Origin of the sequence: Clostridioides sp. ZZV14-6345, assembly GCF_020657775.1 — a bacterium.
GTDB classification, from domain to species: domain Bacteria; phylum Bacillota; class Clostridia; order Peptostreptococcales; family Peptostreptococcaceae; genus Clostridioides; species Clostridioides difficile_D.
In genome coordinates, this window is the sequence record NZ_JAGWCX010000007.1 from 1 (window position 1) to 57,671 (window position 57,671).

Consider the following 57,671-nt stretch of genomic DNA (forward strand, 5'->3'; position numbering starts at 1 on the left):
TGAACCTCCTGAGTTTCCTCCATTATCTCCTGAATTTGAGCCTCCTGAATTTCCTCCATTATTTCCTGAGTTTGAACCTCCTGAGTTTCCTCCATTATTTCCTGAGTTTGAGCCTCCTGAGTTTCCTCCATTATTTCCTGAATTTGAACCTCCTGAGTTTCCTCCACTGTTTCCTGAGTTTGAACCAGGTCCTGTTGTAGTATCATCATCTGGTGTTGTTGGTGTTTTATTTGGTGTTGTCGGAGTCTGTGTATTTGACTTCTCTGAACCTTTACTTACATATAAATTTATTTCATCCCCCTCTTGAACTCTTGATGAACTAGCTCCTGGGCTCTGATTTAAAATAGTACCTTCTTTATATATTGAACTATATTCATACTTAACTGTCCCTACTTTTAAGTTATTTTCTTCAATAAGTTGTTTTGCATTACTTAAAGTAAGTCCCACTACATTAGGAACAGAAGCCTGATTTGAACCTTTACTTACAACAACATTTATAGTATCACCCTTTTTGACATTTGTACTTCCACCTTCAGGTGTCTGTGATATTATACAATTTTTATCAACTTCACTACTATACTCTTCACTTTTTACACTTAAGGATAATCCTTCTTTTTCAACAGCACTTTGAGCTTCTTCTAATGGCATATTTACAAGATTAGGAACAGTCAAAGATTTATTGCCAAATCCTCCTGCAAATAAAAACTTATATGCTAAGAATACTTGAGTGCATAGTATCAGTATCAAAACAGCTGCAATTACTTTTAATCTTCTTCTTGCCTTTGGACTTTCCTGTTTTTTCTTCTTTTTCTTAATCCTCTTACTTGGAGTATTCTTAGGTTTCTGGTTCTTTTTAGCTCTCATTATCTCTTCCTCATCTTCTTCATCTTCTTCATCTTCATAAAAATCATCATAATAATCTTCATCATCGTCTAAATCAGCAACTTCAACAGGTTTAGCTACCTTTTCAAGTGTTGGCTTTACAGGTACTGGATTTATAACTTTATTAATTTCTCTTTCATCAATTTTCTTAGTTGCAAAATCATCATATTCTTTTATAAAATCTAAATCAATATTTTTTTCTATATACTCTATATCTTCTATCAACTCTTCAGCAGTTTGGTATCTGTCTGCACTAGATTTTTCTGTAAGTTTTTTTATTGTAGTTCTTACACTTTGAGGAATCCTAACTTTTTCTTCTGATGTAAAATCTATATCATCATTAATATGTTGAAGTGCTATAGAAATTGGACTGTCTCCTCTAAATGGAACTTTTCCTATCAACATTTCATATAAAACTATACCTAAAGAATATAAATCAGCATTATTAGTTACAAATTTACCTTTAGCCTGTTCTGGTGAAAAATAGTGCACTGAGCCTATTATACTACCAATATTGGTCATTGTTGAGTTTGAAACAGCTTTAGCTATACCAAAATCAGCTACTTTTACTACTCTTCCTTCATTGGATATTAGAATATTATGAGGTTTTATATCTCTATGTATAATCCCCTTTTTATGTGCAGCGCTAAGTGCCATAGCTATTTGTTTTGTTATATCTAATGCAGTATATTCATCTAATATACCTTCATCTTGTATAATCTCTTTTAGATTCTTTCCATCTACAAATTCCATTACAATATAGTGAACTTTTCCATCTTCACCAACATCATAAACATTTACTATATTTGGATGGGAAAGACTTGCTACTGCCTCTGCCTCTCTTTTAAATTTTGTTAAAAACTCATCGTCATCTACAAATTCAGGTCTAAGTACCTTAAGTGCAACAGTCCTGTTTAATAACCTGTCTTTTGCCTCATATACAAAGGCCATTCCTCCATCACCAATCTTCCTGATGATTTCATATCGATTTCCTAAAATTGTATCTCCCACAATATCACCGTCCTAATTATACTTTTATCACTATAACCGAAACATTATCTTTACCAGAAACATCATTGGCCATACTTATCAACTCTTCACTTATATTGGTAATTCTCTCATATTCATAATCTAATATTAAATCTCTTATATCTTCATCATTAATAAACCCAGTTAATCCATCTGTCGCAAGAAGTATTATATCACTTTTTTTGATATCTTTCTTAAAAATATCTACAACAACCATATCATCTGTTCCAATTGCTCTAGTTATTCTATTCCTTTGTGGATGTATTCTTGCCTCTTCTTCTGTAATAACATGAGCCATCATAAGTTCTTCAACCACGGAATGGTCTATAGTTATTTTATCAAATTTTTCATCTGTTAACAAATAACATCTGCTATCTCCAACATTTGCCACATATAAGACATTATTATACACTATAGCTGTAACTAATGTAGTTCCCATTCCTTCAAATTCTATATCTTCCATAGATTTTTTGTGCACAATTGAGTTTACATTATTATAAGCCTGTTTTAATATATCATCTATATAGTCTATTTTTACGTTATCATGTTGTAATAAGTTTTCTTTTAGAAAATCAATTATGTTTTCTACTGCTAATTTACTGGCGACCTCACCTTTTTTATGTCCACCCATTCCATCAGCTATGGCAAATATTCCTACTGGACCATGTTCTGTATCTATAACTTCTCCCTCACAATAGTCTTCATTATTTTTTCTTATTTTCCCTATATGTGAGGCACAACTATAAACCATACGACTTCCTCCTTACAAATTACTTGTATTTTCTTCTCAATTGACCACAAGCTCCACTAATATCAGAACCCATAGACATCCTAACTGTGGCAGGTATGTTGTTTTTCTCCAAACTATCCCTAAACTTATAAATAAATGCTTTATCTGGCTTTTCATATTCTCTTTCTTCAACTTTATTTATTGGTATTAAATTTACATGACATAGCATACCTTTTAAGAGCTTAGCTAATGCTTTTGCTTCTTTTTCTGAATCATTCACTCCTTTTATAAGAGAATATTCAAATGTGACCCTTCTATTTGTTTTTTTTATATAATATCTACAAGCATCTAATATTTCTTTAATAGAATAAGCATTTGCTACAGGCATAATTTTTCTTCTTTCTTCATCATATGGTGAATGAAGTGATAAAGCTAAATTTATAGCTATTTCTAAATCTGCCAATTCATACATTTTAGGTACTATTCCACAAGTTGAAAGAGTTATATGTCTATACCCTATATTAAGACCATTTTTTTCGTTAATTATTTTTAAAAATTGTTTTGTATTCTCAAAATTATCAAGTGGTTCACCACTTCCCATCAACACAAGATTTGATACCCTTTTACCAGTATCTTCTTGAATTTTAATAACTTGGTCTAAAATCTCCCATGGCTCTAAGTTTCTAATCAATCCATCCATTGTAGATGCACAGAAATTACATCCCATCCTACAGCCAACTTGATTAGATACACATACAGTAACTCTACTATTATAATCCATCATCACAGTTTCTATTATATTTCCATCATCTAATAAAAACAAATATTTTTTTGTACTATCCACCTTAGATTCCAACTTTAATTCTATATCTATATGTCCTATACATGAAACTTCTTCTAATTTGTTTCTCAAACTTTTTGGTATATTATTCATATCATCAAAAGTTTTTGCACCCTTATATATCCAAGAGAATATTTGACTTCCTCTAAAGGGCTTTTCATCTATAGTTTTCATAAATTCTTTAAGTTCATCTTCAGTAAAATTTTTTAATACTACTTTTTTCTTTTTCATTCTCTCACTACCTTATTCTTTTTAATTTTGCTATGAAAAAACCATCTATACCGTGGACATGAGGATATATCTTTAAATACCCTTTATCCTGATTGTCCAAGTCTACATTTACTGCATCAATTGGAGTCAATTGAAAATTATTATTTTCTTCAATAAAAGAAGTAATTATACTTATATTTTCCACATCTTGAATTGTACATGTACTATATACTAAAGTTCCACCAATTTTAACATACTTAGATGCATTTTCTAGAATTTTCTTTTGTATAGAAGTAATGTCTCTTAACTCTTCTTCTTTCTTATATTTAATCTCTGGTTTACGTCTTATTATACCAAACCCAGAGCAAGGAACGTCTGCTAAAACATAATCAAATTTACTTATACTCTTTTCATCAATCTCAGAAGCATCAAATTTTTCTACACATACATTTTTAAGACCTAATCTGTTTACAGTAGACTTTATGAGCTTTAGTTTGTGCTCAAAAATATCTCTAGCTACTACGTGACCAGTATTGTTCATTAAAGTAGCTAAGTGAGTAGATTTCCCTCCAGGAGCACTACATACATCCAAAACAAAAGAACCTTCTCTTGGATTAATTACTTTCCCTACTATCATAGAGCTTATATCTTGAATTGTAAATAAACCAGCCTTAAATAATTCATTATTTTCTATATTTTTCATTTTTTCGACTTTAATAGCTTCTTCTACCATAGAAACTTTTAAACATGTAATGCCCATTTCATTTAACTTTTCAATAAGTTCTTCTCTGCTTATTTTAAGTGTGTTTGTCCTTATATAGATACTAGGCTTTTCATTGTTCGCTTCCAACAAATCTTCAGTAAATTCTTGTCCAAATTTATCCATCCAATTTTTTATAATCCAAGAATTGTAAGAATACTTTATTGATAAGTATTTTACACTATCTTCATCAGTTATGTCCATTATAGTATCTTTGTTTCTTATTTCATTTCTAAGAATAGCATTTATGAAACCAGAAGACTTTTTATCATATTTCTTAGATAATTTTACAGTTTCATTAACTGCTGCATAATCAGATATACTATCCAAAAACAAAATCTGATATGTTCCCATTCTTAAAAAGATTTTAACATAAGTTGACATTTTTTTTACTTTTATTTTTGAAAGTTTATTGATTATATAATCTAAATAATACTTATTTTCTACTACTCCATAGATTAATTCTGTTGCAAGCCCTCTATCCATGTCACTTATTTCTAAATTTTTAAAATGTTTATTTATTGCAATATTTGAATAGTTATCATTTTTCTCTATATCACATAATACTTTAAATCCAATTTTTCTTGCATCCATATAAATTTCTCCCTTTTATTAAACATAAAAAAGGGTTGTTTCTAAACAACCCACTTTACTTTTAGTCATTTCTTCTTTGAGCTATCAGTAACAATCTAAGTAATTGAAGTATTGAAACCAACGCTGCTGCAACATATGTTAAAGCTGCTGCTGAAAGTACTTTTCTACTTTGTCTTGACTCACTCTCATCTATAATACCTAAATTTCCAAGTTGAACGATTGCTCTACTTGAAGCATTAAATTCTACAGGTAATGTTATTATTTGGAATAATACTGAAGCTGAAAATAATAGTATCCCAATTTCTAAAAATGGACCAGCCATAATAAATCCTATAAATATTAAAAACCAAGATATACTTGAAGCAAAATTTACTACTGGTACTAAGCTACTTCTTATTTGAAGAGGTGCGTAACCTTTAGCATGTTGTATCGCATGACCACATTCATGTGCAGCTACTGCAACAGAAGTTATAGATGTTCCATAATATACATCTTCTGACAGTCTTACAGCCTTTCTTCTTGGGTCATAATGGTCACTTAGATGCCCTCTAACCATTTCTATCTTTACATCATACAAACCATTTGAATCAAGCACTCTTCTTGCTGTTTGCTCTCCAGTATATCCTCTACGTGCATTTACTCTTAAATACTTATTTGTTGTTGAACTTACTTTAAATTGTGCATATACAGTAAATAATATAGCTGGAATTAATATAACCATTGTTGGGTCAAATCCCCAAAAACCGCCATACATAGGGTACATAAATAACACTCTCCTAAAATATATTTTTTATACATCCTCTTAATATTCACATAACTTAAAAACAGTTTAATTGTAAGCTAATATATTTTTTCCTGTTAAAAAGTCTATAGCTTTTTCAATATCTACCATATCTACATTAGTATTTACACAAGGTCCATTAGGCCTTTTGTTAAATACACCTAAAACAGGAATCTTTTTAATATCTTGTATTCCAGACGTTAAATCTCTTTCACATGCAACAGCTATAACAGCTTCAGGTTTATTTTCTATTATGATTTTTCTAGCTAGAGTTCCTCCTGTAGCTACAAATATTTTTACATTAGTTCTTTCCTTTAGCTTAATTAATTCTCCTATGTTGCATCTTCCACATTCTTTACAATTATCTATATCATTAGTAACTTTTAATTTACAACTATTCTCTTGAATACAATGAGGTATTAAAATTATTATATCCTCTGGATTAAAATTATATTTATTACTGTATATATATTCATTATTTAACTTTATATATATCCTTCTAATCTCACTTTTTGACATACCAAATGATGATGCAATGAAAGATATAATGGGAAATAATCCACTGACAATCTTAAAATTTATTTTCATTATATTTGAGTTAATATTCTTTCCTTTAATTACTCTATAAGTAACTGCTGTTGAACATAGTATTATAAGTATTAGTGATATTATTATAATATTTATTGCTAAAGAAAATATTTGAGTTAAATTTATTATAAAAAAATTTACAACTCCTATCAAAATCCATAATATTAAAATTAAAATCCCAACACTTGTTAAATACTTCTTTATATCTGTCATACTTTTCACCTAACCCAATACTAAACCAGTTTCTATAGTATTCCCTTTTATATATTCACCAACCAACATTCTCTTTTTATTTGGCATCTGAATTTCTTCGATTAAAAGCACCTTATCTCTAGTACTTACTTTTATTCCTTCTTTACTTACATCAATTATCGTACCTGCACCTTTAGTACTTTTTTCATTTAACACTTTAGTTTTCCAAATTTTCATTGTAACACCATTGTAGGTAGTATAAGCACTTGGCCATGGATTTACACCTCTAACTAAATTATGTATCTTCCTAGCACTTTTTGAAAAATCTATATTACCTAATGATTTATTCATTATTGGAGCATAAGAAAATTCCTCATGATTTTGTACTTCTCTTGGTGCAGTTCCTTCTTCAATTAACTTTAATGTTTCTTTTAAAGTTTCTGCTCCTATATTCATCATTTTATCATGAAGTTCTCCTGCTGTTATATTTTCATCAAGATTTACTTCTGTCTTTAGTATCATATCTCCAGTATCCAGACCTTCATCCATGTACATAGTTGTAACACCAGTCTTTTCTTCACCATTTATTATTACCCAATTTATAGGTGCCGCACCTCTATATTTTGGAAGTAAAGAAACATGAACATTTATACATCCACGTCTAGGAATTTCTAATATTTCTTTTGGAAGTATCTGCCCAAAAGCTACAACCACTATTACATCTGGATTTAAAGATTTCATTGTATCTATAAATTCTTTATCTCTAGCCTTGATTGGTTGATATACAGGTATATTATTTCCAATTGCAAGTTCTTTTACTGGGCTCATACCCAGTTTTTTACCTCTTCCTTTTGGTTTATCTGGTTGAGTTACAACACCTAATATTTCATACTTCTCATCTATTATTTTTTGTAAACAAGGAACTGCTATATCTGGAGTTCCCATAAATACTATTTTCATCAAATCAACTCCTACTACTTTTCTATTTTATCAACAAATAGAATTCCATCTAAGTGGTCTATTTCATGACAAAATGCTCTAGCTAAAAGTTCTTCTCCTTCTAACTCTACTGTTTCACCATTTCTATTTAAAGCTCTAACTTTTACATAATTTGGTCTTCTAACCTCTCCAGCTTCTCCAACAACACTTAAACACCCTTCTTCATCTATTTGCTCTCCAGATGTTTCTATTATTTCAGGATTTATAAGTTCTATAAGCTCTTCTCCAACATCTATTACTACTACTCTTTTTAAAATTCCAACTTGAGGTGCAGCTAATCCGACACCTTCTGCATCATACATAGTTTCTGCCATATCATCTAATAATTGTATTATCTTTTCATCAATTTTTTCAACCTTTTTTGATTTCTTTCTTAATACTGGTTCTCCTATTTGAACTATTTGTCTTAAAGCCATTGTACTTCCTCCTAAATTTATAATACACTATTTGGATTAATATCTATAGATACATTGATATTCTTATCAAATATCAAATCTCGTTTTGTTATACATATATATTTTATTATACCCTTTAACAGATTAATTTCAATATTTTCATCTTTAAAGAGTATCTGCCATCTATAATTTTGATTTATTTTTGATATTGAACATGGGTTTGGTCCTAATATAAATCCTAAATCATTTATACCCCTTTTTTCTAATAAAAAAATCAATGATGCATGCATATTTTTTATATTTTTTACCACTAATCTCTCATCTTCACCACTAACAACTACACTCAACATGTTATTAAAAGGAGAATATCCAAACGCTTTTCTTATTTTTATCTCATCCTCATAAAAACCTTTATAATCATATTCAATAGCATGCTTAATAGCATAGTGTTCAGTATCATAGGTTTGAAGCACTACTTTTCCTTCTTTATCTGCTCTCCCTGCTCTTCCAGAAACTTGAGTTATCAATTGAAATGTAGTTTCAAAACTTTTAAAATCTGGAAAATTTAGTATCATATCTGCAGATAAAATACCTACTAAAGTTACATTCTCAAAATCCAGCCCTTTACTTAACATCTGTGTTCCAATCAGTACATTAGCTTCTTTATCTTTGAATTTATTTAGTATCTCATCTAAAGCACCTTTTTTTGAAGTTGTATCCTTATCCATTCTCAAAGTTTTTATATCTGGAAAAATATATTTTAATTCCTCCTCAATTTTTTGAGTTCCAGCTCCAAATGTTTTAACATAATTACTTTTACATTCAGGACACTCTTTTGGAATTTCTTTCTCATATCCACAATAGTGGCATCTTCCAGTATTACTTTTCTTATGATAAGTTAAAGATATATCACAATTTTCACATTGGAACACATATCCACACTTTCTACAAGATACAAAATTTGCATAACCTCTTCTATTTAAAAAAAGTATTACTTGACTATTTTCTTCAATCGCACAACTTATTTCTTTTTGGAGTTTCAGACTAAATATACTTTTATTGCCTTTATCTAGTTCATCTTTCATGTCTACCACTTCAATATTTGGAAGAGGTTTATCATTTGCTCTCCTCTTTATATTTATAAGTTTGTATTCACCTGATTTTGCCCTATAATACTCTTCAATTGAAGGTGTTGCTGAACCTAAAATAAGAGTTAAATTATTTTTTAATGCCATAAATCTAGCCACTTCTATAGCATTAAATTTTGGATTCTTCTCAGACTTATATGATGACTCATGAAATTCATCAATTATTATCAATCCTAAAGAATTAAAAGGTGCAAATAGAGCCGACCTAGCTCCAATTAAAACTCTTACTTTCCCTGCTTTGACAGCCTTATAAACATCATGTTTTTCTCCTTCAGATAGTTTACTGTGAAACACTCCAACTAAATCTCCAAACCTACTCTTTAACCTATCTATTGTTTGAGGAGTTAATGCTATCTCAGGTACTAAGAATATACTATCTAAACCTTGACTTAAAGCAAACTCTATTATTTCCATATAAACTTCAGTTTTTCCACTTCCAGTTACTCCATGAATTAAGTATGGTTTTTTATTATCCATAAACATATTCGACTTTATCTCATCAACCGCTTGTTGTTGCTCATTGTTTAATTTTATACTTTTTGATATGGATTTGTAAATACTTTTTGGTTCTCTATAATAATCCTTAAATTCTAGAGTTATCAACTTTTTCTTATTTAAAGAATTTATACTTTGTTTTGAAGCATTTAATAAATCCAATAAATCATTTATCTCTACATTTTCATTATTTTTAAGAAAACTTAATATCTGTTTTTGTTTACTTCCTACATTTATTTTATTTTGTTCTATATAATCGTCAATTTTATCACTTTCCAAGCTCAAAGATATATAACATACTTTCTTCTCATTTTTATGATTTTTGTATTCCCAACATAATTTTATAATTCCATTTTTATTCATTGTGTATAAAGAACTATTTAGGTTTGGTATATATTTTAACTTATCAACCTTAATTTTACCTTTATTATCAATTACTTTCTCTACTATTTCTCTATTTTTATCACTTAAAGTTGATATTTTTTTCTTTAATTCAGTATCATTTAATCCACTTAAATTTTCACCTAATAAGACTACTTTATAATTATTTAATTTATATCCTCTTGGATATATCAAATTTATACATTCTATATAAGTACACAAATATCTATTTTTCATCCAATAAACCAATTCTAAGTCTTCTTTTCTAAATATTGGATTTTCATCTAATATATCAATAATTTCTTTTATTTTTATTTTTTCATCTAAGCTATCTGTAAGTTGAAATACAAAGGCTTCTGTTGGTTTATTACCTTTTCCAAATGGTACTAATATTCTGTGTCCAATTTTTATGACCTCAGATAAAAATACAGGAATTTGATATGTAAATAAATTATCTGTGTATATAGTATTACTTCTAACTATTACCTTTGCATATTTTTTCATTGTAAAACCTCTACTTAAATTTAATCTACTGTTCATATTCTAATATATAAACAATTTCAAGTTATTAATATTAACTCTATTTTAATAATTAACTATTAGTTATATTTTATACTTTATGACAAAATAAATGCTGAAAACTACAATTTAACTGACATTTGCGAGTTTTTACTCGCTAAAATTAAATTGCAGCTTTCAGCCACTTTAGCTGTGATAAAATACACAAATATCATATTTAAAAAAGGTCTTATTTCTCAAGCAATGCTTTAATTTTATCTAAAATAACATTGGCTACTTCTTCTTTTTTCATTTTAGGATACTCAGTAATATTTCCTTCTACATCTATTATTTTTACAATATTAGTATCAGCTCTAAAACCAGCACCCTCTTTGGTTAAATCATTTGCCACAATAAAATCTAGATTTTTCTTTTCTATTTTTCCTTTGGCATGTTCTATAAGGTCATTAGTTTCAGCTGCAAATCCTACTAATATCTTATCTTCTTTTATTTTTCCTATTTCATAAGCAATATCATAATTCCTACTTAGTTCTATTGATAAATCATCATTCTTCTTTTTAATTTTCTTGTCAGAATAAGTTTTTGGTTTATAATCTGCAACTGCTGCACTTTGAATTACTATTTTATTTTCACTTAAATTTGATACTACTGCTTCATATAAATCTTGTGCTGACTCTATTTGAACAAACTTTTTAAGGTTTTGTGGAATAGAAAGATTTGTAGGACCTGATATTAATGTTACATCAGCACCTCTAGATATAGCTTCTCTTGCTATAGAATATCCCATTTTTCCAGAAGACCTATTAGTTAGATATCTTACTGGGTCTATACTTTCTACAGTTGGGCCAGCTGTAACTATTATACTTTGACCTTTTAAATCTTGCTCTTTAGTAAGATTAGCTAAAACTTCCTCCACTATTACATCTGGATTAGCTAGTTTACCTGCTCCAATATCTCCACATGCAAGTCTTCCACTTTCTGGTTCAATAAATTTATATCCAAAGCTCTTTAAAGTTTGTATATTTTTTTGTACAATTGGATTTTCATACATATTAGTATTCATAGCTGGTGCCATCAGAACCTGTGCTTTGGTTGCCATAACAGTAGTTGTTAACATATCGTCAGCTATACCATTTGCAATCTTTCCTATAACATTTGCACTTGCTGGCACTATTAAGAATAAATCTGCTTTTTTTGCTAATGATATATGCTCAACTTCCCAAGTTTTTGGTTCTTCAAACATATCTTCTACTACATAATTTTGACTCAGTGATTGAAATGTAAGTGGTTTAACAAATTCTGTTGCTGATTTTGTCATTATAACATGGATATTTGCATTTAGTTTTTTTAACTTACTTACAACATCACAAGCCTTATATGCAGCTATTCCACCGCTTATACCAATTACAACAGTTTTATCTTTTAGCATGACCTTACTCCTCTTCTGAAATTTGTTGGTGTTGCTCAGCATGGTGTCTAGCTTCTTCGATTTCTATTTCTTCCTCTGTCAATAATCTATATGTTATTTTTCCACTTGCAACTTCTTTAGTTGCTACACATACAGGTTTTTCCTTAGCTTTATTTGAAACATATGGTTCTTCTCCATCAATTAATTTTCTTGCTCTCTTTGAAACAGTTCCTACTAAATAGTATCTGTTGTCTATTTTTTCTAGTACCTCATTGATAGATGGTTTTAACATAATTATAATTCCTCCTTGAATTTCTCTATTATAATATTTTTATATCTGCTAACTTTATTCTTTTCAGATGATATTATACCTTCTATTTCTTTAGCAGATGTTTTTACATCTTCATTAAATATAAAATAATCATAATCCTTAATCATTTTAATTTCTTCATATGCACAACTAAATCTCTTCTCTATTTCAGCTTCTGTTTCTGTACCTCTTCCAACAATTCTATTTTTTAATTCTTTAAGTGATGGTGGTAGTACAAATATAAATACTCCCTCTGGACAAACTTCTTTTATTTGTTTTGCTCCTTGCATTTCAATTTCTAATAGTACATCCTGTCCTCTTTCTAAACATTCCATTATTGCTGCTTTTGGAGTCCCATAAAAATTATCATAAATTTGAGCATACTCCAAAAACTCACCTTTTTTTATCATTTCTTCAAACTTTTCCTTGCTTATGAAGAAATAATTTACTCCATCAACTTCTCCAGTTCTTGGTTTTCTTGTAGTAGCTGATACAGAAAGTTTTATTGTATCATTTTCTTTAAGTAGTTCTTTGCAAATAGTACCTTTTCCTGCACCTGATGGTCCTGATACAACTAGCAATAATCCTTTTTTCGCAAACATTTAAGCATTCCCCTTCTAATATTGTATTCTTACTCTATATTTTGTATTTGTTCTCTTATTTTTTCTAATTCGCTTTTTACTTCCACTACTAAATTAGTTATATTTATGTCAGATGACTTCGAACCTATAGTGTTAGTTTCTCTATTCATCTCTTGTATCAAGAAATCTATTTTTCTACCTATAGAGTCGTCTTTAAATATAGTATTTTTAAGTTGACCTATATGACTTTTAAATCTAACTATTTCTTCTGTTATACTGCTTTTATCTGCATATATTGCAACTTCTTGTGCTAATCTATTCTCATCTATTATACTAGGGTCATCCAACAATTCACTTATTCTCAAATTCAATTTTTCTCTATAATCTTCTACAACACTACTTGAATATTTTTCAATTTCTTCTATGTGATTTTTTAATAAATCACATCTCATGGTAATATCTTCAGCTAATTTTTTACCTTCTTCACTTCTCATTTCTTTTAATTTGATTAATGCATCTTCAACTGCTTGATTCAACATTGACCATAATAAATCTTCATCTTCTTCTTTTTCTTCTATTTTCACAATATCAGGAAACTTTGCAACATTCATAACACTAATATCATCTATAATGTCAAATTTATTTTTTATTTCTTTTAGTATATCTATATATTGAGATGCTAATCCCTCATCAAAGTTTAAGTTTACATCTTCTTTACCTAATAAGTCAAATTTTATGTATAAATCTACTCTTCCTCTTTTTACATAATTTTTTACTAAATTTCTAACCTTATCCTCTAAAAATGAAATTTTTCTTGGAAAACGTATGTTTATATCTGAATACTTATGATTTATTGTTTTACACTCTACTAAAAAGTAATAATTATCATCTTTGTATTCTCCTCTTCCAAAACCAGTCATACTTATAGCCATTAATTAAACCTCCAAAACACCTTCACATATTTTTACTGCTGGACCTGTCATATAATAGAAATCTCCTATATCTATTTTAACTGTTCCACCTTGAGAAGTTACATTTACACTACTTTCTACCATGTTAAGCAAATTACATATTATTGCTGATGCAGTCATACCAGTACCACAACCTAAAGTATATCCGCAACCTCTTTCCCATGTGTAAACATGTATATTATACTTATCTTCTACCTTTACAAAATTTACATTCGTTTTTTTAGGAAATATTTTATTATTTTCAATCTCTTTTCCATACTTACAAACATCATCTACATCTAACTCATCTACTATAACTACTGTATGAGGAACTCCCATCAACATAGAAGTAACCTTAAATTCCCTATCTAAAACTTTTATACTTTCTTGCACAAAACGTTCTTTATCTGTAGATACAGGGACATCTTTAGCTATAAAACTTCCTTCTCCCATATTGACTCTTATGGAGTTTATTTCTCCATTAATAAGATTTATTTTTATATCTTTTACACCATCTAATGTATCTACTGTAAAATTTTCTTTTTTAACTATACCATTATCATAAACAAATTTACAAAAACATCTAAGACCATTTCCACACATTGCTGCTCTTGAGCCATCAGAATTGTAATATACCATTTCTACATCTGCAACTTTTGAATCTTTCACAACTAACAAGCCATCCGCCCCTACAGAAAATCTTCTATGACATACTTTTTTTGCTAAAATAGTATAATTTGATGGATTTATATGGTCGAATCTTCCATCTATTGCAATAAAATCATTCCCTATTCCATGTAGTTTCCAAAATTTCATAAGTATCGCTCCTTCGTAAATTAACGCTTAAACTATTATAACATAAAAAAATTCCCATAAACTTATAATTTATGGGAAAAGTTTTGTAATGACAACTATAATTTGAGGATGTGAGGGAGAGTTGCCATTACAATTAGGGTAATTATATTATGTTTTAAGCTAGTTCTTTCTATGTTTATATCATAATATTTCCATATGAATTTTATGTATAGTTCGTTTAAACTGTATATGAATTTTTAAAATAAAATACTCAACATGCTAGATTTAATTCTTCTTTAATACATACATATTAACATACAGCTATTAACTCTTTAAGTGTTTTTAAAACATAATCTAAATCTTCTCTAGTAATATCTACATGAGTTACAAATCTGTACTCCCCATTTTCCATTTTATTAATTTTTATATTTCTTTCAAAAAACTCTTTTATCAAAACATCTTCTTTTATGACATCTTCATTCATTTTAAAGAAGACCATACTTAAGTCTGGGTTAGTGTTATTTACTTCAATACCTTCAATTTTATCTAACTCACAAGCTAAATATTTTGCATTTTCATGGTCTTCATTTAATCTTAGTGTCATTTTTTCAATAGCGATTATACCAGCAGCTGCAACTATACCAACTTGTCTCATTCCCCCACCCATAACTTTTTGCTTTCTTCTAGCTTTTGCTATAAATTCTTTACTTCCAGCAAGTATAGACCCCATTGGTGCAGCTAAACCTTTTGATACACAGAACATAACACTATCACAACACTTTGCTATTTCTTTAGCTTCTACACCTAAAGTTAATGCTGCATTGAATAATCTTGCTCCATCCAGATGTACTGGTAAGTTATGCTTCTCAGCTATTTTTTTAATTTCTCTTAAATTATCAAGACTCACAACAGTTCCACCTGAATATGCATTTTCTACACATATAAGACCTGTCTGTGGTTCATGTATGTCATCTCTTCTAATTGCCTTTTCAACAAGTTCAGGATTAAGTGCTCCATTTTCATCTTCATCTATAGTTCTAAGTTGAACTCCAGCTATTACAGCAGGTGCTCCAACCTCATGAGTTACAATGTGATAACCTTTACCAATAATGATTTCTTGACCTCTTAGACAGTGAGTAAATAAAGCTAACTGATTTCCAAAAGTCCCACTTGGAAGAAAAATTGCATCTTCTTTTCCAACTTTAGCTGCTGCTAATTCTTCAAGTTTATTTACAGTAGGGTCATCTCTAAAGATTGAATCTCCAACAGGAGCCTTTGCCATAGCTTCTCTCATTTCATCAGTAGGCATAGTAACAGTATCACTTCTTAAATCAATAAATTTCATTTTTTCAACCTTCTTTCATATTTATAGACTATACACTTTTAAAATTTATTTATTTTTGTAGAGTTTATATTTTTATTAAGTTACTCTTTACATAATAATTATACTATATTTGTTTTATATTTAAGCAAATTTAAATTATTAAGTTTTAAAATATACTGACTAGCCTTCTGTGAGTATATCATGTAAGTATAATATATTAATCCATGTTGTTTAAATTCCCCCTAGTCATAGAGCATATATTATGTGTATAATTAATTTACTGACTTATTTTAGTCAAAGAAAGGGGTGCTATATATGGCATTAGATGGATTAGTTATACATTCAATAGTAGATGAATTATCATCAAAGCTTACAGGTGGAAAAATAGATAAGATTCATCAACCTGAAGATGATGAGGTAATTTTTAATATAAGAAATAATAAAGAAAATTTTAGATTGGTTTTAAGTGCAAGTGCTTCAAATCCTAGGGTTTATCTAACAAGTAATTATAAAAAAGAAAACCCCCTAAAAGCACCTATGTTTTGTATGTTACTTAGAAAGTATATACAAGGAGGAAATATTATAGAAATCTCTCAAATTGGTTTTGAAAGAATAATAAAAATCAGCATTGAGTCTTTAGATGAATTAAAAGAAAAGACAATTAAGAATATTATGATTGAAATTATGGGAAGACACAGCAATATAATAGTAACTCATGGTGAAGACAATAAAATTATAGATTCTATAAAAAGAGTGCCTTTTAGTATAAGTAGAGTTCGTCAAGTTTTACCTGGACATATCTACTCATTACCACCAAAGCAAGATAAACTTAATCCTCTTGATGATATATCTAAGGATTTATTTATTACAAGGCTTAACGAATTTGAAGGTTCTGTTTTTAAGTCTATATATTCTAAATTTCTAGGCATAAGTCCTACCATTGCTAAAGAAATTTGCTACAGGGCAGATATAAATCAAAACACTAGTATAAAAGATATATCTAGTCATCAATTTAATTCTTTATACAAAGAATTTTGCAATTTATTTAGTGATATAAACTCTAATAAATTTTCACCTTGTATTGTTATAGATAAAAAATTAGATAAAGTAGTTGATTTCAGTTGTGTCACTCTTACACTATTCAATAATTTATCATACATTAATAAGGAAAGTATGTCTAATATACTGGAAGATTTCTACAGAACTAAAGATATTAAAGATAGAATTAATCAACGCTCCTCTGATTTAAAGAAAAGTATATCTGTTAAACTTGATAGACTTTATAACAAACTTAGAAAGCAAGAAGAAGAATTGTTAGAATCTGAAAATGCAGATATTTATAAAGTAAAAGGCGAACTAATTACATCTTATATATATATGGTAGAGAAAGGTATGGAAAGCATTAAAGTTGCCAATTTCTATGATGAAAATTGTAAAGATATAACAATAGAATTAAATAAAAACTTGACACCATCTGAAAATGCTCAGAAATATTTTAAAAAGTACAACAAAATGAAACATGCTAAAATTGAAATATCTCATCAAATTTCATTAAATAAAGAAGAAATAGATTACTTGGAAAATATAATTTTAAGTATTGAAAATTGTGAAAATTTGGCTGAATTACAAGACATAAAAGAGGAACTTGCTAAGGTTGGATATATCAAGACTCAAAAGAAAAACAGCAAAAAGGATACTATCCCTTCTACAAAACCTCATGAATTTATATCTTCTGATGGGTTTAAAATATTAGTTGGTAAAAATAATAAGCAGAACGACTATCTTACACTAAGACTTGCTGATAACGACGATTTGTGGATGCATACAAAGAATATTCCTGGTTCTCATGTAATAATAAAGTGTGCTGGTAAGGAAGTACCTGATAATACTATATTTGAAGGAGCCATGCTGGCAGCATTTTTTAGTAAGTCAAAGCTTTCTTCTCAGGTGCCTGTAGACTATACTAAGAGAAAAAACGTAAAAAAACCTAGTGGTTCTAAGCCAGGTATGGTTATTTATGAGACTAACAGTACTATTTATGTTACTCCTGAAGAAGAAACAGTAGCTAAACTTAAAGTTAAATCTGAATAATCTCTGCACTAAATACAAAAATTAATACTAGATAAACATATATTACCATACTAAATGAAAAAAGTGGTATTCTTATAAAATACAATAAGAATACCATTTTCTATTTAACTCACTTTTAATTTTCTAATAAACTATTTTTATGTTTTGATAACTGCATTTATATTCATAACGAGTATCTTTAATCTTCTAGACAAATATAATTAGAAAATTAATATTAAAAGCTATTTTTTAATCTGCTAATTTGTTTTAGTAACTCATTGTATTCTGATTCATAATGTTCTTTTTTTAGATTATCCTTTTCTATAGACAACATAGATATAACATTTGTAAGTCTATTTTCTAATACTAAAAGATTTTCTTTTTTAGCTTGACTTTCTCTACTATGAGTTTTTTTATTTCTGTTAATTATATAGTCATCATAATTACAATCAAACTCCCTTATTTTATAATCTTTTATGTCTATAATATAGTTACAAATATGTGATACAAATACTCTATCATGAGATACTATAAGCATAGTTTTATCAGTGTTTATCATTGCCTTTTCTAGTGCCTCCATAGATTTTATATCCAAATAATTTGTTGGCTCATCAAATACTAAAAAATTATTATCTTCCAATATTATTTTACATAGTGCTATTTTTACCTTTTCTCCTCCACTGAGTACTTTTACATTTTTGTAGACATCATCACCTTTAAATCCAAATAGGTTTAAGTTTATCCTTATAAAATATTCATCAAATGAACTATTTACTTTAGTATTATATAGAACACTCTTTTCCTCATCTAATAAACTTTGATGTTGGTCAAAATACCCTACTTTCACCTTGTTATTTATTTTTATATGGTCATTTTTATTGGTCAATATTTCTTTTATCAAAGTACTTTTTCCACACCCATTATCACCTAATAATGCTATCTTTTTGCCTCTTTTTATTTTAAAAGAAACATTATCTAACAGGAGTTTATTCCCTAGCTTTAGAGTCATATCCTTTATCTCTATTAGATTTTTACTAATTATCTCCATACCCTCTTGAATCTTAATCTTCATTTCTGTAGAAGCTTTAGGTTTATTCTTTACCTCAAGTTTATCAATTCTACTTTTTATAGCCTTTACATTTGAGTCTAATTTTTTCTTATTAGTCTGCCCACCCATTTTGTGTAACCTAGCTTCTGAATTACCCATTCGTTTTGGAGTTTTTCTTACACCATCACTTAAAGCTTTTTTATACAAAAGAGCTTTTTCAAGCCTTTTTTTCTCTTTAATATATTCCTGATATTCAAAATCAGCTCTTTTTATTTCTTCATCTTTTTGCATTAAATAATCAGTGTAATTACCTTTGTAAGCTTTTAATTTTCCATCCTCTAGCTCTAATATAGTTGTACATAACTCGTCTAGAAAATGTCTATCATGAGATATTAATAATAAGGCTCCCTTATGCCTTTTAAACATGTCTTCTAAAATCCCAATACTTTTTTTATCTAAATTTGAAGTTGGCTCATCAGCTATTATTATATTTTTCTTATCACTCAGTGCATCTGCTATCTTTAGCTTAACTTTTTCTCCTCCTGATAAATACTCTTCAAATCTATCTGGAGCATTTAAAAGACTCTTTTCTTTACTATTACTACATGTTTCAATATTATTTTCACTTTGACTTATATAAGAATAGCTATCTGTAAGATAAACATATCCTTCATCAATTTCTATTTCACCTAATATTGCCTTTAATAATGTAGTTTTTCCTTGACCATTTGAACCAACTAGACCTATTTTGTCATTTTCTGACACTTCAAACTTATCTATATCTAAAATTAATTTATCAGCATAATATTTCTTTAAACTCTCTACTTTTACTAACAGCATAAAAAAATCCCTCCTTAATACACTTAAATATAAGGAGAGATTTATATAAATAGGCATAACAAATAAACGTATAGACTATAATCTACTCTCCTTAATTTAAGCATCGCAAATAAAGCCACCAAAATAGGCTTTTCAAAAATTACAATACTTTAAATTATAAAAAATAGATTATATTCTCATTGTCCCAGTTACCTTGCCCTTTCTTTCATTTATTTTTAATCATTATATCAACATTAATTACAAATGTCTATAGAAAATTAATTATTTAAAATTATACAAGATAGCATTTATTATTCTTCAACTTTAAAATCTTGATTATTTAAAATTCTATTTAATACAATTCCAACAATTGCAGCTAAACTAAGACCTGTTATCTTTACTGTACTTGTTATAGGAATTCCAATAGAAATACCTTTATTAGACATATACGTTGTTCCTAGACCTATTAGCAATATAACTGCTATTATTAATATATTTATCTTACTTTCTACACAAGAACTATCTCTTATAGTCTTTAATCCTACATAAGTTATCATTGAAAATAACATTATACTAATTCCACCCATAACTGAACCTGGTATACTTTGAAGGAATCCCCCAAACTTACCTACACATGCAAGTAATATAGCAAACACTGCTGTACGTCTAAGTATTGAAGGGTCATAGTTTTTAGTTATAGCAAGTACTGCTGTATTTTCTCCATAAGTTGTATTAGCTGGTCCACCTAAGCAACCTGCAACTATAGTTGCAAATCCATCTCCAAGTAAGGTTCTATTTAACCCTGGATTTTCTATAAAGTTTTTACCTACTACAGCACCATTAGTAGTCATATCTCCTATATGTTCCATAAATACAGCTAACACAACTGGAGATATAATCACAATTGCTCCTAAACTAAATTTAGGAACTGTAAAGTTAGGTATTGCAAATAAACTTGCTTCTGTAATTGTAGTTATATCTACTAATCCTAATATCAAACAGATTATATACCCAGAAAAAACAGCTATTAATATTCCTAATTGTTTTATAAATCCTCTACCAAATTTATTAGTTAAAATTGCTATTGCTAAAGTTATAAATGCTATTACAAAATTTGCTGAAGCCATACTAAAAGCTGTTGGTAATAAATTCAAACCTATAACTACTATCATAGCTCCTGTAACTTGTGCTGGAAAATACAGTTTAATTTTATTTACTCCAACTACTTTTACTATAATCGACATTATAATATAAATTAATCCTGCTACTATTATACCACCTTGAGCATATGCTAAATCTCCTCCATACGCCTCTTTAGCTGCTAGTATAACTGGTATAAATGCGAAACTTGAACCTAAAAAGGCAGGTACTTTTCCTTCTGTACAAAAATGAAATATCAATGTACCAACACCAGCACAGAAAATTGCAACTGACGGATTAAAGCCTGTCAAAATGGGAACTAATACTGTCGCTCCGAACATGGCTAATAGATGTTGTAAAGACATTATCGTTTTTTTCATAAAAACCTCCAAAATTATTATATATAAATAAATCCTCTATTTAATTAATATCTTTTAATTAATTATCATCCCCTAGATTCTACTTTTTAAACTCATTATAAATTTCATTGTTTTTTTACATTTTACGACATTAAAAATTCAAATAAAGGAGAATAAAGACTATACTAAAATACACATCCATAAAATTATAATATTTATTTTGTGCAATCTATGTAAGCTTTATCCTCCCCCTGACTATTCAATGCTAAGCTTTTATATAATATTTAAAAATAATTATTCTTTGATTGTAACTGAATCTTCTCCATCAATTTCTAATAAACTAACAGATATAATTTCATGTCTAGAAGTAGGTACATTTTTTCCTACATAATCTGCTCTTATAGGTAGCTCTCTATGCCCTCTATCCACTAATACTGCTAATTGTATTGATTTAGGTCTTCCTATATCAATAATAGCATCAAGTGCTGCTCTTACAGTTCTTCCTGTATATAACACATCATCAACTAAAACTACTGTTTTATCATCTACATTAAAGTCTAAATATGTTCCCTTGACTACTGGTTCAACATTAATTTTTTCTAAGTCATCTCTATAAAGTGTTATATCAATATCTCCAGTGTCTACTTTTGTTCCTTCTATTTGTTCTATTCTTTTAGAAATTCTATTTGCAATTGGTACACCTCTAGTCTTTATTCCAACTAATACTAGGTCTTCTACGCCTTTATTTCTTTCAATTATCTCATGACTTATCCTAGTAATTGCTCTTGCTATCGCCTTTTCATCCATTAATTGAGCTTTTTCTACCATATCATAACTATTGCCAAAAAAATATACTATATTTTATTTTGACAAATCTACTCCTCTCTTTTAAATTTTTATAACTTCACTTTTATTAAAATTTTCAATTTAAACAACAAAAAACTCCTCATCACAAGACAAGAAGCTTTTATATAAAAAATATATAGTCTAATTCAGCAATTGTCTTACGATATCTCTGTATCGTTTAAAGATAATTTTTATACTCCATTAACTCAAATTATATATTTATATTTCAAATTTTTCAAGCTTTTTTAATCAAAATACTTTAATATAAAACATTTTAGTTAAATTCCACTAAATTTATCACTTATATAAAACTAAACAAAGGTTTATAATATTATGCAAATTTTTATTTAATTTTTCTAATAACTTCCTTAAAATACTCTGGTAACTCTGAATCAAATTCAATATATTCCTTAGTAGTAGGATGTATAAATCCCAATTTCTTAGCATGCAAGGTTTGTCCCTTTAATTTAAACTTATTTTCTTTAGGTCCATATACAATATCACCTAAAAGCGGGTGATTTATGGACAAAGCATGAACTCTTATTTGATGAGTTCTACCAGTTTCAAGCCTAGCTTTCATATGAGTGAATTTATCAAATCTTTCTACCACTTCAAAATGAGTGATTGCATTTTTCCCGTCTTTGACTACAGCCATTTTTAACCTATCCTTAGGATTTCTTCCTATAGGTTTGTCCACAGTTATTTTATCTTCTTTAACCACACCATAGCATATAAATTCATATTCCCTAGTTATAGTATGTTCTTTTAATTGTTCTGCTAGAAAATTATGTGCATAATTATTCTTAGCTATCATAAGAAGACCAGAAGTATCTTTGTCTATTCTATGAACTATACCAGGTCTAATAACTCCATTTATTGATGATAATTTATCTTTACAATGATATAAAATTCCATTTACCAATGTATTTTCATAATTTCCAGGAGCAGGATGAACAACCATATCCTGAGGTTTATTTATTATTAAGACATCATTATCTTCATATACGATATTTATAGGTATATCTTGAGCTACAACCTCCAAAACTTTAGGCTCTGGTATCTCTATAATAATTTTGTCCTCTTCTTTAACTAAATATTTTGCTTTTTCTACTTTATTATTAACTTTTACTTTACCATCTTTTATAATTTTTTGTATATAGCTTCTTGACATATCACCTAATTGTTCTGCTAGATAAACATCAAGTCTAACATCTTCTTCCTCTTCAAGCACCAAAAAATCTCTTATCTCATCCATCAAATCACCTACTTTTACTTTCAAAAAATAAAACATATATACATAAAAATACAGTTCCTAAAACTACAAATACATCAGCTACATTAAATACATACTCCCATATAATTCTAAAATCAAAATAATCTACTACAAATCCTAATCTAACCCTGTCAATTAGATTTCCTAATGCACCAGAAATGATTAATATAATTCCCAACTTCCCAGATGTATGTACTTTTCTTGTATTGAGATAGTATAGTCCAAATACGGTTGCAAGTAATGCAACTATTATAAATATCCATTGATTATTTTGTAATAGTCCAAATGCTGCCCCTCTATTTTCAACATAAGTTAGATGAAATACATTCTTTATTATTGGTATTGTTGATACATTCACCAAATTATTTAACACCCATATCTTAGACAGTTGATCTAATCCTATAAGCAGAATTATTATTAACACATATAACAATGATTTTTCCCCCTATAAATTATTTAAAAATCAATTTTGCTCAAAATTCACTATTACCATTATACAAAAAAAATACTATAAAGAGCAACTTTATTAAAACTGTTAGTTACTGTATTTTTTAATAAAACTGGCACAAAATCTAAAATAATATTACCCTTTCTATATTATAAATTATTACACATTTAAAATCATATTATTATGTATAAAAAATTTAAAAGTACTATACCACTCAATACTTTTTGTATATTTTATAGCTTAAAGATTAATGATGCTTGTATTTTAAATTTACAAACATCATTAATCTTTAAACAAATATTTTTTATTTTTGTACTTGCTTATTTTTATCTAAATGTTGTATAAGTTCAGATACTGTTACGAATTTATATCCTCTCTCTTTTAATTTAGGAACTACTACTTCTAAAGCTTGTATGGTTTGTGACTTGTTGTTTCTTTTATTATTATAATCATGTAAAAGTATTATATTTCCATTTTGTACTTTTGTGAGAATAGTATTTATAATTGTATCCACTCCAGGATTGGACCAATCTCTAGGGTCTAAGTTTGACCAAAGAATTATATTCATACCTTTAGAAACTATAATATCACATACACTTTTACTCATGGCTCTATATGGAGGTCTAAATATTTTGGGTTCTACCCCTATTATATTTTTTACAATATTTTGTGTATCTGTTATTTCTTTTTCTACCTTACCATAACTATTTTTTGCAACATTTATATGTGTAAATGTATGATTCCCTATCTCATGACCTTCATCATACTGTCTTTTTAATAAGTCTTTGTTACAATCTACTTTTTCTCCAACTACAAAAAAAGTTGCTTTTACATCATTTTTCTTTAATATATCAAGTACTTGTGGTGTAAAATCCTCATCTGGACCATCATCGAAAGTCAATGCTAGAATCTTTTCATCCTCATTTCCTTTCTTGATTATTACATCTTCATAATCGTCTTTTATATTGTCATTTAAACTATAGGTTTCTTTTGAACTACTTTGATTATGTGTATTATGGTTATATGTATATACACCTACTATGGATAATAAACATATACATATACCCCATATTGCTTTCTTCATGTCATTACCTCTTTTCTAATTCATTCTAACAATATATGATGTCAGGCTTCTAATCTCTCAATGTTCCATTCTTATTTAAATCAGTTAAATTTGTTAGGTCTTCTGAGTAAAAGTTAGAATCTTCTACATCAGGATTTTGCATTGCATCACCTAATAAATCATTTTCTTTTTTTGCACAATTGTTACATAAATTTGTATCAGGTAATATATCTAATCTTTCTAAATCTATTTGATTGTGACATAAATCACAAAAACCATATGTTCCATTTTCTATTTTAGATAATGCTGAATCTATTTGATATAGTCTTCCTTCTTCATGATTTATTAAACTATTTTGCATATTTTGCATATATAAATCTGTTCCCATATCTCCGATATGATTATCATAACTAGATAATTCTCCTGATGAATATTTTTCACTAGTATGTTTAGTAGTGTCTCCAAACAAGGTATTATCTTTCATATCTACTACTAAATTAGTTAACTTTTCTCTTTCTTTTAATAATTTATCTTTGTATTTTTTAGTATCCATTTTCAACACCTCTAATTTTAATATTTATATCATAAAAATAGTATGTGGAAAACTAAATTAAAAATACAATAAAAAACAAGATTTGATTTTTTCAAAAAAAAATTGTAGGTAAACTTAAAATTCACCTACAAATTCTTTAAATATATTTTTAATATAATGTTTTTAGTTTTTGATAATAATTACATTAACTTGCTAATTTATGAGCATTTTGCTCTTTTATATCCTTAGCTTTTTTAAAAAATAAAAGTCCAAGGATTATTGCAACTACAATACCTATTCCATTAGATATATTAACTGGAAGTCTAAATCCTTCTTTTGCCTGCATTATATAACTAAATGTTACTACAGTCATAAAAAGTGCTGGCAATGTAGTTATGTAATGATTTTTATTTGCTTTAACCAAATACGCAGAACCAGTCCACAACATTATCATAGCAAGTGTTTGATTTGCCCAAGAGAAATATCTCCAAATTATATTAAAATCTATAAATGTAAGGGCAACCCCCACAGCAAATAATGGCAAAGCTATTAAAAATCTATTTTTAACTGCATCTTGATTATAATTCATTGCATCAGCTATTGTTAATCTAGCACTTCTAAATGCTGTATCCCCTGAAGTTATAGGACATGCTACAACACCAAGTATGGCCAAAGCTCCTCCAATAGGTCCCATTAATCCAACAGATACTGTATTTACAACAGTTGCTGCTCCACCATCATTAAATATTACATTAAGCTGAGGTATACCATGGAAATATGACATAGCTGCAGCTGCCCAAACTAAAGCTATTATTCCTTCTGCAACCATTGAACCATAAAATACTGGTCTTGCTTCACTCTCTTTTTCAACACATCTTGCCATAAGTGGTGATTGTGTTGCATGGAAACCTGATATTGCTCCACATGCTATTGTTATAAATAAATATGGAAACAAAGGTGTTCCATTTGGATTCATATTTTGTAAATTTATATTTGGTATATTATATCCCTTTATTATTAATCCTCCAGCTACACCAACTGCCATAATTAATAAAGCAGCTCCAAATAAAGGATATATTTTACCAATTAACTTATCTATTGGTAAAACAGTAGCCATTATATAATAAAGAATTATTACTCCAACCCATATTTGTGTGTTTACTCCTGTCAATGTTTTTAGTAATCCTGCTGGACCTGTTACAAATACAACTCCAACTAATACCAAAAGAATAACACTAAATATTCTCATTGCTATTTTTGCACCATTTCCTAGATAAAGACCTACCAACTCTGATGCAGATGTACCTTTGTTCTTCATTGATAAATATCCTGAAGTAAAATCATGTACTCCACCTGCAAATATTGTTCCAAATACAATCCATAAAAATGCTGACGGTCCAAATAATGCACCTTGTATAGCTCCAAATATAGGACCTAATCCTGCGATATTTAAAAATTGAATTAAAAAGATTCTTTTCCATTTCATTGGAACATAGTCCACTCCATCTCTACAAGCTATAGCTGGAGTTTGATTTTCATCATTGATTCCAAAAACCTTTTCTACAAAAGTGCCATAGATAAAATAACCTACTATAAGTACTACTATTGAACCTAAAAAACTTACCATAAATTCATCCCCTTAGTTTTTTGTATAATTGCTTTATAAATTTTTATAAGTTTGAGAAAACTATTTCCAGTTCAAATGGTAATACTTTTTTGTACTAATATAAATGTTAATTACATCAAGTGCATGTTTAAGTACATGAAATGATTTTATATATGCATTAATAACCTGAATTCTTTTATTTTACTTCTACTTACAGTTACTTCATAATTACTGTTTTTTAACTTCAATATGTATGTATTATTAAACCATGGTATAATTTCTTTTACTTTGCTTAAATTCACGATATAAGACCTATGTGTTCTAAAAAATGTTTTATCATTTATAAGATTTTCCACTTCTGATATACCTTCTTTTAATATAAACTTTTCTTTTTCAGTATATATAAATGTCTGTCTTTCATTAGCTTCACAATAATATATATCATCAATATCTATTACAACCAACTTATCACCTTTCCAAAGGCTAATTTTATGTGTTATTTCTTCTATATTCTGATTTATTACATCTTTTTTATCCTTATGTAAATTACTATTGTCATTATATAGCTCAATATCACTCGTTTCACTATTTTCTAATTTATTCAACATAGAAATAATTCTCTCTTCAGAATAAGGCTTCAGTATATAATCAAATACACCCAAAGAAAAAGCATCTACTGCATAATTTTCATACGCTGTTATAAAAACAATTTTTGGTTTTGATTTAAACTGATTTAATGTTTTTGCAAGTAACATTCCATCAAGATGAGGTATACTTATATCTAAAAAAATTACATCTATTTTATTTTCCTGAATAAAATCTAACACCTCTATACCATTAGTAAATTCACTTACTACCTCAATGTTACTTTTATTTTCAATAAAATATCTCAATTCCTTTCTTGCTGGAAACTCATCTTCCACTATTATAGCTCTCATCATTCTACTCCTTTACATAAAATACTATCAAAGTTCCATTGTCCATTCTTCTCATATTTAATCCACTTCCGTACATCAACTTGAGTCTTAAATGTACATTATAAAGTCCAATCTTATTTTCTGGCATATTATCTTGATATACATTATTTATAATCTCATCACTTATACCTACACCATTATCCTCAATTGATATTCTTACAGTATTTTCTAATGAATATGGCAACTTTTTTATAGATATTTTCACTATACCAGCTCTACCACTTTCTAAAATCCCATGTATTATTGCATTTTCCACTAATGGCTGTATAATCAAGCTTGGAATCTTTATATTCACATCGTCTATATCATAAGACACAGTTAGTAAGTCTCCAAATCTAGCCTTTTCTATCTCTACAAAAGATTTAACTTGCTCAATCTCTTTATTTATATCTATCAAATTATCACTATATTCGAGATTATACCTTAAATAAGTTGACAAATTTATTATTAGTTCTCTGGCTTTATCTGGACTAAACCTTATAAATGAAGCTATTGTGTTTAAGGAATTAAACATAAAATGCGGATTAATCTGTCTTTGAAGTGCTTTTATTTCTGCTTTATTTCTTGCTTCTATATCCTTTTTATCTTTTTCAATCCCTTCAACTATGGATATAACAAATCCTATTCCAATCTGTCCAACTATTAAAGGTAAATATATTCCACCAATTATTTGAAGTGCTAAAGAATGTGGATGTGATATTAAATATATAAGTAGTATAGTAAAACTTTCAGAAACCATGCCTACCAATATACCACATATTACCCTGTGTTGCTTTGGTATCCTTTTATATAAAAATCCTGATAATACACCTGCTAGTATACTTGATAAAAGACATGGAACAGATGTTATACCTCCAATATCCATAAAGTATCTATGAATCCCCGAAAGAACGCCTGCTGTGATACCTACCATTGGTCCAAATAAAACGCCTCCTGATACTATAGATATTATCCTAGTATTTACTATTGACCCCATATAATTTATACCATTATAAGTACCAAATATGGCTAAAAAAGTAAAAACTAATGCTATACATACCAAATCATTAAAACTATATTTTTCTTTTTGAAATATTTGCTTAAATGTTTTTAGCTTTGTTATCAGAAGAAACATCACCACAATAAGGCTTGTCTTTTCTATTAATGCTATTAAAATTGATGTTTTCATATTTTCCCTCTTAAAAATAAATCTTTACACACTTTAAACTTATTATTTTTTATTATAAATTAAATTCATAAAAATAAATACCATAATTATTGTATCATATCACCTATATAAACATAAATTCATTTAATTATATAAATTTAAAAAATGTTTTTTTGATATATTATTGACAATTTTCATTATAAGAGTTAAAATTAACTCATAAATTACATATTGGGTATAAAATATGATGTATGTTCGAAGTTAGTTCAGAAGGCTATGGTTTTCTGATTTTTTTATGCTCAGTAGTGATATGCAAAAAAGACAAAGTTAACATCAGTTAACTTTTACCTTTATTCTACTTTCCCCAAAGTAAGAATGATCTAACCCCTTTGAGATGAGCAAAAGCTCATCTTTTTTTATTACAAAAAGATGCTGTCTCAAAAGATAAACCTCTTTTTCATTGTCGAAATGATGAAAATATATTTGATTTCATACAAAAAGAGTGCCTCATGAACAAAAGTTCACTTTGAAACACTCTATTTCCTATCATATACTTTTTTAGTAACTTTAAAATTTATTTACCAAATAAAGATAAATAATGCAATTAATATCTTCTCTCTATAAATCCAACTTTTTTATAAACTTTTCTAAGAGTTTTTCTAGCTTGTTTTTCAGCTTTTTCTGCTCCCATACTATATATTTTTTCTAAATAATCTTTGTTATTAAGAAGGTCAACATATTTTTCTCTTATAGGTCTTAGAGCTTCTGATACTACTTCAGCTACATCTTCTTTAAATACTCCATAACCCTTACCTTCATACATATTTACAATCTCTTCTACACTCTTTTTACTTAAATTAGAGTATATATCAAGTAAATTTTTAATACCAGGTTGCTCATCAGAGTATTTTACAACACCTAAAGAATCAGTAACACTTCTTTTTATCTTTCTCTTTATAGAATCTGAATCATCTGCCAATAATATAAATGCATTTTCATTTGAATCAGACTTACTCATTTTCTTAGTTGGCTCTTGCAAACTCATCACTCTTGCTCCACCTTTTGGGTAGTATCCTTCTGGAATTACAAAAGTAGGTGAAAATCTATTATTGAATCTATTTGCTAAATCACGAGCTAATTCTAAATGTTGCTTTTGGTCATCCCCAACTGGAACTAAATCAGTTTGATACAACAATATGTCAGCAGCCATAAGAACTGGATAAGTAAATAAACCTGCATTTAGATTTGCTTCACTCTTTTGTGATTTATCCTTAAATTGAGTCATTCTACTTAATTCACCCATATAAGTCATAGTATTTAATACCCACATAAGTTCAACATGCTCTTTGACATGTGATTGTATAAATATAGTATTTTTTTCTGGGTCTAATCCACAAGCTATATATTGAGCAAGTAATTCTATAGCATTAGCTCTCAAAACTTTAGGGTCCTGAGGTACTGTTATTGCATGTAAATCAACTATACTATAATAGCAATCATAATTATCTTGAAGTTCAGTCCAGTTTTTTATAGCTCCTAAATAATTTCCTAAGGTCATTTTGCCTGATGGTTGTGCACCACTAAATATAACTTTTTTTTCACCCATTTTCTTTGTACCCTCCTTATATATTTATATTGATTTTAACATATTTAAAACTATATCTTTAGAATTATTGGCAGCATCATGTACAAATACATCATACGTAACATCAGCACTTCCATCTGCCTTATCGGACATTGCTCTTATTATTACGAATGGAGTATTATTTAAATAACATACATGCGCTATAGCTCCACCTTCCATTTCTCCACAATATCCACCAAAATCATTTACTAATTCTTCCTTTAATTCTTTAGAATTTATAAATTTGTCTCCTGTAACTACTCTTCCTTTCAATACTTTATGAGTTTTTACCTCTTCCACAGAAGATTTATAAGCAGCATCTATAAGTCTTTCATCCGCTTTAAATACAGAAGTCTTCATTCTTGGTATAACTCCCTTAGGATCTCCAAATGCTGTAGTATCTACATCATACTGTATAGCATCAGTTGATATTACTATATCATTAACATCAAGTTTTTCATTTAAAGCTCCTGCAACGCCTGTATTAACAATAGCATCAACTTTAAATTCGCTTATTAGTATCTGTGCACAAAGAGCAGAATTAACCTTACCTATACCACACTTTACTAATACTACATTCTTACCTTCTAAAGTTCCCTTATAAAATTCTAAACTAGCTTTTTTTATAGTCTCTTTAATATCCATTAAATCAACTAAAATACTTACTTCTTCATCCATTGCACCTATAATTCCTATTACGTTCATTTTTCCTCCTAAATTTTCTATATTAAAAAATCCGTCCTAAATCAATAGGACGGATATATTTTCCGTGGTACCACCTAAATTTATATACATCCAAAATTGAATATATATATCTTAATATATGCTGTAACGTGCATACACGATATCAAATACTCTGTAATCTTAAATTACATTTCATTTTACTCCTCAAAGACCCATTCAATAAATACTTTTCATTAAGTTCTCAGCATCCTTAATTCTCTGTGTAAAAATATATTTATTTACTATTTCTTATCCCAGGATTTAATTTATTAATTTCTTTATTTTATAATATTCCTTACATTATAAATTGTCAACTATATATTATAATATCCAAAATAAATTTTTAAAATACATTTTATTTAGCTGTTTTCTTTTCATATCTATTCCATAACCATAGTCCAGATAATATAACTAGAAGACCTCCACCAATCATCTCTATCTCATATATAATATTTTCAGCAAATGTAGGCATAACTGGAGCTGCAGATAATAATATACCAACTACAGTTACAGTTAGAACCATTTTTGCTAAACCTATACAAGTACCTGTTGATTTTGCCATAGTATAAGGTCTAATTTCATCTGGTCTCTCTTTTCTTAGTTTAATATAAGAAGCATATAACAATACATATGGGAATAATGCAGTTAATGCTGTCATAGTTACAAGAACATTGTATATAGCATCAACAGAAGGCATTAATGTAGTAACCAATAATATTATAGTAACTATTATTGCTTGAAGTATAACTGCTTTAGAAGGTATCTTGTGTTCATTTACTTCTACCAAACTATCAGGAAATACTCCCTTTTTAACACTACCAAATAACATTTTTATTGGTGATGCTATGTAAAGAACTATTGCTCCTAATATTGAAAAAGCTATACCAAAAGCTATCAGTTGAACCAACCAAGAACCGATTCCTAAAGATTCACAAACAACTCCAAGTGCATCTAACACACCTTTAGAAGCAGTAATTTGATCTGGTGGTATTATCATTGTTATTGCAATTGAGCCTAATACGTACAACGAACCTACTATTCCAGCTGATATTAATATAGCTTTAGGGAAGTTCTTTTCAGGCTTATCTATTTCTGTTATAAAGTTAGCTGAAGTTTCTGCTCCTGCTAAACCAAACATTATAGCCGATATAGCAACAAATGCATCCATATTAAGTTTTGGAGTCATTGAAGCTATTGTGTATGTTGAAGCTATATCATGTTTTTTAAGTACAAATACTGCTACAAATGAAAATATTATAAGTATAGCACTTGGTATTGTTGAACCTAATGCACCTGTATTAGTAAATATCTTTGTAAAACTTATTCCTTTAGTTGCTATAAGAGATAATGCCCAGAATATTATTAAAGATAGTATAAGTACAAACATCTTATTATCTGCAAGTGCTGGATTTCCTATTGTATAAGAAACATTTACTGCTAAAAATGTCAAGAATGAAGAATACCAGAATATTTTAGCTGTCCAGTTTAGCCAAGAAACTAAAAATCCATATTTTTCTCCAAAGGCTTCCTTGACCCAATCATACAAACCTCCATCACCTTTTTGATATGTAGAAGCTAATTCAGCACAAATTAAAGCTCCTGGTACAAAATATATGAATGAGAATAATAACCACATAGGTATTGCACCTAATCCTAAACCAAAGCTTGATGCAGTAGACTTAGCTATCCATCTTATACCATATAAAGCTGATACATTCATAAATACCAAACTCCATAGGCCTATTTTTTTCTTTTCCATCCTAATTTAATTTCCCCTCTCTATTAATTATTTAAAATTTGATTTCAAAATTAATAAAATAGATTCATTATCATTAAAATAATAAATTCCAGAATATTCACACCATTAAAGGCATTTACTTATAAAATCTAAATACTTTGAAATCAAATTTTATTAAAAATGATAAACATTGAAAGTTTTACCACTTTAATTTTAATGATACTAAACTTTTAAAATTGTTTCAATATTATTTTAATATAAAATTTTATTTATTATTTTTCATTACTATATAAAAAGCTTAAATACACGACTTTATAAATTTTATTTACTATTTCTATAATATTTTCACAATAAAAAGTCTTTTATTTCTATTTTAATGTAAAAGTAATGATTAAATTTAATATAAAAACAATATACCAAAATTTTTTTATATTTCTAGAAGAAAAGTATACTATTTTTTGTTTAATAATGCTAAAATTGATTTGTATTGAATTTTGATTAGGAGGAAATTATTATGAAGGCTCAAAGATTAAATGCTGTACTTGAACAAATGAAAAAAGATGATATTTCTCAAATGTTAGTAAGTGACCCTACTTCGATATTTTATCTAACAGGAGTGCTAATCCATCCAGGTGAAAGACTATTATCATTATATCTAAATTTAAATGGAAATAACAAATTATTTATAAATGAATTATTCCCAGTTGCAGAAGATTTAGGTGTTGAAATGGTTTGGTTTAATGATACTCAAAATCCAGTAGAAATAATAACTGAACATATAGACAAAAATGCTACTATGGGTGTTGATAAAAACTGGCCAGCTAGATTTTTATTAAACTTAATAGAATTAGGTGGAGGAAGTAAATTTGTAAATTCATCTTATATAATAGATACTTTAAGAATGTGTAAAGATGAAGAAGAAAAAGAATTAATGAGAATAGCTTCAAGATTAAATGACAAGGCTATGGAACAACTTAAAGCTACTGTTTCTGGTGAACTTACAGAGAAACAACTTGTTGGTAAATTATCTAAAATATATGAAGACCTAGGTACTGATGGATTTTCATTTGACCCTATTATAGGATTTGGACCTAATGGAGCTAATCCACATGGTGAACCTGGAAATGCACTTGTAAAACCAGGAGATGCAATAATATTAGATATAGGTTGTATAAAAGACAATTATTGTGCTGATATGACAAGAACTGTATTCTATAAAGAAATACCTGAAAAAGGTAGAGAAATATTTGAAATAGTTCTTGAAGCTAATAAGAGAGCTGAGGCTATTGTAAAACCGGGTGTTAGATTCTGTGATATAGATGCTGCTGCTCGTGATTACATAACTGAAAAAGGATATGGACAATATTTCACTCATAGAACTGGTCACTCTATAGGACTTGAGGTTCATGATAAAGGAGATGTATCTTCTATAAATACAGATACTGTACAACCAGGAATGATATTCTCTATAGAGCCAGGTATATATTTACCAGGTGAGTTTGGAGTTAGAATAGAAGATTTGGTACTTGTTACTGAAGATGGTTGCGAGATATTAAACAAACATGATAAAGAAATATGTGTAGTTGGTTAATTATAAAATCAATTTGATAACATAAAAAAAGCCATATAAAAATACTTTAAGCATTTTTATATGGCTTTAATTTTTCAATCCATTATTTATTTCAATCCATTATTTATTTCAATCTATTATTTATATTGCAGTTATTAAAATTGCACCTTTTGAAGTATATGTACCCATAACTGAACCAACTTCACAGATTACAACATCTTTGTATTTTACATCCTTTTCCATAACTTCTCTTACTTTTTGAGCCTTTTCAGGACAGTTAGCATGTCCTATAAATAAAACCTTTTCTTCTTTATTTTTAATTTTTGACTCTACTAAAGTAATCAACTTTTTCAAGCTATTACCTTCACCTCTTGCCTTGTCTATTGGAGTTACAACACCATCTGCAACTTGTATTATCGCCTTAAAATTCAAGGTATTTATAATTTTTCCTGCTATTGGGTTTATTCTCCCCCCCTTAATAGCATTTTCTAAAGTTTCTAGAGTTCCAAAAAATGGAGGGTTATCTTTGTATCTATCTATTATTGAAACAATTTCTTCGATTTCTTTTCCTTCTTTTATTAATATTGCTGCTTTTAACACTAATTGTCCTATTCCAATTGACCCACTAAGCGAATCTATAACCTCAATTTTCTTGTTGTTTCCTTCTTTTTCAAACATATCCTTTGCCAAAAGTGCACTATTATAAGTGCCAGATAATCCTGAACTTATATTAATCACCAATATACTTTCTTCCTGACAATGATATGCTTCTAAAAATTTATCAGGTGAAGGACATGATGTCTTTGGTAGTACTTTGCTCTCACTCATTTTTCTATAGAAAGTTTCATTATCTATTTCCTTTCCAGATATATAACTTTCTTCTCCAAAAGATACATTTAAACCAACAACTTCTATGTTGTATTTTTCTATTATATCATTAGGTAAGTCACATGCACTGTCCACTATCAATTTTATTTTATCCATATTAACCTCACTATAAGATATTGTTTTATTTATTCAGTCGGTCGTACGACCGATTTAATTATTATTTTATATTTTGAATGAACAAAAGTCAATAGATATAGATTCTTGCTTTATTGACAATAAATATCCATAAGTTTATAATGTTATTAATTTGTTATAAATATACATAGAAAGGTAAGTTTTATGAAAACAAATAATATGAAACAGGCTATTTTATCATCTGCAACCAATTTAATAGCCAAAAATGGAGTTCAAAATACTAGCCTTGCTGATATTGCAAAAGATGTAAATATAAGTAAAGGTACTTTATATTATCACTACGCATCTAAAAATGATATTATATATGATATTGCGGATACTCATTTAGAAGTTATAACTAGCGCTATACTAAACTGTGTAAAAAATGTCAAATCAAAAAATTCTCAAATAGAAATGGTTAACTTAATCTTAGATAAAATATCTACTATAGAAAGTCGTGGTAGAGTACATATGTACCTTATTTGTGAGGCAATTACTTCAAATGACGATTTGAAAGAAAGAATGAGATTAAAATATATTGAATGGAGAACTACTCTTAAATCTGAAATTGTTGAATCACTAGAAAAATATAATAGTAGCGAAAATGAACAGGATGCTGAATCATTTTCTTTCTTACTTATGTCAATAGTTGATGGTTTAGTTGTCCAAAGCTTATTAAAAATAGAAAAAATACCTTATGAAAATATAGCTTCTTTTTTAGTTAGCCATTGGATTTAAATTTAATACTTAGATAATTAATAAAAGTGAACTATTTAAGTTATCTACTTTAACAGTTCACTTTCTTATTTATTATCAATAATTTTTACTTAAAATATTCAATTTTTATTTAAACCTTCATGGAATCACAAAATAAAAATCTTTTATGAATTTTAAATATTTTTATTTATGTTCATGTGTATGTCCATCTGAATGTTCATACCCATGTGTATGCTCGTGGCTATGCTCATGAGTTCCTGAAAAACCATCATCATGATTATGGTCGTGACCTACACCATTTACATGTTCATGCCCATGACTGTGAGAATGTTGATGTGAATGCTCGTGGTTATCCCCTCCACAGCATCTTTCTCCTCCAGTCCCACAGCATCCACTTGTATGTGGATTATGATGATTTCTTACTACAAATCTCTCTCTTAACATATTCTTATACCTCCTAGTATATTATTGAGTACTTCATGTACCCCATTAACTACAGTATACATCTAACTAGGTATAATCTCAATATATATGGCATTTTTTAGCATCTTATAATCTTAAAGAAATTTATCCTTAAAACCTCCACCTTTTACTTCTTCCACATTATTGACAGAAATAAAAGCTTCACTATCCATGTCGTAAATTAAATCTTTAAATTTACCTATTTCATTTGCAGATATTATGCAATAAATCATCTTTTTCTTGTTTTGTGTATATGCACCTTCTGCCTCCAAAAAAGTAACTCCTCTTCCCATCTTGCTCATTATTACTTTGGATATTTCATCATATTTATTTGATATTAAAAGTATAGATTTTTTTCTATCAAAGCAATCTTTTCCTATGTCCATTGTAAAAGAAATTATATACATAGTAATTAAAGTGTACATTACCAACTTAGCTCCAAATAAGAAGGCACCTGCACATACTACAAAGAAGTTAATAAATAAAAATGTATTTTTCATAGGTATATCGTATTTTCTTTTCATTATCGCTGCTACTATATCAAGTCCTCCAGCAGTAGCTCTTGCTTTAAAAGTCAATCCCATACCTATACCAGTTAATGCACCACCATAAATACACTGTAACATAGTATCATCTATTGGAAAATACTTAGCAATGTCTTGTGTTAACCCAAGTGCTACAGAAAATAGTAACATATTGACAAAACTTATTAACAAAAATTTATTATCAAAATACTTTCTAGCTATAATAAATATTGGTATATTCATCAAGAAACTTGATATTCCCTGATTTATACCAAATAATTTATATAATATAACACAAATTCCAGCTACTCCTCCACTTAATAACTTGGCTGGTGCTAGATATAAATTTATTCCTATGGTTGATAAAATCATACCCAATATAATAAGACCATATTGTAAAAATACGTTATTATCAACACTTAGCTTTTTGCTTTCACCATACATCAAAACGCACCCCTTTACATAATAAATAAACCACCCTGCATAACACACGATAAATTTATAAATAAATTTATCAAAAGTAGTTTACTAAAAATATTATTCATCCTCACTTAAACGTTTATTAATTAATATTCTATCATATGCTATGAATAATTTATATGATTTATACAGATTTATTTATTGTAAATTTTGGAATATTACAACATTTTATTGAATAGATAATTATACTGTACTAAAAAATCCCTATAGAAATTTATAAACTAATTTCTATAGGGATTTTGATTGACTAACTATTCTTTTTATTTTCTTGTAACTTTTATACCTGTCATATGGTCATTTAAATTTTGTTCTTCTAAAGACTTATCATCTACTCTATTTATTTCTAAAGCTAAAGTTTCAGACTTGATGTATTCATCAAAATGTTCAACAGCCTTAGCAATTTCATCATCACCACAGTATTCTATTACTATATTATCTAATACTTCAAAGTTATTAGATTTTCTTAATTGCTGTACTTTAGATATAAATTCTCTAGCATAACCTTCATCAACCAACTCTTCAGTTAGCTTAGTATCTAGTATAACAAAAAGATTATTTTCAACAGATACATTAAATCCTTCTTTAGCAGTTATACCTATTAGCACTAATTCCTTATTGAACTCAAAGTCTTCTCCATCTAAATCAACTGTTAAAGTCTCACCTTTTTCAAGTTTATTGACAGCTTCATGAGCATTTAATTTATTTAATGCTCCAACGAATAAATTCATCTTAGAACCTAGTAATGGTCCTGCTTCCTTAAAGTTTGGTTTTAGGCTAAAGTTCATATATTCATCTAAATCCTTAGCAAATACTACCTCTTTAACATTAAGCTCTTCTTTTATTAAATCAACTACATCGCTTATTGTATCTTCAAACTTACCATCTACTAACACTTTTTGTAATGGTTGACGAACTTTTATTCTTTCAACTTCTCTTGAAGCTCTACCTAAAGTAACTAAATTTTTAGCTAAATCCATTTTTTCTTCTAATTTAGTGTCTACTAATTCTTCATTAAATTTAGGATATTCAGCTAAATGGACAGATACTTCTCCTGTTAGATTTCTGTACATTTCTTCTGACATATATGGCGCAAATGGAGCTATAGCTCTGCAAAGACCATGTAATAATTCATAAGTTGTATTATAAACTGCTTTTTTATCTTCTGTTAATTCAGTTGCCCAAAATCTTCTTCTTGAACGTCTTATATACCAGTTAGATAAATCATCATTTATAAAATCTTGTATCATTCTTAAAGTCTTGTTTAACTCAAATATATCTAAGTTTTCTTCTACATCTTTCATTAAATTGTTGAACTTAGATAATATCCATCTATCAAGTTCAGGTCTATCTTTATATCCTACAAAGAATTCAGTTGGATTTATATCATCTGTGTTTGCATATAAAGTGAAGAAATTATATACATTCTTCATAGTACCTATAAATTTACTTTGGATTTCTTTTAATCCATCCATATCAAATTTAGTTGGAGTCCATGGTGGAGAAACATATAGTAGATACCATCTTAGTGCATCTGCTCCATATTGGTCAAATAATTCCATTGGATTTACTGTATTTCCTCTTGATTTACTCATTTTCTTACCATCTTTATCAAGTACAAGGTCTGGAACTAAAACACTCTTATATGGTGCTTTTCCTAATACAAATGTTGATACTGCAAGTAATGAGTAGAACCAACCTCTAGTTTGGTCTATACCTTCTGATATATAATCAGCTGGGAACAATTCATCAAAGTTTTCCTTATTTTCAAATGGATAGTGGTGTTGAGCAAATGGCATAGCTCCACTATCAAACCAACAGTCTATAACTTCTGTTACTCTTGTCATTGGTTTTCCACATTTTTCACACTTTAAGTGTATATCATCTACATATGGTCTATGAAGTTCAACTGTCTCTGGGTTTACATCTTCTATAGCTTTTTCAGCTAATTCAGCTCTTGAACCAACTGAATCTGTGTGACCACACTCACATCTCCATATAGGAAGAGGAGTTCCCCAATATCTAGTTCTTGATATTGCCCAGTCATTTAGATTTTCTAGCCAGTTTCCAAATCTCTTTTCACCTACAAAACTTGGGAACCATTTTACACCATTATTGTTTTCTATTAATTTATCTTTAAGTTTAGTCATCTCTATATACCAGCTTGGTTTTGCATAGTATACTAATGGAGTTTGGCATCTCCAACAGTGAGGATAATTGTGAACTACTTTCTCTTTACTATATAGTTTATTTTCAGAAGCTAGCAATTTTATTATTTCAACATCTAGACCATCTTCCATTACAAATCTACCCTCCCAAGGAGTAGCTATAAATTTACCAGTTTCATCTACTGGTTGAACAACTGGTAAGTCATATCTTTTCCCTGTATTATAGTCATCTTCACCAAACGCTGGTGCTGTATGAACTATTCCAGTACCATCTTCAGTAGTTACATAATCTCCTACTGTAATGAAAAATGCTTTTTTGTCAACTTCTACAAAAGGCATTAATTGTTCATATTCTAACCCTTCTAGGTCTTTACCTTTCATTTCTTCTAAAACTTCATAGTCTTCACCTAGTACTTTATCAGCTAAAGGCTTAGATACATAATATACCTCATCACCTTTTTTAACTTTTAAATAATCTACATCAGCATTTACTGTTAATGAAACATTTGATGGTAAAGTCCATGGAGTTGTTGTCCATGCTAAGAAGTACTCATCAGCATCTTTTTTCTTAAATTTAGCTATAACTGTATTAGTTTTTACTTCTTTATATCCTTGTGCAACCTCATGACTAGCAAGACCAGTTCCACATCTTGGACAATAAGGAAGTATTTTGTGCCCTTCATAGATATATCCTTCTTTGTTGAATTTATTCAGTATCCACCATACAGACTCTATATAGTTATTATCTAAAGTTATATATGGATTATCTAAATCAACTTCATAAGCCATTCTCTCAGTCATTATTCTCCATTGTTTTTCAAATGAAAAAACTGATTCTCTACATTTTTGGTTAAATTCAGCTATTCCGTACTCCTCTATTTGTTGTTTACTAGTAAGACCTAATTCTTTTTCTACTTGTATTTCAACCGGTAATCCATGTGTATCCCAACCAGCTTTTCTTTTTACTTGATAACCAGACATTGTTTTATATCTACAAACTGAATCTTTAAGTGTTCTAGATAAAACATGATGTACACCAGGATTTCCATTAGCAGTTGGAGGTCCTTCATAGAATACGAAACTTGGGTCATCTTTACCTTTTTCTAAAGTTTTTTCAAGTATATTTATATCTTTCCAATAATCAAAAACTTGTGCTTCTGCTTGTTTTACAGAACTGTCTACTAATGGCTTAAATTTCGCCATGTAAATCACCCTTTCTTATAAATATTATAATTCCAAAAATTTTTATTCTTTCACATAAATTTAAATACTAAAAAACTCGTCCCCTTTAAACCAAAGGGACGAGTTATAAATCGCGTTACCACCCTAATTCTATATGTGAACTAAAATACTAGCCACATATAACACTCTAATAGTATAACGGCACTTAACCGGCACAGCTTAATAGAATTTAATCGTTCAGCCTGCAGCTCAAGAGTGATTTTTTATCTTTATAAATTCATTGGTTCTCAGCATTCCCAATTCTCTGTAAAATTATCTAAAGATAAATGTCTCTATCAACGCTTTTAAAAATTTATCTGTGTTTATATGAAATTCTATAACAAATAATTTGAATAGTCAATATATTTTTGAAAAATATAATAATTTATATTTTTCTTACATTTTTATCCTATTTTCAATCTTTGTTATAGATTTCTCAAACTTCTACAACGACTCTACCTAAAAACAAACAAAGTACAAGATTATTCTAGGGTTGTAGCAGCTTCATCATTACTATAATTATACACTGTTGTTCCTTCAAATGCATTTACACATTTTTCATCTACATCATAAAAAATCTCATCAACACTTCTTATTTCATCTTCTAACAGTGATTTAAATTTATTTCTAAATATCTTGAATTCTTTAACTAAAGCATCATACTCTTTTCTTATCTCTATAACACGGTTATTAGCTTGTTCTATAATTTGTCTAGCTTTTAAATCAGCTTCTTCAACAATTATCTTAGCTTTTTTATTAGCCGCACTACAAGTGTCTTCTGCTGCACTTTGAGCAGTTATTAAAGTGGCTTTTAGTGTTTCTTCAATATTTTCATACTTATTTACTTGGTCTTGATATAATCCTAATTTTTCTTTAAGAGCTTTATTTTCCCTACATAGAGATTCATAGTCTTCCTTGATGATATCTAAAAATTCATCAACTTCTTCATCTCTATACCCTCTTAAACCTTTTTTAAACTCTTTATTTTCTATCTCAATTGGAGTTAGCATTACATTTCCTCCCAGCTATAATTTAAATTAGTCCTTATACAATTAATCTTGCTTGAACTTTTATTTTTCCTTTTTTAGTAATATCTCCTATTTGTGTTACTTTAGCTCTTCCTTTGCCTCTAATAGAAATCAAATCATCATTTTTTACTATTTTAGAGGTTGAAGTTATCTTTTCATAATTGACATGGACTTTTTCTCCATTTATGTATTTTGCACTATCTTGTCTAGATATATTATAAAGACCACTTATGACACAATCTAGTCTATCTGAAGATACTGTAAATGATACTTCTTTATATTTTGAAGAACTATTAACAATATTTTCCCTGGAAATTTCCTTTACAATTACATTATTTCTTGAAACTTTTCCTAAATTTACAATTATAAAATCGCAAATATCACTACTTACAACTACTTGACAAAAGCTATCATGTATAATTATATCTCCAATTTTTTCTCTTTTTATACCTAGACTCATAATTGACCCTAAATAATCTTTATGAGATATATTTTTAAATTTGAAATTCCCTTCTATTTGTAAAAATCTAAGAGTATCTTCTATATCTTCATATTCCATATAAAATGGATAAATAAATACAGTGCTTCTTTCAGCTTGTTCATAACCTCCATCCACACTGTATTTTATTTCATTTGTAGAATTTAATATTGCTACAGCATTTTTCACTTCATATGGATTAAGAAACTCAGTAGACTTGACATCATAGTTTTTTATACAACTATTAGCTTTGTCTATTACTTTAAACATTTTATTTTTCAAGTCTATATCCTTTATGTGATTTGTTAATTTTAATTTATCCATCCTATCACCTTAGAATATAACCAACACTAATTGTCTTAGGAACATCAATAACACTATTGCAATTAAAGGAGAAAAATCTATAGGTCCATTTGTATATTTGTACATTATAGACCTTATTGGTCCTTCTATTGGCTCTGTAAGATTTTCTAAAATCTCAAAAATTTTGCTTTGTCTTCCATTTGGAAACCAAGTCATCAAGCTTTTTATAACTATCATCCATGCTATTATATCTAAAAGATAATAAAGTGCAATTCTTATTGTTCCCATATATTAACCGCCTTTTTACTATTTATTTTGCCAAGGGAAGAATGCTTTACTTTCTAATTCTTTTTTCATATTTGCATCTATATCCACATTATTAGGAGCTAGTATAAATATTGATTTAGAAACCTTTTGTATACTTCCATCTAAAACATAAACCGCCCCATTCATAAAGTTAAATATAGATTTACGAACTTCAGAATTAGTCAACCCTTCCAAATTCACTATAACTGCCCTTCTCTGTTTTAGATGGTCTGCTATAGTTGCAGCTTCATCATAAACCTTAGGTTCAACTATTACAACTTTCATTTGACTAGTTGTATGTAAATTTACAATTTTATTTGCTTTTGCAGTACTAAATCCACTGTTCATTTCTTCTTCTTGAACTACATCGTCCATGCCATCTTCATATTCATCTTCAATGTAATCTTCTTCTTCATCAACTATCCAGTTCTTAAATTTAGATATTATTCCATTTGACATTATTAACTTCCTCCTTAGAATTTATTCAGATTTTAGTAATTATTTTTTATTATAGTTTCTTTCTCCAAAGATTGATGTTCCAACTCTGACAATGGTAGCCCCTTCCTCTATAGCAATTTCATAATCGTGACTCATTCCCATTGATAAAACGTCCACTCCTACATTAGGTATGTTTAATTCTTTTATTTGTTTTGATAAATCTTTAAGACCTTTGAATACACCTCTTATCTCATCTTCATCTTTTACAAAAGGTGCCATTGTCATTAGACCTTTTATTTTTATATTTTTATATTTTTCTGACACTTCTTTGACAAAATCTACAACTTCTTCTTTATCAAGTCCATGCTTAGATTCTTCTTTAGATATATTCACTTGTACTAAGCAATCTATTTCTCTATTTATTTGTTCTGCACGTTTTTGAATCTCTTCGCATAATGCAATTCTATCTAAAGAATGTATCATACAAACTTTATCTATTATGTATTTAACTTTATTGGTTTGCAAAGTCCCTATCAAGTGCCAGTTTAATTTGTCACCTATAATATCATACTTTCTAGCTAATTCTTGTGGTTTATTTTCACCAACAGAAGTTATTCCTTCCTCAATTGCCTCATTAACTAAATCTACATCAACAGTTTTTGTGACTGCCAAAAGGGTAATTTCTTCACTATCCCTATTTACTTTTTTTGCAGCTTTATCAATTTTACTTCTTATCTCAGATAAATTATCTTTAATAGAACCCATTATTATCACCTACTTTATCCTTATATTTGTGTTTATACTGTTAGGTCTTAAAATTATTTTGTCATATAGATTAACACTTGTGACTCCATTTATGTCATTTTTATAATAATCCACAAATACAGAAGATTCATTCTCATAAGTTATTCCTTCTAATATGACAAATTTTACACTTTGTGATTGTTCATCAATTACATATACACCACGTTTATTGTCTTTTGTTTTTATAGAAGTTTTAGGTATTTTTAAACATTCCATCTGATTATATATTATATCAAATTCTTCGACACTTGTATCCTGATTTGCAACAATTTGGTTACTTATTTTTAATTTTATCATTATTTTATTATTATTTTTATATATTTTGTAAACTTTTGCATCTATTTTTTGCTTGTTATGTTCAATTACTACATTTTGATTCTTTTCAAAGTTCTTAGAATCTTCTTTACTGATGTATGTAGATAAATAACTATTTTGGTCATTGGCATCTTTTTCTATAGTTCCTTTTACATGAATTTTTGCATCAACTTTTTCACTTTTTAGTACCAATGTATCTACGTTTTTGCTAATTATCATTACTAATACATTAAATACTAAATATATAAGAATACCAAGCATTACTAATCTGGTATATTTAATCTTTTTCAACTACTCTCCCCCTATAAAATTTCTTTCATTAATAAGTACTTCTTCTAAAAAAGGTTTATTCCTTTTTTATATGCTAATATTTTATATTCTAATAATTGTTTTTTTTATATTAAATTTATTTTTTATCAATCTTTCTATACAAGACTGTATTATTTATATATAATTGTATTATAAAGTATAAGTTTAATTTATATTTTATACGTTAAGCTTACTTTATATATTTTTATAGTTATTTTTATTTTTAGATACAATATAAAACCAATTAAGATTTAAAATAACTTTTGTTCTGTTGACATTGATTTAGTTAATTATTTACGCACTAGGATAACGTTATCACAACAAAGGTTTATGTCCTAAAAAAAATACAAGGAGGATTTTCTTATGTCAGAAATTCTATTAGGAACAGGTTTACTTTTATTGGTTCTATGTTGTTTCACAATTTTTAGTTACAAAGCTCCATATGGTATGAAGGCTATGGGAGCTCTAGCAAATGCTGCATGTGCTACTTTCTTAGTAGAGGCATTCAACCTTTCTTTACTTGGTGATGTTCTAGGTATGGAATTTTTTAGAAGTGTTGGTGCTGCTAATGGTAGCCTTGGTGGAGTTGCTGCTGCTATACTTGTGCCTTTAGCTTTAGGTGTGTCTCCAGTTTATGCAGTTCTAATAGGATTGTCTTGTTTAGATTTTTCTATATTATCTGGATTCGTTGCTGGATACTTTGTTTCTTTCTTAATTAAATTTATAGAGAAAAAAGTGCCACCTGGAGTGGATTTAGTAGTTGTAATTCTTCTATGTGCACCACTATCTCGTCTTATAGCATCAAATGTAGACCCATTAGTTAATAGTACACTACTACAAATTGGACAAGTTTTAATAGAAGCTACCAACATCAGCCCTATAATAATGGGAATTATACTAGGAGGTCTAATAACAGTAGTTGGAACATCTCCACTTAGTTCAATGGCTCTTACATCTATAATTGGTCTTACTGGTCTTCCTATGGCAATAGGAGCATTAGGTGCTTTTGGTTCAGCTTTTATGAACTCAACACTATTTGCAAAATTGAAATTAGGTTCTAAAAAAGATATTATATCTGTTGCTATTGAACCATTGACTCAATCGGACATAATTTCAGCTAATCCAATACCTATATATTCTACTAATTTCTTTGGAGGAGCTTTTTCTGGTATCATTGTAGCTTTGATGGGTCTTGTAAACATGACACCAGGTACAGCTACACCTGTGGCTGGGTTTGCCATAATGTTTGCTTATAATCCAGTTCAACAAGTTCTTATAACAGCTGGTTTATGTGCCCTATTCAATGTAATTGCAGGATTTTTAGGTTCAAAAATATTCAGTACCTTTAAAGTTCTTACTGCTGGTGAAATACGTGGTACTGATGTAGAGGAAGAAATTGCTTAAAAACAATAAGATTTATAAATTTATATTTTAAATATTAGAGTTTTATATTGTAGGTAGGCAATTTTACTAATTGCAAAAGTTTTATTTTTTATTTATATTTATGATTATTATGTGTGTTGAATATTTAGATAAATTTTTATTTTTTAGTTATTCTTTTTATTTAGTTTTTTATTTGGTTGATATTTTAGATATAAAAATTAATATAACTTATTACTATTAGGTAGCATAAACTTTAAAATACATAGAAATTTTATATTAATTAGATATTATTAAAATAAAAGCGATAAATGGTCTTTTAAATGACCATGTATCGCTTTATTGTTATCACAATCTTAACAACTAACTTTTTAAATTTATTATCTTAATTATAATATTTAAATATATAGACTTCTTTAATTTAGCCATCTAAATCTTTATTTAAATATTATTATATGTAGTGTACTTAGTTTTTAAATGAATGTATAGGAGCTGGAATTCTTCCGCCTCTTTGAGTAAATAGTTCAGATGAATTTGTATTTATAGGCATTACTGGTGCGCGTCCTAAAAGACCTCCAAACTCTACCATATCACCTACATCACATCCTGGAGCTGGTATAATTCTAACTGCTGTAGTCTTGTTATTAATCATACCTATTGCTGCTTCATCAGCTATCATAGCTCCAAGTGTACCTGCTGTAGTATTTCCTGGTACAGCTATCATGTCAAGACCTACAGAACAAATAGCAGTCATTGCTTCAAGCTTATCTATACTTAAAGCACCTTTGATAACAGCATCAATCATACCTGCATCTTCAGATACTGGTATAAACGCTCCACTAAGTCCTCCAACATGTGAGCACGCCATTACTCCACCTTTTTTAACAGCATCATTTAAAAGTGCTAATGCTGCAGTGGTACCATGAGTACCAACAACTCCAAGACCCATTTCCTCTAATATGTTTGCCACTGAATCACCAATAGCAGGTGTAGGAGCTAAGGATAAGTCTATTATCCCAAATGGAACATCCAATCTACTAGAAGCTTCTTTTGCTACAAGTTGTCCAACTCTTGTGATTTTAAATGCAGTCTTTTTAACTGTTTCTGCAACAACATCAAATGGCTCTCCTTTTACTTTCTCTAGAGCTCTCTTAACAACTCCAGGACCACTTACACCGACATTTATAATTCTATCGGCTTCACCAACACCATGAAATGCCCCTGCCATAAATGGATTATCTTCCACTGCATTACAAAATACTACTAGTTTTGCACAACCAAAACCTTTTGCATCTTTTGTTAATTCTGCAGTTTCTTTTATGATTTCTCCCATTTCTTTTACTGCATCCATATTTATACCACATCTTGTAGAACCTACATTTACTGAAGCACATACTTTATTAGTACTTGCTAGAGCTTTTGGAATTGATTTAATTAATATCTTATCACCTTTTGTATATCCCTTTTGAACTAATGCTGAGAATCCTCCAATAAAATCTATACCTAAATCCTCTGCAGCCTTATCCAACGTCTGTGCAAACTTTACATAGTCACTTTCATCTGTTGCACCTGCAATAATGGAAATTGGAGTTACTGATACCCTTTTATTTACAATTGGTATACCAAATTCACGCTCTATATCTTTTCCAACCTTCACTAAATCTTTAGCAGAATTCATAATCTTATTATATATTTTTTCTCTAGCTTTATCTCCATCAGGGTCTATACAATCTAATAAAGAAATCCCCATAGTTATAGTTCTTATATCTAACTGTTCTTCATCTATCATTTTGATTGTTTCAAGTATATTTCCTACATTCACTGTTATCACCTCCCCTTACTGTCTACTACAGATTATGCATTGAATTAAATATTTCTTCTCGTTGAATTTTTACCTCTACTGATAATTTTTTACCTCTTTTAACCAAGTCCTCAACCGTTTGCTCAAAAGAACTTAATGACTTTTCTAAGTCAACTATCATAATCATTGTAAAATAATCCTGCAATATCTTCTGTGATATATCTACTATGTTGATATTTTGCTTATATAATTCATCACTAATTCCTGCTACTATACCTGGTTTATCCTTTCCAATTACTGTTAAAATGGCTTTCATAATAATATCCTCCCTTATTTTTTTATAAATCTTATATTTTTACAAATTGAACTATGTATTAACATATATTTCATTTATTTGTTAGTAAATCACTTTTTATGTATATATTTAATATATTTTAATACCTACACATTCATTTGTCAATTTTTTTTCAATATTCTATTATTTTTATACTATTTAGAAAATTCATGTATTATATATATTTTCTCAATAATAAATACAGTTTTCATAATAATGAAAGGTATTACTTAGTAATCTCTCTATTTCCTAAATGATACCATTCTAAAAATTATTTTTTTATTTGTATGAACTCAACTATACTTTCCTAGCTTTAAAACAATATTGCCAAAAAATAAACTTTATCCATCATAATTTTTCCACAATTATCAATCATTATAAATTTATATTTCTAGTAACTTTTATAAATAAAAAGCTACTTACTAAAGTAAACAAATGTTTCACTTTAATAAGTAGCTATACTTCTATAACAAAATAGTTATAATGTTAGAACTTCCTTCATTTACAATTTTTTGTAAAGTCTTTTGCATTTTAACTCTTATTTCTTCTGGCATAGTATATAATTTACTTTGTAATTGCTCTTTTACTAAGTCATGAAGTGACTTACCAAACATATTTGATTCCCATAAATCTGCTGGTTGCTCTTCAAATACTTCCATAAGATATTTTATCATCTCTTCACCTTGATTTTGATTTCCAACTATTGGAGAAACCTCTGTAGATATATCTGCTTTTATAATATGAAGTGATGGTGCATTGGCTTTTAACTTGATACCATATTGTTTTCCTTGTTTCATTATTTCTGGTTCTTCTAAACTAAGTTCTTCTAAAGAAGGGGCTACTACTCCATATCCTTTTATCTTAGCATCTATTAAAGCACTTTCTATTTTATCATACTCATTTTTGACTTTAGATAGTCTAGTTATCAGACTAAGCAATTGATAATCTCCTTCAATTTTAAATCCACTCTTTTCTTCAAGGATATTGTAGAATAAATCTTGCTTTGTCTGCAAATCAATGTTTATAACACCTTCTCCTAACTCTACATTATCAACACCTGTATCTTCCAAAAACTCTAACGCTGAAAATCCTTGCATAATCCCTTCTATATCTCTTATTTTACCTATATCTATAATACTTTGTTTTAATGTTGTTATTATGCTACTTTTTATCCAATGATTTCTTTCAAGACCTTCAACCCATTTTGGTAAATTAATTCTTATTTCTGTAAGTGGAAAATCATATAACACAGCTTCCATAACTTCCTCTATATCATCTTCTTCCATTTCAACCACATTCATTGGAAGAACTGGAACTTCATACTTTTCTTCCAATTCATTTCTAAGCATATTTGTTTCCTCACTTTTTGGACTTAACGTATTTAAAACCACTGCAAATGGTTTTTTAAGACTTTTCAATTCCTGTATAACTCTTTCTTCTGGTTCTACATAGCTTTTTCTATCAATGCCAGTAACTGAACCATCTGTCAAGACAACTATTCCTATTGTAGAATGGTCTTTTATAACTTTTTTAGTTCCTATCTCTGCTGCCTTTTCAAATGTCATAGCTTCTTGTGACCAAGGAGTTGATACTAACCTTTGTTTTCCACCTTCCTCATGCCCTAAAGCTCCTTCAACTATGTATCCAACACAATCTACCATTCTTACTTTTAAAGATACTGTGTCTTTTATTTTAATTTCTACACCATCTGCTGGTACAAATTTTGGTTCTACCGTCATGATTGTTTTACCTGAACCACTTTGAGGTATCTCATCTCTTGTTCTATCTTTTTTAAATTCATTGTCTATATTAGGTATAACCAACTTTTCCATAAATTTTCTTATAAAAGTTGATTTTCCTGTTCTTACAGGACCCACTACTCCAATATATATATCCCCCTGAGTCCTTTTGGATATATCTTCGTATATGTTATTATTCATATTATTCCTCCTATACATCTAATCTTATTAAATTATATTTAGAGTTAGGGGTTAATATTCTTAAAATAGAAAAATAAAGACTAGCAATATTAAATTCCCCTACATATAGAAATTAGTAAACTTCAAGCTAAATTAAATTTATTAAAATCTATTGCACTAAAAGACATAATGATAATTATAATAGTTATAAATTGTATATAAAATGATTTATTGCATTATAACATAGACTATGCTACATAAAATTAAAATAGCCCTCTTTATTATAAAGAGGGCTAAAATATATATTTTTTTATGTTATAATTTATATGTCATCACCTAAAACTACTTCTTCCATTTCATGCTTTTTACTTCTCATCATTAGTTCTATTCCAACTTCTTTAGGATTTGAACCTTTCTTTATTACAGAATATATAGCATTAGTTATCGGCATGTCTATATTCAAATTTTCAGCAATATCATGTGCTACTTCAGTAGCAGTTATTCCTTCTACAACCATCTTTACTTCTTTTAAAGTCTCTTCTAAACTCATACCTTGACCTATGAGTATACCAGCTCTTCTATTTCTACTATGCATACTTGTACAGGTAACAATTAAATCTCCTATACCTGAAAGACCCGCAAATGTAGACATACTAGCTCCCATAGCAATTCCAAGTCTGCTCATTTCACTAATACCTCTTGTCATAAGGGCAGCTTTTGCATTATCACCATACCCCAATCCATCACATATCCCAGCTCCAAAGGCTATAATATTTTTTAATGCTCCTCCAAGTTCTACTCCAACTATATCTGGATTTGTATAAACTCTAAGTTTAGGGCTCATAAATAAATCTTGTATCATCTGTGCTACTTTTAAATCTTTAGAAGCTACTACTACTGTAGTAGGAATATCCCTTGCTACTTCTTCAGCATGAGATGGCCCAGATAGTATTACATATGGATTTTGTGGTAATTCTTCTTCACAGACTTGAGACAATCTAAGTCTAGTACCTTTTTCAAGACCTTTTGCTACATTTACAATAATTTGTCCCTCTTTTATAAATGGTTTTATTTTCTGACAAGTACTCCTTACAACCTGTGATGGAACTGCTAGAACTATCACCTTACAATCTTTTATAGTTTTTTCTATATCAGTACTTATAGTTATATTATTTGGAAATAATACTCCTGGTAAATAGTCTGTATTTTCTTTAGTTCTGTTTATTTTTTTAGCTTGTTCTTCTTTTCGAGTCCACATGCTCACATCATTACCTTTTTTTGCAAGACCTAAAGCTAATGCACTTCCCCAGCTTCCAGTACCTAATACACATACTTTCTCCATGTTTAACACCACCTGAGTATAATATATTTACTATTCTTTCTTTTGACCAATTTTTCTCTCTGTCCCATTTAATAATCGCTTTATATTTGCTCTGTGATTATATATTACTGATGCAGTTAAAAACAAAGCTACTATTAAGCCAGCTTTATTTTTTACTATAATCATAAATATTGGTGAACATCCTATTCCTACAACAGAACCTAATGAAACATATTTTGTTATAGATACCACCAATATAAATACTGCTAGACACATTAATGTTATTACTGGATTTACAGCGAGCATTGCACCTAACGAAGTTGCAACACCTTTACCCCCTCTAAATCCTAAAACTGCTGGCCAATTATGACCTGCTACAACACATATAACTGCCAGATATCCAGCTAAAAGAGTATCTATACCAACCAATCTTGCTGTAAGCTCTGATATTAAAACAGCTATCACACCTTTAAGGACATCACCTAAAAATGTCATTGCTCCTGCTTTTTTCCCAAGTGTCCTAAGTACATTTGTCGAACCTGCATTACCTGAACCTTGTGTCCTTATATCAACCCCAGCAATTCGCTTTGCAACTATGTACGAAGTCGATATATTGCCTAAAAGATATGCAACCACAGCAATAATTATATAACTAAATATCTCCACTGAATTTCCCTCCCTTTAGTTATATTTTAGATATTTATTTTTTATTTTTTTGTCTATACTCAAACTTTATGGAAGTTCCTTCAAATCCAAAATTTTCTCTTATCTTATTCTCAAGGTATCTTTGATATGAGAAGTGAGTTAAGTCCTTATCATTTATAAACAGTGTAATTTTAGGAGGTCTAATGTCTGTTTGAGTCCCATAGTAAATTTTTAATCTTCTACCTTTGTCAGATGGTGGTTGGTTTAACATTACAGCTTCTCCAATTACTTCATTTAGTGCTGAAGTTGATATTCTCTTAGAATGTTCATTTGACACATACTCAACTGTATCCAATATCTTATTCATTCTTTGATTAGTCTTTGCAGAAACAAATACTATTGGAGCATACATCATAAATGGAAATTTTTCTTTTATATCTTTTGTGTAATTACTCATAGTCTTATTATCTTTCTCTATTAAGTCCCATTTATTGATTACAAATATACACCCTTTACCTTCATCATGTGCTATACCTGCAACTTTTGTATCTTGTTCTGTTACACCTTCTAGAGCATCTATTACTATCAATACTACATCTGCTCTATCCACTGCACTCATGGCTCTTATTACACTGTATTTTTCTATTGTCTCATATATTTTACTTTTTCTTCTAAGACCTGCTGTATCTATCAGAAGAAATTTCTGTCCATTTTTTTCAAAATAAGTATCAATTGCGTCCCTAGTAGTTCCTGCAATTGGACTTACAATTACTCTTTCTTCTCCAAGTATCTTATTAAGTATAGAACTTTTTCCTGCATTTGGTTTACCTGTTATAGCTACTCTTATTATATCTTCTTCATACTCTGTATCTAATCCTGCTGGAAAATTTTCAACTATCTCATCTAATAAATCTCCAAATCCCATACTATTAGCTCCTGAAACTGCAAAAGGAGTTCCAAATCCCAATTCATAAAAATCGTATATATTATCAAACTGACTCTGACTATCAATCTTATTAACTACTAAGATTACTGGTTTTTTTGTCTTTCTAAGCAATTGTGCAATTTCTTTATCAGCAGCTGTTATTCCAGCCTTACCATCAACTATAAAAAGTATTACATGTGACATGTCCATTGCAAGCATTGCTTGATTTCTCATTTGAGATAATATTATATCTTCGCTATCAGGTTCAATTCCTCCTGTATCCACTAATGTAAAATACTTATCTAACCACTCTACTTCAGCAAATATTCTATCTCTTGTAACTCCAGGTGTATTTTCAACTATTGATATCCTTTTTCCTGCAAATTTATTAAATATTGTAGACTTACCAACGTTTGGTCTCCCAACTACAGCTACAACTGGCCTGCTTATACTCATTTTGTTTCTCCTTCCATCTTTTGTTTTCTATTTTAAAATTTTATCCACAAAGTCTTTTCCTTCATTCAAACATGGGATAATTTTTATTTTCATAAGTTCTTCTAACTGATTTAGTTCAATATTATCTAAAAAAATTTCTTCATCTGCTTTTAGCATACTTCTTGTTATATAAAGAGCTTCTCCTAATTCTTTATTTTCAAGCTGCTCTTTTAAATCTTTAGCTGTTAAAAGCCCTGATACAGTTATTGTCTCGCCAAAAAATTTATTTTTAATTTCATATACATTTATTTGAAGATTTTTAAACTTGACCATCATAGCATCTGCCATACTTTGTATGAATTCATATGCAGAATGACCAGTAGCTATTGATACTTTCTTTTCTCTTTTAAGCATATTTTCTGGTAACGTATTTAAATATTCTTCAATTTCTGTTTTTAATTTACGTATCATTCCAACACCATCTTCAAACTGTAAAAACCCTTCATATTCTTCATATTTAGGTAATTCTATTTTAGATAATATATAAAATTCATCTGATAAAAAGGCAAATCGAGTTCCTATTTCATTAAGATATTTTTTTTGCATTTTGTGTATCTGTTCTATAGTTCTACTTGCACCTTTACTATCAAATATGTCTAAGTTTGCTAAATTTTCTCTGTGTTTTGTAATTCCAACTGGTACTATCGCAACACTGTTTACATATGGATAAAGTTGAGCTAGTTCTTTTATTGTTCTATCCAATTCCTTTCCATCATTTATACCTGGACATAAAACAATTTGACAGTTCATTTCTATATGAGCATCTGCCAATCTCTCCATTATACCATATAATTTTCCTGCAAATTTATTGCTTATCATTTTTTGTCTTAATTCTGGATTAGTTGTATGCACAGATATATTTATAGGACTTATTCTATATTTAATGATATTATTTATATCTTCTTCACTCATATTTGTAAGTGTAACAAAATTTCCTTGTAAAAAAGATAACCTTGAATCATCATCTTTAAAATAAAGAGTTTCTCTCATACCTTCTGGCAATTGGTCTATAAAACAAAACATACACTTATTTCTACAGCTTTTAGCTTGGTCAATTATTGGATTTGTAAATTCAACACCCAAATCTTCATCATAGTCTTTTTCTATCTCGTATATGTATACTTCGCCATCTTTTTTTTGTATTTCTACTTCTAAATATTCATCACTTAGTAAGAATCTATACTCTATTATATCATGTATTGGCTGTTCATTCACAGATATAAGTAAATCTCCTACTTCTATACCTATTTCTTCTGCAATACTATCTTTGTAAACCTTACTTATAATATTATTTATTTTTTTTACATTTACTTCCAATATTTTCACCACTCTTTTATATTCACCAAGGCTTATTATAATATATTTTCATATACAATTTGTTAATTTATTATATTTTATAATAGCATTTTTAAACATTTCATGTCATAATAACACATTTTAATTCTAATAGTCAATATGAGTAAATAGCTATAAAATAGATTAAAACAAATAATATTCAAATCTTTAAGAGACTTAAATTTGAATATTATTTGTTATTAAAAAAAATTATAATTTTAATGTTTTACTATGATTAACGTTCCATTTGTCATATCATGAACCATTCCACCTACACACTTTGACATCAACAATGCCTTATTTTGTAAATCTTTCTCATCATTTGCATAAAATATTGGACAACCTCCACCATTTTTCATATTCTTATCCAGTGTAACTATAGCTAGGGTATATTCATTTAAACCTATATCCATTCCCATCTTATGCACTTCCTTTCTTTCCTATTTTATAATTTTTTAGTGATAAGTTTTTTCCTTTAGAACTTGAAAGTATTGGACACGACTTTACAGCTTCCATTACTTTTTCTACATTCTTATCTACTGGTAAATAAGCAATCATTATACTTTCATCATTTTTATTCCTTCTAGGCAATGGTACGAATGAAGGTTCTCCATAATCTCCATATAAACCTAACCTTGAATATATATTGTATACTATCGCTTGTCTTTGACCTGAGTCAAACAATATTCCTGCATTAGCATAATCTTTATTTTTAGGAATTATTTTTATTCCTACACCTCTATTAATATATACTTCTCTATCACTTTTTAGACCTATATTTGTTATCCCTTTTAAATCTCCTACTTTCAATATAGACTCATCTACAAAACTAATCTCAGCAGGAATTACATCAGCTATGTCTCCAATACTTTTTCTAGTAAGGAGTTTTTTTAGTATAAAAGCTAATAATAATCCACAAATTGAACTTATTATTAGGCTCATACCTTCACTTATATTCGTTTCTGCAAGTATTACATAATACAATCCTATTGTTAAAAAGGATGTAACTATACACATATAATTTCTTACTTCGTAAGTTCTAGCTATCTCTTCTATGAATGCAGCTCCTCTTTTTACAAGTTGAACTTCCTCTAAATTTTGCAATGTATTTCTTCTATTTGCTCTCACTTGTCTAAATTGTTCTGCTGCTAGGGATAAAAATGTTATAGATGTATAAGAACGATTTATAAGAGCTGGAACCAATAATGCTCCTAGTGAAGAAGCGACGAATGCTAATATAAGTTGAGACAGTAAAACATTTGGTTGCGTTGGATACTGTTTTTGGTCTAAATTCAACATTATAACTCTAGATGTTATACCAATAATAACAGCAACAAAAAATACTCTATCCATTAAATCCCTCCTAAAATATTTAATCTAAAATATTACATTTAAATCTATAAAGTTTTTCTAGAAAAATCACTCTGTTTTCCTTTTGATGTTTCTATAATAGGCGTACTTTTCACTACATCTATCATGACATCTATATCTTTGAGTATTGGCATATATGGTATAACCACAGTACTTTTTTTTAAGTTAGTCTTAGATATAGCAACAATATCAACCTCATCTACATCTCTATCTATACCCATATGAATAAATAGATTATGTATTATAGCTTGTCTTTGCCCTATATCATTTACTATTCCAAATGCACCTAAATCTCTTGGTATAACTTCTACAGCCAGACATTCATTTCTATATTTTTCTCTTGTACTTTCTAGACCTATATTCGTTATTATTACATCATTTACCATTAAAATAGGTCCTTCAAAACTTATTTTCGCAGGAACTATATCCGCTATATCTGCTATACTGTTTCTTCTTAAAAATCTTCTAAAAATTAAACCAACAATAGACCCTGACACAATAGCTAATACTGTACAATAAAAAAAGCTAAGGTTATACTTTCTTGCAAAAACAATATAAACTATAGAAGATACTAATGCAGAAAAGAGACTTATATAACTTCTAGATTCATACGTAGATGCTATTTCTTCGACGTAAGCATCTCCCTTTGGTACTAATTCTTCATTGTCAATATTTTTTAATGTTATTCTCTCCTGCTC

52 protein-coding genes and 2 other annotated features (1 of these 54 running past the window's edge) are annotated in these 57,671 nt (G+C 28.7%); of the genes, 4 read left to right on the forward strand and 48 right to left on the reverse strand.

The genetic code is table 11. The annotated features are described in order from the left end of the window. The 15 genes from pknB to ltaE all read right to left on the reverse strand — a co-directional run. A partial coding sequence (gene pknB / locus KGF39_RS02805) for a Stk1 family PASTA domain-containing Ser/Thr kinase (RefSeq protein ID WP_227821112.1) occupies positions 1-1,893 on the reverse strand: 1,893 nt, incomplete at its 3' end. A 16-nt stretch (positions 1,894-1,909) separates the two neighbouring features. Beyond that, complete coding sequence (locus KGF39_RS02810) at positions 1,910-2,662, reverse strand: Stp1/IreP family PP2C-type Ser/Thr phosphatase (RefSeq protein ID WP_054274565.1); 753 nt, start codon at positions 2,660-2,662, stop codon at positions 1,910-1,912. 19 nt (positions 2,663-2,681) lie between these two features. After that, positions 2,682-3,713, reverse strand: a complete 1,032-nt coding sequence (rlmN, locus tag KGF39_RS02815; protein ID WP_227821113.1) for a 23S rRNA (adenine(2503)-C(2))-methyltransferase RlmN — start codon at positions 3,711-3,713, stop codon at positions 2,682-2,684. Positions 3,714-3,720: 7 nt separating this feature from the next. Next, positions 3,721-5,046, reverse strand: coding sequence for a 16S rRNA (cytosine(967)-C(5))-methyltransferase RsmB (gene rsmB / locus KGF39_RS02820; RefSeq protein WP_227821114.1), 1,326 nt, complete (start codon positions 5,044-5,046; stop codon positions 3,721-3,723). A gap of 61 nt (positions 5,047-5,107) precedes the next feature. Further along, positions 5,108-5,809 (reverse strand): zinc metallopeptidase, encoded by a 702-nt coding sequence (locus KGF39_RS02825; RefSeq protein ID WP_054274568.1) that lies wholly within the window; start codon positions 5,807-5,809, stop codon positions 5,108-5,110. Between the two features lie 66 nt (positions 5,810-5,875). Beyond that, positions 5,876-6,628, reverse strand: coding sequence for a DUF116 domain-containing protein (locus tag KGF39_RS02830; RefSeq protein ID WP_227821115.1), 753 nt, complete (start codon positions 6,626-6,628; stop codon positions 5,876-5,878). A 9-nt stretch (positions 6,629-6,637) separates the two neighbouring features. Continuing rightward, entirely contained in the window at positions 6,638-7,567 is a 930-nt protein-coding gene (fmt, locus tag KGF39_RS02835) for a methionyl-tRNA formyltransferase (RefSeq protein ID WP_227821116.1), read from the reverse strand. A gap of 14 nt (positions 7,568-7,581) precedes the next feature. Further along, positions 7,582-8,022: a peptide deformylase gene (gene def, locus KGF39_RS02840; protein WP_107595467.1), complete on the reverse strand. Its 441-nt coding sequence runs from the start codon at positions 8,020-8,022 to the stop codon at positions 7,582-7,584. Between the two features lie 17 nt (positions 8,023-8,039). Next, complete coding sequence (priA, locus tag KGF39_RS02845; protein ID WP_227821117.1) at positions 8,040-10,529, reverse strand: primosomal protein N'; 2,490 nt, start codon at positions 10,527-10,529, stop codon at positions 8,040-8,042. A 244-nt stretch (positions 10,530-10,773) separates the two neighbouring features. Next, entirely contained in the window at positions 10,774-11,973 is a 1,200-nt protein-coding gene (coaBC, locus tag KGF39_RS02850) for a bifunctional phosphopantothenoylcysteine decarboxylase/phosphopantothenate--cysteine ligase CoaBC (protein ID WP_227821118.1), read from the reverse strand. 4 nt (positions 11,974-11,977) lie between these two features. Continuing rightward, positions 11,978-12,244 carry a DNA-directed RNA polymerase subunit omega gene (gene rpoZ, locus KGF39_RS02855; protein WP_003416246.1) on the reverse strand — a complete coding sequence of 89 codons (267 nt, stop codon included), beginning with the start codon at positions 12,242-12,244 and terminating at the stop codon, positions 11,978-11,980. A gap of 2 nt (positions 12,245-12,246) precedes the next feature. Continuing rightward, positions 12,247-12,864: a guanylate kinase gene (gmk, locus tag KGF39_RS02860; protein WP_054274574.1), complete on the reverse strand. Its 618-nt coding sequence runs from the start codon at positions 12,862-12,864 to the stop codon at positions 12,247-12,249. Between the two features lie 29 nt (positions 12,865-12,893). Continuing rightward, positions 12,894-13,775: a YicC/YloC family endoribonuclease gene (locus KGF39_RS02865; RefSeq protein ID WP_227821119.1), complete on the reverse strand. Its 882-nt coding sequence runs from the start codon at positions 13,773-13,775 to the stop codon at positions 12,894-12,896. 3 nt (positions 13,776-13,778) lie between these two features. Next, entirely contained in the window at positions 13,779-14,609 is an 831-nt protein-coding gene (gene dapF, locus KGF39_RS02870) for a diaminopimelate epimerase (protein ID WP_054274576.1), read from the reverse strand. A gap of 289 nt (positions 14,610-14,898) precedes the next feature. Then, positions 14,899-15,933, reverse strand: a complete 1,035-nt coding sequence (ltaE, locus tag KGF39_RS02875) for a low-specificity L-threonine aldolase (RefSeq protein ID WP_227821120.1) — start codon at positions 15,931-15,933, stop codon at positions 14,899-14,901. Positions 15,934-16,227: 294 nt separating this feature from the next. Here ltaE and KGF39_RS02880 point away from each other — a divergent pair, with 294 nt between their 5' ends. Then, positions 16,228-18,003: an NFACT RNA binding domain-containing protein gene (locus KGF39_RS02880; RefSeq protein ID WP_227821121.1), complete on the forward strand. Its 1,776-nt coding sequence runs from the start codon at positions 16,228-16,230 to the stop codon at positions 18,001-18,003. A 214-nt stretch (positions 18,004-18,217) separates the two neighbouring features. Here the strand turns inward: KGF39_RS02880 and cplR are convergent, their stop codons facing one another. The 13 genes from cplR to KGF39_RS02945 form a co-directional block, all read right to left on the reverse strand. Next, a complete protein-coding gene (gene cplR / locus KGF39_RS02885) occupies positions 18,218-19,870 on the reverse strand; it encodes an ABC-F type ribosomal protection protein CplR (RefSeq protein ID WP_227821122.1) in 1,653 nt (550 codons plus the stop codon). A 290-nt stretch (positions 19,871-20,160) separates the two neighbouring features. Continuing rightward, positions 20,161-21,369 (reverse strand): solute carrier family 23 protein, encoded by a 1,209-nt coding sequence (locus KGF39_RS02890; protein ID WP_107595473.1) that lies wholly within the window; start codon positions 21,367-21,369, stop codon positions 20,161-20,163. Between the two features lie 273 nt (positions 21,370-21,642). Beyond that, the gene (gene pyrR / locus KGF39_RS02895) at positions 21,643-22,176 is read right to left on the reverse strand and encodes a bifunctional pyr operon transcriptional regulator/uracil phosphoribosyltransferase PyrR (RefSeq protein WP_054274581.1); all 534 of its coding nucleotides are present in this window, start codon (positions 22,174-22,176) and stop codon (positions 21,643-21,645) included. A gap of 361 nt (positions 22,177-22,537) precedes the next feature. Then, entirely contained in the window at positions 22,538-23,485 is a 948-nt protein-coding gene (locus tag KGF39_RS02900) for an RluA family pseudouridine synthase (RefSeq protein ID WP_227821123.1), read from the reverse strand. Beyond that, the gene (gene lspA / locus KGF39_RS02905; protein WP_054274583.1) at positions 23,454-23,900 is read right to left on the reverse strand and encodes a signal peptidase II; all 447 of its coding nucleotides are present in this window, start codon (positions 23,898-23,900) and stop codon (positions 23,454-23,456) included. Before lspA ends, KGF39_RS02900 begins: the two co-directional genes overlap by 32 nt. A 319-nt stretch (positions 23,901-24,219) precedes the next feature. Beyond that, positions 24,220-24,999, reverse strand: a complete 780-nt coding sequence (locus KGF39_RS02910) for a polysaccharide deacetylase family protein (protein ID WP_227821124.1) — start codon at positions 24,997-24,999, stop codon at positions 24,220-24,222. A gap of 49 nt (positions 25,000-25,048) precedes the next feature. After that, positions 25,049-25,531: a TraR/DksA C4-type zinc finger protein gene (locus KGF39_RS02915; protein ID WP_054274585.1), complete on the reverse strand. Its 483-nt coding sequence runs from the start codon at positions 25,529-25,531 to the stop codon at positions 25,049-25,051. A gap of 184 nt (positions 25,532-25,715) precedes the next feature. Beyond that, complete coding sequence (locus tag KGF39_RS02920) at positions 25,716-27,137, reverse strand: carbon starvation protein A (RefSeq protein WP_227821125.1); 1,422 nt, start codon at positions 27,135-27,137, stop codon at positions 25,716-25,718. Positions 27,138-27,283: 146 nt separating this feature from the next. After that, positions 27,284-28,054, reverse strand: coding sequence for a LytR/AlgR family response regulator transcription factor (locus tag KGF39_RS02925; protein WP_227821126.1), 771 nt, complete (start codon positions 28,052-28,054; stop codon positions 27,284-27,286). A 4-nt stretch (positions 28,055-28,058) separates the two neighbouring features. After that, on the reverse strand, positions 28,059-29,261 hold the full coding sequence (locus KGF39_RS02930; protein ID WP_227821127.1) for a LytS/YhcK type 5TM receptor domain-containing protein: 1,203 nt from the start codon (positions 29,259-29,261) through the stop codon (positions 28,059-28,061). Between the two features lie 583 nt (positions 29,262-29,844). After that, the gene (trpS, locus tag KGF39_RS02935; protein WP_227821128.1) at positions 29,845-30,846 is read right to left on the reverse strand and encodes a tryptophan--tRNA ligase; all 1,002 of its coding nucleotides are present in this window, start codon (positions 30,844-30,846) and stop codon (positions 29,845-29,847) included. A gap of 24 nt (positions 30,847-30,870) precedes the next feature. After that, entirely contained in the window at positions 30,871-31,569 is a 699-nt protein-coding gene (locus KGF39_RS02940) for a 5'-methylthioadenosine/adenosylhomocysteine nucleosidase (RefSeq protein WP_227821129.1), read from the reverse strand. A gap of 42 nt (positions 31,570-31,611) precedes the next feature. Then, positions 31,612-31,852, reverse strand: a binding site (T-box leader). Positions 31,853-31,942: 90 nt separating this feature from the next. After that, a complete protein-coding gene (locus KGF39_RS02945; protein WP_227821130.1) occupies positions 31,943-33,346 on the reverse strand; it encodes an amino acid permease in 1,404 nt (467 codons plus the stop codon). Between the two features lie 493 nt (positions 33,347-33,839). Here KGF39_RS02945 and KGF39_RS02950 point away from each other — a divergent pair, with 493 nt between their 5' ends. Beyond that, positions 33,840-34,916, forward strand: a complete 1,077-nt coding sequence (locus KGF39_RS02950) for a M24 family metallopeptidase (protein WP_054274594.1) — start codon at positions 33,840-33,842, stop codon at positions 34,914-34,916. 120 nt (positions 34,917-35,036) lie between these two features. On the opposite strand, the gene KGF39_RS02955 is transcribed toward KGF39_RS02950, so the two are convergent. Beyond that, complete coding sequence (locus KGF39_RS02955; RefSeq protein ID WP_054274595.1) at positions 35,037-35,879, reverse strand: DegV family protein; 843 nt, start codon at positions 35,877-35,879, stop codon at positions 35,037-35,039. 183 nt (positions 35,880-36,062) lie between these two features. On the opposite strand from KGF39_RS02955, the gene KGF39_RS02960 reads away from it, so the two are divergent. Continuing rightward, positions 36,063-36,635 (forward strand): TetR/AcrR family transcriptional regulator, encoded by a 573-nt coding sequence (locus KGF39_RS02960; RefSeq protein ID WP_227821131.1) that lies wholly within the window; start codon positions 36,063-36,065, stop codon positions 36,633-36,635. 162 nt (positions 36,636-36,797) lie between these two features. Here KGF39_RS02960 and KGF39_RS02965 read toward each other — a convergent pair whose 3' ends face one another. From KGF39_RS02965 to KGF39_RS03005, 9 genes are all read right to left on the reverse strand, one after another. Then, positions 36,798-37,058, reverse strand: coding sequence for a hypothetical protein (locus KGF39_RS02965; RefSeq protein ID WP_227821132.1), 261 nt, complete (start codon positions 37,056-37,058; stop codon positions 36,798-36,800). A 113-nt stretch (positions 37,059-37,171) separates the two neighbouring features. Then, positions 37,172-38,044 (reverse strand): YitT family protein, encoded by an 873-nt coding sequence (locus KGF39_RS02970; RefSeq protein WP_227821133.1) that lies wholly within the window; start codon positions 38,042-38,044, stop codon positions 37,172-37,174. Positions 38,045-38,340: 296 nt separating this feature from the next. Continuing rightward, positions 38,341-41,448: an isoleucine--tRNA ligase gene (gene ileS, locus KGF39_RS02975; RefSeq protein ID WP_227821134.1), complete on the reverse strand. Its 3,108-nt coding sequence runs from the start codon at positions 41,446-41,448 to the stop codon at positions 38,341-38,343. A 91-nt stretch (positions 41,449-41,539) separates the two neighbouring features. Beyond that, positions 41,540-41,775: a binding site (T-box leader), on the reverse strand. A gap of 173 nt (positions 41,776-41,948) precedes the next feature. Next, a complete protein-coding gene (locus tag KGF39_RS02980) occupies positions 41,949-42,476 on the reverse strand; it encodes a DivIVA domain-containing protein (protein WP_227821135.1) in 528 nt (175 codons plus the stop codon). Positions 42,477-42,510: 34 nt separating this feature from the next. Then, entirely contained in the window at positions 42,511-43,296 is a 786-nt protein-coding gene (locus KGF39_RS02985; protein WP_227821136.1) for a YlmH/Sll1252 family protein, read from the reverse strand. Positions 43,297-43,305: 9 nt separating this feature from the next. Beyond that, a complete protein-coding gene (locus tag KGF39_RS02990; protein WP_054274603.1) occupies positions 43,306-43,563 on the reverse strand; it encodes a YggT family protein in 258 nt (85 codons plus the stop codon). A gap of 18 nt (positions 43,564-43,581) precedes the next feature. Continuing rightward, positions 43,582-44,040 carry a cell division protein SepF gene (locus KGF39_RS02995; protein ID WP_227821137.1) on the reverse strand — a complete coding sequence of 153 codons (459 nt, stop codon included), beginning with the start codon at positions 44,038-44,040 and terminating at the stop codon, positions 43,582-43,584. Between the two features lie 39 nt (positions 44,041-44,079). Then, positions 44,080-44,784: a YggS family pyridoxal phosphate-dependent enzyme gene (locus KGF39_RS03000; RefSeq protein ID WP_227821138.1), complete on the reverse strand. Its 705-nt coding sequence runs from the start codon at positions 44,782-44,784 to the stop codon at positions 44,080-44,082. 9 nt (positions 44,785-44,793) lie between these two features. Beyond that, the gene (locus tag KGF39_RS03005; RefSeq protein ID WP_227821139.1) at positions 44,794-45,429 is read right to left on the reverse strand and encodes an HlyD family efflux transporter periplasmic adaptor subunit; all 636 of its coding nucleotides are present in this window, start codon (positions 45,427-45,429) and stop codon (positions 44,794-44,796) included. Between the two features lie 381 nt (positions 45,430-45,810). Here KGF39_RS03005 and KGF39_RS03010 point away from each other — a divergent pair, with 381 nt between their 5' ends. Beyond that, positions 45,811-46,851, forward strand: a complete 1,041-nt coding sequence (locus tag KGF39_RS03010) for a PTS sugar transporter subunit IIC (RefSeq protein ID WP_003416156.1) — start codon at positions 45,811-45,813, stop codon at positions 46,849-46,851. Between the two features lie 442 nt (positions 46,852-47,293). Here KGF39_RS03010 and KGF39_RS03015 read toward each other — a convergent pair whose 3' ends face one another. The 10 genes from KGF39_RS03015 to KGF39_RS03060 all read right to left on the reverse strand — a co-directional run. Beyond that, positions 47,294-48,649: a PFL family protein gene (locus KGF39_RS03015; RefSeq protein WP_227821140.1), complete on the reverse strand. Its 1,356-nt coding sequence runs from the start codon at positions 48,647-48,649 to the stop codon at positions 47,294-47,296. 25 nt (positions 48,650-48,674) lie between these two features. After that, positions 48,675-48,944, reverse strand: a complete 270-nt coding sequence (locus KGF39_RS03020; RefSeq protein WP_227821141.1) for an ACT domain-containing protein — start codon at positions 48,942-48,944, stop codon at positions 48,675-48,677. 482 nt (positions 48,945-49,426) lie between these two features. Continuing rightward, a complete protein-coding gene (spoIVA, locus tag KGF39_RS03025; RefSeq protein WP_227821142.1) occupies positions 49,427-50,902 on the reverse strand; it encodes a stage IV sporulation protein A in 1,476 nt (491 codons plus the stop codon). A gap of 301 nt (positions 50,903-51,203) precedes the next feature. After that, on the reverse strand, positions 51,204-52,223 hold the full coding sequence (locus KGF39_RS03030; protein ID WP_227821143.1) for an NAD(P)H-dependent glycerol-3-phosphate dehydrogenase: 1,020 nt from the start codon (positions 52,221-52,223) through the stop codon (positions 51,204-51,206). A 30-nt stretch (positions 52,224-52,253) separates the two neighbouring features. Further along, positions 52,254-52,868 carry a glycerol-3-phosphate 1-O-acyltransferase PlsY gene (gene plsY / locus KGF39_RS03035; protein ID WP_227821144.1) on the reverse strand — a complete coding sequence of 205 codons (615 nt, stop codon included), beginning with the start codon at positions 52,866-52,868 and terminating at the stop codon, positions 52,254-52,256. 34 nt (positions 52,869-52,902) lie between these two features. Beyond that, positions 52,903-54,228 carry a ribosome biogenesis GTPase Der gene (der, locus tag KGF39_RS03040; RefSeq protein ID WP_003426959.1) on the reverse strand — a complete coding sequence of 442 codons (1,326 nt, stop codon included), beginning with the start codon at positions 54,226-54,228 and terminating at the stop codon, positions 52,903-52,905. 27 nt (positions 54,229-54,255) lie between these two features. Further along, positions 54,256-55,584 (reverse strand): DUF512 domain-containing protein, encoded by a 1,329-nt coding sequence (locus tag KGF39_RS03045; protein WP_227821145.1) that lies wholly within the window; start codon positions 55,582-55,584, stop codon positions 54,256-54,258. 236 nt (positions 55,585-55,820) lie between these two features. Further along, positions 55,821-56,021 carry a capping complex subunit for YIEGIA gene (locus KGF39_RS03050; RefSeq protein ID WP_004454951.1) on the reverse strand — a complete coding sequence of 67 codons (201 nt, stop codon included), beginning with the start codon at positions 56,019-56,021 and terminating at the stop codon, positions 55,821-55,823. 1 nt (position 56,022) lies between these two features. Further along, positions 56,023-56,955 (reverse strand): YIEGIA family protein, encoded by a 933-nt coding sequence (locus KGF39_RS03055; RefSeq protein ID WP_227821146.1) that lies wholly within the window; start codon positions 56,953-56,955, stop codon positions 56,023-56,025. Positions 56,956-56,999: 44 nt separating this feature from the next. Further along, positions 57,000-57,671, reverse strand: partial view of a YIEGIA family protein gene (locus tag KGF39_RS03060; RefSeq protein ID WP_227821147.1) — the 3' portion only. Its footprint extends 261 nt past the window's final position; 672 of the gene's 933 nt are visible here — the last part of the coding sequence; its start codon lies beyond the right edge, outside the window; its stop codon occupies positions 57,000-57,002.

Bases quoted from the DNA above. Each gene is read 5' to 3' on its own strand.
- KGF39_RS02910 (WP_227821124.1), bottom strand. From the start codon at position 24,999: ATGAAGAAAGCAATATGGGGTATATGTATATGTTTATTATCCATAGTA.
- KGF39_RS02900 (WP_227821123.1), bottom strand. From the start codon at position 23,485: ATGTTTTATTTTTTGAAAGTAAAAGTAGGTGATTTGATGGATGAGATA.
- cplR (WP_227821122.1), bottom strand. From the start codon at position 19,870: ATGCTGTTAGTAAAAGTAGAGAGTTTAAAGAAATATTATGCTGATAAA.
- KGF39_RS02940 (WP_227821129.1), bottom strand. From the start codon at position 31,569: ATGAACGTAATAGGAATTATAGGTGCAATGGATGAAGAAGTAAGTATT.
- KGF39_RS02990 (WP_054274603.1), bottom strand. From the start codon at position 43,563: ATGGGAACAATAAGAATTGCACTTTATTATCTTTTAGATATAATAGCA.
- KGF39_RS03020 (WP_227821141.1), bottom strand. From the start codon at position 48,944: ATGAAAGCCATTTTAACAGTAATTGGAAAGGATAAACCAGGTATAGTA.
- KGF39_RS02965 (WP_227821132.1), bottom strand. From the start codon at position 37,058: ATGTTAAGAGAGAGATTTGTAGTAAGAAATCATCATAATCCACATACA.
- pyrR (WP_054274581.1), bottom strand. From the start codon at position 22,176: ATGGTAGAAAAAGCTCAATTAATGGATGAAAAGGCGATAGCAAGAGCA.
- gmk (WP_054274574.1), bottom strand. From the start codon at position 12,864: ATGTTTGCGAAAAAAGGATTATTGCTAGTTGTATCAGGACCATCAGGT.
- KGF39_RS02890 (WP_107595473.1), bottom strand. From the start codon at position 21,369: ATGAAAAAAACGATAATGTCTTTACAACATCTATTAGCCATGTTCGGA.
- spoIVA (WP_227821142.1), bottom strand. From the start codon at position 50,902: ATGAATAATAACATATACGAAGATATATCCAAAAGGACTCAGGGGGAT.
- KGF39_RS02880 (WP_227821121.1), top strand. From the start codon at position 16,228: ATGGCATTAGATGGATTAGTTATACATTCAATAGTAGATGAATTATCA.
- KGF39_RS02950 (WP_054274594.1), top strand. From the start codon at position 33,840: ATGAAGGCTCAAAGATTAAATGCTGTACTTGAACAAATGAAAAAAGAT.
- KGF39_RS02995 (WP_227821137.1), bottom strand. From the start codon at position 44,040: ATGTCAAATGGAATAATATCTAAATTTAAGAACTGGATAGTTGATGAA.
- KGF39_RS02925 (WP_227821126.1), bottom strand. From the start codon at position 28,054: ATGAGAGCTATAATAGTGGAAGATGAGTTTCCAGCAAGAAAGGAATTG.
- def (WP_107595467.1), bottom strand. From the start codon at position 8,022: ATGGCTTTAAGACAAATAGTTCAAATAGGAGAACCAGTATTAAGAAAG.
- rsmB (WP_227821114.1), bottom strand. From the start codon at position 5,046: ATGGATGCAAGAAAAATTGGATTTAAAGTATTATGTGATATAGAGAAA.
- KGF39_RS02920 (WP_227821125.1), bottom strand. From the start codon at position 27,137: ATGGTAAGTTTTTTAGGTTCAATAGTAGTACTTATAGTAGGTTATTTT.
- KGF39_RS03010 (WP_003416156.1), top strand. From the start codon at position 45,811: ATGTCAGAAATTCTATTAGGAACAGGTTTACTTTTATTGGTTCTATGT.
- KGF39_RS03050 (WP_004454951.1), bottom strand. From the start codon at position 56,021: ATGGGAATGGATATAGGTTTAAATGAATATACCCTAGCTATAGTTACA.
- KGF39_RS02985 (WP_227821136.1), bottom strand. From the start codon at position 43,296: ATGGATAAATTAAAATTAACAAATCACATAAAGGATATAGACTTGAAA.
- dapF (WP_054274576.1), bottom strand. From the start codon at position 14,609: ATGAAATTTTGGAAACTACATGGAATAGGGAATGATTTTATTGCAATA.
- KGF39_RS02970 (WP_227821133.1), bottom strand. From the start codon at position 38,044: ATGTATGGTGAAAGCAAAAAGCTAAGTGTTGATAATAACGTATTTTTA.
- trpS (WP_227821128.1), bottom strand. From the start codon at position 30,846: ATGGGTGAAAAAAAAGTTATATTTAGTGGTGCACAACCATCAGGCAAA.
- KGF39_RS02955 (WP_054274595.1), bottom strand. From the start codon at position 35,879: ATGGATAAAATAAAATTGATAGTGGACAGTGCATGTGACTTACCTAAT.
- rpoZ (WP_003416246.1), bottom strand. From the start codon at position 12,244: ATGTTAAAACCATCTATCAATGAGGTACTAGAAAAAATAGACAACAGA.
- KGF39_RS02960 (WP_227821131.1), top strand. From the start codon at position 36,063: ATGAAAACAAATAATATGAAACAGGCTATTTTATCATCTGCAACCAAT.
- der (WP_003426959.1), bottom strand. From the start codon at position 54,228: ATGAGTATAAGCAGGCCAGTTGTAGCTGTAGTTGGGAGACCAAACGTT.
- KGF39_RS02980 (WP_227821135.1), bottom strand. From the start codon at position 42,476: ATGCTAACTCCAATTGAGATAGAAAATAAAGAGTTTAAAAAAGGTTTA.
- KGF39_RS03000 (WP_227821138.1), bottom strand. From the start codon at position 44,784: ATGGGTTCTATTAAAGATAATTTATCTGAGATAAGAAGTAAAATTGAT.
- priA (WP_227821117.1), bottom strand. From the start codon at position 10,529: ATGAAAAAATATGCAAAGGTAATAGTTAGAAGTAATACTATATACACA.
- KGF39_RS03055 (WP_227821146.1), bottom strand. From the start codon at position 56,955: ATGGATAGAGTATTTTTTGTTGCTGTTATTATTGGTATAACATCTAGA.
- KGF39_RS03030 (WP_227821143.1), bottom strand. From the start codon at position 52,223: ATGGAGAAAGTATGTGTATTAGGTACTGGAAGCTGGGGAAGTGCATTA.
- ltaE (WP_227821120.1), bottom strand. From the start codon at position 15,933: ATGAAATTTATTGATTTAAGAAGTGATACTGTTACTATGCCTACTGAT.
- KGF39_RS02810 (WP_054274565.1), bottom strand. From the start codon at position 2,662: ATGGTTTATAGTTGTGCCTCACATATAGGGAAAATAAGAAAAAATAAT.
- KGF39_RS02830 (WP_227821115.1), bottom strand. From the start codon at position 6,628: ATGACAGATATAAAGAAGTATTTAACAAGTGTTGGGATTTTAATTTTA.
- rlmN (WP_227821113.1), bottom strand. From the start codon at position 3,713: ATGAAAAAGAAAAAAGTAGTATTAAAAAATTTTACTGAAGATGAACTT.
- KGF39_RS02825 (WP_054274568.1), bottom strand. From the start codon at position 5,809: ATGTACCCTATGTATGGCGGTTTTTGGGGATTTGACCCAACAATGGTT.
- ileS (WP_227821134.1), bottom strand. From the start codon at position 41,448: ATGGCGAAATTTAAGCCATTAGTAGACAGTTCTGTAAAACAAGCAGAA.
- KGF39_RS02945 (WP_227821130.1), bottom strand. From the start codon at position 33,346: ATGGAAAAGAAAAAAATAGGCCTATGGAGTTTGGTATTTATGAATGTA.
- fmt (WP_227821116.1), bottom strand. From the start codon at position 7,567: ATGAAAATAGTATTTATGGGAACTCCAGATATAGCAGTTCCTTGTTTA.
- KGF39_RS02915 (WP_054274585.1), bottom strand. From the start codon at position 25,531: ATGGATACTAAAAAATACAAAGATAAATTATTAAAAGAAAGAGAAAAG.
- KGF39_RS02865 (WP_227821119.1), bottom strand. From the start codon at position 13,775: ATGGCTATAAGTATGACTGGTTTTGGAAGAGGAGAATACAAAGATGAT.
- coaBC (WP_227821118.1), bottom strand. From the start codon at position 11,973: ATGCTAAAAGATAAAACTGTTGTAATTGGTATAAGCGGTGGAATAGCT.
- KGF39_RS02930 (WP_227821127.1), bottom strand. From the start codon at position 29,261: ATGAAAACATCAATTTTAATAGCATTAATAGAAAAGACAAGCCTTATT.